53 protein-coding genes (2 of these 53 running past the window's edge) are annotated in these 57,671 nt (G+C 64.4%); 21 read left to right on the forward strand and 32 right to left on the reverse strand.

Annotated elements, in window-relative coordinates; genetic code table 11:
• The 19 genes from ASG86_RS11940 to ASG86_RS12030 all read right to left on the reverse strand — a co-directional run.
• Window positions 1-171, reverse strand: partial view of a type II secretion system F family protein gene (locus tag ASG86_RS11940; protein WP_056334313.1) — the beginning only. The gene continues 714 nt to the left of window position 1, outside the view; 171 of the gene's 885 nt are visible here — the first part of the coding sequence; the start codon lies at window positions 169-171; its stop codon lies beyond the left edge, outside the window.
• 7 nt (window positions 172-178) lie between these two features.
• Window positions 179-1,111, reverse strand: a complete 933-nt coding sequence (locus ASG86_RS11945) for a type II secretion system F family protein (RefSeq protein ID WP_056334317.1) — start codon at window positions 1,109-1,111, stop codon at window positions 179-181.
• Window positions 1,108-2,607, reverse strand: a complete 1,500-nt coding sequence (locus tag ASG86_RS11950; RefSeq protein WP_056334321.1) for a CpaF family protein — start codon at window positions 2,605-2,607, stop codon at window positions 1,108-1,110. The genes ASG86_RS11945 and ASG86_RS11950 overlap by 4 nt, the downstream gene beginning before the upstream one ends.
• Window positions 2,607-3,800, reverse strand: a complete 1,194-nt coding sequence (locus ASG86_RS11955) for an AAA family ATPase (protein WP_056334323.1) — start codon at window positions 3,798-3,800, stop codon at window positions 2,607-2,609. Before ASG86_RS11955 ends, ASG86_RS11950 begins: the two co-directional genes overlap by 1 nt.
• Window positions 3,797-4,543, reverse strand: coding sequence for a Flp pilus assembly protein CpaB (gene cpaB / locus ASG86_RS11960; RefSeq protein WP_235565167.1), 747 nt, complete (start codon window positions 4,541-4,543; stop codon window positions 3,797-3,799). Before cpaB (ASG86_RS11960) ends, ASG86_RS11955 begins: the two co-directional genes overlap by 4 nt.
• A 38-nt stretch (window positions 4,544-4,581) precedes the next feature.
• Window positions 4,582-5,637 (reverse strand): TadE/TadG family type IV pilus assembly protein, encoded by a 1,056-nt coding sequence (locus ASG86_RS11965; RefSeq protein ID WP_056334329.1) that lies wholly within the window; start codon window positions 5,635-5,637, stop codon window positions 4,582-4,584.
• Window positions 5,625-5,999, reverse strand: a complete 375-nt coding sequence (locus ASG86_RS11970) for a TadE/TadG family type IV pilus assembly protein (protein WP_056335448.1) — start codon at window positions 5,997-5,999, stop codon at window positions 5,625-5,627. The genes ASG86_RS11965 and ASG86_RS11970 overlap by 13 nt, the downstream gene beginning before the upstream one ends.
• 85 nt (window positions 6,000-6,084) lie before the next feature.
• Window positions 6,085-6,291 (reverse strand): Flp family type IVb pilin, encoded by a 207-nt coding sequence (locus ASG86_RS11975; protein ID WP_056334334.1) that lies wholly within the window; start codon window positions 6,289-6,291, stop codon window positions 6,085-6,087.
• A gap of 262 nt (window positions 6,292-6,553) precedes the next feature.
• Window positions 6,554-6,766, reverse strand: a complete 213-nt coding sequence (locus ASG86_RS11980; protein WP_056334336.1) for a Flp family type IVb pilin — start codon at window positions 6,764-6,766, stop codon at window positions 6,554-6,556.
• An 8-nt stretch (window positions 6,767-6,774) separates the two neighbouring features.
• On the reverse strand, window positions 6,775-7,647 hold the full coding sequence (locus tag ASG86_RS11985) for a type II secretion system F family protein (protein ID WP_056334339.1): 873 nt from the start codon (window positions 7,645-7,647) through the stop codon (window positions 6,775-6,777).
• 9 nt (window positions 7,648-7,656) lie between these two features.
• Complete coding sequence (locus tag ASG86_RS11990) at window positions 7,657-8,610, reverse strand: type II secretion system F family protein (protein WP_056334341.1); 954 nt, start codon at window positions 8,608-8,610, stop codon at window positions 7,657-7,659.
• Window positions 8,611-10,056, reverse strand: a complete 1,446-nt coding sequence (locus tag ASG86_RS11995; protein WP_442854300.1) for a CpaF family protein — start codon at window positions 10,054-10,056, stop codon at window positions 8,611-8,613.
• Window positions 10,053-11,252 (reverse strand): AAA family ATPase, encoded by a 1,200-nt coding sequence (locus ASG86_RS12000; protein WP_056334344.1) that lies wholly within the window; start codon window positions 11,250-11,252, stop codon window positions 10,053-10,055. The genes ASG86_RS11995 and ASG86_RS12000 overlap by 4 nt, the downstream gene beginning before the upstream one ends.
• Window positions 11,249-12,019, reverse strand: a complete 771-nt coding sequence (gene cpaB / locus ASG86_RS12005) for a Flp pilus assembly protein CpaB (protein WP_056334346.1) — start codon at window positions 12,017-12,019, stop codon at window positions 11,249-11,251. Before cpaB (ASG86_RS12005) ends, ASG86_RS12000 begins: the two co-directional genes overlap by 4 nt.
• Before the next feature lie 18 nt (window positions 12,020-12,037).
• Window positions 12,038-13,009, reverse strand: a complete 972-nt coding sequence (locus ASG86_RS20210; protein ID WP_082566773.1) for a TadE/TadG family type IV pilus assembly protein — start codon at window positions 13,007-13,009, stop codon at window positions 12,038-12,040.
• Window positions 12,997-13,407 (reverse strand): TadE/TadG family type IV pilus assembly protein, encoded by a 411-nt coding sequence (locus ASG86_RS12015; protein ID WP_082566774.1) that lies wholly within the window; start codon window positions 13,405-13,407, stop codon window positions 12,997-12,999. Before ASG86_RS12015 ends, ASG86_RS20210 begins: the two co-directional genes overlap by 13 nt.
• A 78-nt stretch (window positions 13,408-13,485) precedes the next feature.
• Window positions 13,486-13,686: a Flp family type IVb pilin gene (locus tag ASG86_RS12020; protein ID WP_056334351.1), complete on the reverse strand. Its 201-nt coding sequence runs from the start codon at window positions 13,684-13,686 to the stop codon at window positions 13,486-13,488.
• A 24-nt stretch (window positions 13,687-13,710) separates the two neighbouring features.
• Window positions 13,711-13,911: a Flp family type IVb pilin gene (locus ASG86_RS12025; protein ID WP_082566775.1), complete on the reverse strand. Its 201-nt coding sequence runs from the start codon at window positions 13,909-13,911 to the stop codon at window positions 13,711-13,713.
• Between the two features lie 269 nt (window positions 13,912-14,180).
• Window positions 14,181-14,837 (reverse strand): prepilin peptidase, encoded by a 657-nt coding sequence (locus ASG86_RS12030; protein WP_442854301.1) that lies wholly within the window; start codon window positions 14,835-14,837, stop codon window positions 14,181-14,183.
• A gap of 304 nt (window positions 14,838-15,141) precedes the next feature.
• Here ASG86_RS12030 and rplM point away from each other — a divergent pair, with 304 nt between their 5' ends.
• Together rplM and rpsI are read left to right on the forward strand one after the other, a co-directional pair.
• The gene (gene rplM / locus ASG86_RS12035; protein WP_015937805.1) at window positions 15,142-15,585 is read left to right on the forward strand and encodes a 50S ribosomal protein L13; all 444 of its coding nucleotides are present in this window, start codon (window positions 15,142-15,144) and stop codon (window positions 15,583-15,585) included.
• 38 nt (window positions 15,586-15,623) lie between these two features.
• The gene (gene rpsI, locus ASG86_RS12040; protein ID WP_018769171.1) at window positions 15,624-16,127 is read left to right on the forward strand and encodes a 30S ribosomal protein S9; all 504 of its coding nucleotides are present in this window, start codon (window positions 15,624-15,626) and stop codon (window positions 16,125-16,127) included.
• Between the two features lie 62 nt (window positions 16,128-16,189).
• On the opposite strand, the gene ASG86_RS12045 is transcribed toward rpsI, so the two are convergent.
• The 3 genes from ASG86_RS12045 to ASG86_RS12055 are packed head-to-tail and all read right to left on the reverse strand — an operon-like array spanning window position 16,190 to window position 21,319.
• Entirely contained in the window at window positions 16,190-18,139 is a 1,950-nt protein-coding gene (locus ASG86_RS12045) for an ArnT family glycosyltransferase (RefSeq protein ID WP_156386181.1), read from the reverse strand.
• Complete coding sequence (locus ASG86_RS12050; protein WP_235565169.1) at window positions 18,105-20,078, reverse strand: ArnT family glycosyltransferase; 1,974 nt, start codon at window positions 20,076-20,078, stop codon at window positions 18,105-18,107. The genes ASG86_RS12045 and ASG86_RS12050 overlap by 35 nt, the downstream gene beginning before the upstream one ends.
• Window positions 20,075-21,319 carry a bifunctional glycosyltransferase family 2/GtrA family protein gene (locus ASG86_RS12055; RefSeq protein ID WP_056334363.1) on the reverse strand — a complete coding sequence of 415 codons (1,245 nt, stop codon included), beginning with the start codon at window positions 21,317-21,319 and terminating at the stop codon, window positions 20,075-20,077. The genes ASG86_RS12050 and ASG86_RS12055 overlap by 4 nt, the downstream gene beginning before the upstream one ends.
• Window positions 21,320-21,503: 184 nt before the next feature.
• On the opposite strand from ASG86_RS12055, the gene glmM reads away from it, so the two are divergent.
• Window positions 21,504-22,865 carry a phosphoglucosamine mutase gene (gene glmM / locus ASG86_RS12060; protein WP_056334365.1) on the forward strand — a complete coding sequence of 454 codons (1,362 nt, stop codon included), beginning with the start codon at window positions 21,504-21,506 and terminating at the stop codon, window positions 22,863-22,865.
• On the opposite strand, the gene ASG86_RS12065 is transcribed toward glmM, so the two are convergent.
• The 4 genes from ASG86_RS12065 to coaA form a co-directional block, all read right to left on the reverse strand.
• On the reverse strand, window positions 22,855-23,952 hold the full coding sequence (locus ASG86_RS12065) for a hypothetical protein (RefSeq protein ID WP_056334368.1): 1,098 nt from the start codon (window positions 23,950-23,952) through the stop codon (window positions 22,855-22,857). The two genes, glmM and ASG86_RS12065, sit on opposite strands and share 11 nt — an antisense overlap.
• A gap of 188 nt (window positions 23,953-24,140) precedes the next feature.
• A complete protein-coding gene (mscL, locus tag ASG86_RS12070; RefSeq protein WP_056334372.1) occupies window positions 24,141-24,545 on the reverse strand; it encodes a large conductance mechanosensitive channel protein MscL in 405 nt (134 codons plus the stop codon).
• 24 nt (window positions 24,546-24,569) lie between these two features.
• The gene (locus ASG86_RS12075) at window positions 24,570-25,427 is read right to left on the reverse strand and encodes a M15 family metallopeptidase (protein ID WP_056334375.1); all 858 of its coding nucleotides are present in this window, start codon (window positions 25,425-25,427) and stop codon (window positions 24,570-24,572) included.
• Window positions 25,428-25,432: 5 nt separating this feature from the next.
• A complete protein-coding gene (gene coaA / locus ASG86_RS12080) occupies window positions 25,433-26,428 on the reverse strand; it encodes a type I pantothenate kinase (protein ID WP_200946263.1) in 996 nt (331 codons plus the stop codon).
• Window positions 26,429-26,545: 117 nt separating this feature from the next.
• On the opposite strand from coaA, the gene glmS reads away from it, so the two are divergent.
• The 8 genes from glmS (at window position 26,546) to ASG86_RS12120 (ending at window position 39,332) form a co-directional block, all read left to right on the forward strand.
• Complete coding sequence (gene glmS, locus ASG86_RS12085; RefSeq protein WP_056334382.1) at window positions 26,546-28,438, forward strand: glutamine--fructose-6-phosphate transaminase (isomerizing); 1,893 nt, start codon at window positions 26,546-26,548, stop codon at window positions 28,436-28,438.
• Window positions 28,439-28,602: 164 nt separating this feature from the next.
• On the forward strand, window positions 28,603-28,950 hold the full coding sequence (locus ASG86_RS12090) for a holo-ACP synthase (protein ID WP_013601780.1): 348 nt from the start codon (window positions 28,603-28,605) through the stop codon (window positions 28,948-28,950).
• A gap of 12 nt (window positions 28,951-28,962) precedes the next feature.
• The gene (locus tag ASG86_RS12095) at window positions 28,963-30,546 is read left to right on the forward strand and encodes a bifunctional ADP-dependent NAD(P)H-hydrate dehydratase/NAD(P)H-hydrate epimerase (protein ID WP_056334386.1); all 1,584 of its coding nucleotides are present in this window, start codon (window positions 28,963-28,965) and stop codon (window positions 30,544-30,546) included.
• Window positions 30,547-30,615: 69 nt separating this feature from the next.
• Window positions 30,616-32,856 (forward strand): glycogen debranching protein GlgX, encoded by a 2,241-nt coding sequence (gene glgX, locus ASG86_RS12100; protein WP_056334388.1) that lies wholly within the window; start codon window positions 30,616-30,618, stop codon window positions 32,854-32,856.
• Window positions 32,853-35,180 carry a malto-oligosyltrehalose synthase gene (gene treY, locus ASG86_RS12105; RefSeq protein ID WP_056334391.1) on the forward strand — a complete coding sequence of 776 codons (2,328 nt, stop codon included), beginning with the start codon at window positions 32,853-32,855 and terminating at the stop codon, window positions 35,178-35,180. The genes glgX and treY overlap by 4 nt, the downstream gene beginning before the upstream one ends.
• The gene (gene treZ, locus ASG86_RS12110) at window positions 35,177-36,946 is read left to right on the forward strand and encodes a malto-oligosyltrehalose trehalohydrolase (RefSeq protein ID WP_056334394.1); all 1,770 of its coding nucleotides are present in this window, start codon (window positions 35,177-35,179) and stop codon (window positions 36,944-36,946) included. The genes treY and treZ overlap by 4 nt, the downstream gene beginning before the upstream one ends.
• Window positions 36,947-37,047: 101 nt before the next feature.
• On the forward strand, window positions 37,048-38,088 hold the full coding sequence (mgrA, locus tag ASG86_RS12115; protein ID WP_056334396.1) for an L-glyceraldehyde 3-phosphate reductase: 1,041 nt from the start codon (window positions 37,048-37,050) through the stop codon (window positions 38,086-38,088).
• Between the two features lie 158 nt (window positions 38,089-38,246).
• Entirely contained in the window at window positions 38,247-39,332 is a 1,086-nt protein-coding gene (locus ASG86_RS12120; protein WP_056334397.1) for an inositol-3-phosphate synthase, read from the forward strand.
• 374 nt (window positions 39,333-39,706) lie between these two features.
• Here the strand turns inward: ASG86_RS12120 and ASG86_RS21135 are convergent, their stop codons facing one another.
• From ASG86_RS21135 to ASG86_RS12140, 4 genes are all read right to left on the reverse strand, one after another.
• Complete coding sequence (locus ASG86_RS21135) at window positions 39,707-40,309, reverse strand: hypothetical protein (RefSeq protein WP_327019827.1); 603 nt, start codon at window positions 40,307-40,309, stop codon at window positions 39,707-39,709.
• Between the two features lie 621 nt (window positions 40,310-40,930).
• On the reverse strand, window positions 40,931-42,607 hold the full coding sequence (locus tag ASG86_RS12130) for a formate--tetrahydrofolate ligase (RefSeq protein WP_056334401.1): 1,677 nt from the start codon (window positions 42,605-42,607) through the stop codon (window positions 40,931-40,933).
• Between the two features lie 107 nt (window positions 42,608-42,714).
• Window positions 42,715-43,980: a D-inositol-3-phosphate glycosyltransferase gene (mshA, locus tag ASG86_RS12135; RefSeq protein ID WP_056334404.1), complete on the reverse strand. Its 1,266-nt coding sequence runs from the start codon at window positions 43,978-43,980 to the stop codon at window positions 42,715-42,717.
• Window positions 43,981-44,056: 76 nt separating this feature from the next.
• Entirely contained in the window at window positions 44,057-45,484 is a 1,428-nt protein-coding gene (locus tag ASG86_RS12140) for a family 4 glycosyl hydrolase (protein ID WP_056334405.1), read from the reverse strand.
• Window positions 45,485-45,574: 90 nt separating this feature from the next.
• Between ASG86_RS12140 and ASG86_RS12145 the strand changes: the two genes are divergently transcribed.
• From ASG86_RS12145 to tsaD, 6 genes are read left to right on the forward strand one after another with little or no spacing between them, the layout of a single operon-like run.
• Window positions 45,575-46,666 (forward strand): carbohydrate kinase family protein, encoded by a 1,092-nt coding sequence (locus tag ASG86_RS12145; protein ID WP_056334406.1) that lies wholly within the window; start codon window positions 45,575-45,577, stop codon window positions 46,664-46,666.
• A gap of 56 nt (window positions 46,667-46,722) precedes the next feature.
• A complete protein-coding gene (alr, locus tag ASG86_RS12150) occupies window positions 46,723-47,961 on the forward strand; it encodes an alanine racemase (RefSeq protein ID WP_056334412.1) in 1,239 nt (412 codons plus the stop codon).
• On the forward strand, window positions 47,958-48,590 hold the full coding sequence (gene tsaE / locus ASG86_RS12155; RefSeq protein ID WP_056334415.1) for a tRNA (adenosine(37)-N6)-threonylcarbamoyltransferase complex ATPase subunit type 1 TsaE: 633 nt from the start codon (window positions 47,958-47,960) through the stop codon (window positions 48,588-48,590). Before alr ends, tsaE begins: the two co-directional genes overlap by 4 nt.
• Window positions 48,584-49,255, forward strand: coding sequence for a tRNA (adenosine(37)-N6)-threonylcarbamoyltransferase complex dimerization subunit type 1 TsaB (gene tsaB, locus ASG86_RS12160; protein ID WP_056334417.1), 672 nt, complete (start codon window positions 48,584-48,586; stop codon window positions 49,253-49,255). Before tsaE ends, tsaB begins: the two co-directional genes overlap by 7 nt.
• A 20-nt stretch (window positions 49,256-49,275) precedes the next feature.
• Window positions 49,276-49,770, forward strand: a complete 495-nt coding sequence (gene rimI, locus ASG86_RS12165) for a ribosomal protein S18-alanine N-acetyltransferase (RefSeq protein ID WP_056334420.1) — start codon at window positions 49,276-49,278, stop codon at window positions 49,768-49,770.
• Window positions 49,767-50,858 carry a tRNA (adenosine(37)-N6)-threonylcarbamoyltransferase complex transferase subunit TsaD gene (gene tsaD / locus ASG86_RS12170; RefSeq protein ID WP_056334421.1) on the forward strand — a complete coding sequence of 364 codons (1,092 nt, stop codon included), beginning with the start codon at window positions 49,767-49,769 and terminating at the stop codon, window positions 50,856-50,858. The genes rimI and tsaD overlap by 4 nt, the downstream gene beginning before the upstream one ends.
• Before the next feature lie 176 nt (window positions 50,859-51,034).
• Here the strand turns inward: tsaD and ASG86_RS12175 are convergent, their stop codons facing one another.
• Entirely contained in the window at window positions 51,035-52,186 is a 1,152-nt protein-coding gene (locus tag ASG86_RS12175) for a glutamate--cysteine ligase (RefSeq protein ID WP_056334424.1), read from the reverse strand.
• Window positions 52,187-52,574: 388 nt separating this feature from the next.
• On the opposite strand from ASG86_RS12175, the gene ASG86_RS12185 reads away from it, so the two are divergent.
• The 3 genes from ASG86_RS12185 to ASG86_RS12195 all read left to right on the forward strand — a co-directional run bounded on the left by ASG86_RS12185 (window position 52,575) and on the right by ASG86_RS12195 (window position 56,324).
• Complete coding sequence (locus ASG86_RS12185) at window positions 52,575-54,023, forward strand: glycoside hydrolase family 3 protein (RefSeq protein ID WP_056334428.1); 1,449 nt, start codon at window positions 52,575-52,577, stop codon at window positions 54,021-54,023.
• Between the two features lie 352 nt (window positions 54,024-54,375).
• Window positions 54,376-55,446, forward strand: coding sequence for an IS110 family transposase (locus tag ASG86_RS12190; protein WP_056334431.1), 1,071 nt, complete (start codon window positions 54,376-54,378; stop codon window positions 55,444-55,446).
• Between the two features lie 59 nt (window positions 55,447-55,505).
• Window positions 55,506-56,324, forward strand: coding sequence for a shikimate 5-dehydrogenase (locus tag ASG86_RS12195; RefSeq protein WP_268760598.1), 819 nt, complete (start codon window positions 55,506-55,508; stop codon window positions 56,322-56,324).
• Window positions 56,325-56,328: 4 nt separating this feature from the next.
• On the opposite strand, the gene ASG86_RS12200 is transcribed toward ASG86_RS12195, so the two are convergent.
• A complete protein-coding gene (locus tag ASG86_RS12200) occupies window positions 56,329-57,555 on the reverse strand; it encodes a class I SAM-dependent methyltransferase (RefSeq protein ID WP_056334443.1) in 1,227 nt (408 codons plus the stop codon).
• A gap of 54 nt (window positions 57,556-57,609) precedes the next feature.
• On the opposite strand from ASG86_RS12200, the gene ASG86_RS12205 reads away from it, so the two are divergent.
• On the forward strand, window positions 57,610-57,671 hold the 5' end (the start) of the coding sequence (locus tag ASG86_RS12205) for a hypothetical protein (protein WP_056334446.1). It continues 322 nt past the right edge of the window; 62 of the gene's 384 nt are visible here — the first part of the coding sequence; its start codon is at window positions 57,610-57,612; the stop codon falls past the right edge of the window.

Here is a 57,671-nt window from a genome sequence, read left to right on the forward strand (position 1 = left end):
TTCGAGGATGCCCGGTTTTCCGGCAGGGGCAACGAGGGCCGCCGGGGCGCCGCGGCCCAACAGCTCGGCGGCGGCGATGCGCCCCTGCTTGTCCACCGTCAACATGGACCAAGCCAGGCCGGCCACGGGAATGCAGACCAGGAGTACAGCGAGGAGGACGATCAGGTTCATGGGGTCCTCAGAACTTCAGGTCGATGATCTTGCGCATCCAGAGCGCACCGATGGTCATCAGGACAAAGGAGGCACCGATCATCACCCAGCCCAGGGGATGGGTGAACATCGAGTTCATGTAGCTGGGGCTCACGGCAAGCAGCATGGCCACGATGCCGAAGGGCATAGCGATGAGGATGTAGGCGGAGAACTTGCCTTCCGCGGCCAGGGCCTTGATGTGGCCCTTGATTTCCGCGCGCTCGCGGATGGTCTCATTCACCTGGTCCAGGACTTCCGCCAGGTTGCCGCCCACCTCGCGGTTGATCTGGATGGCCTGCGAGATCCACACGAAGTCCTCGTTCTTCATCCGGTCGGCGGTGTCATTGAGCGCGGCCAGCAGGTCGCGGCCCAGGCTGGTTTCGGTAATCACCCGCCGCATCTCCTCCGACGTCGGCTTCTGGGACTCCGTGGCGGCGGCGTCGATGGCGCGCAGGATGCTGTGGCCCGCCCGCAGGCCGCCGGAGAGCAGCTGCAGTGTGTCGCCGAGCTGGCTGTCGAAGGCGGCGCGCCGCTTGCCGGCCAGGAATCCGAGCACAAGTTTGCCCAGGAAGGGTGCCAGCAGTGCCAGCAGCACTCCCACCAGCGGGCCGACCGTCACGATCCCCACCAGCATCCCGACGCACGCTCCGATGCCCACCAGCAGGAAGAACTCGGCCTGGCTGAGGCGCAGGCCGGCGTTTTCCAGCTCCGCGCGGGAGAACAGCTTGACGTTCCGGCCGCCGAGGAGCCGTTCGAAGGACCTGACGCCGGACAGGGCCAGGCGGGACAGGGAGGACGGCGGCTCGGGTTCAAACGGACGACGGCGGTCCAGCGGCACTGCGGGGGCGCTGGGCAGAAGCACGGCCACGCCGAGCAGGCAGATGGCTGCCAGCAGGATGATGCTTCCGACGGCGATGATCACGACTTTGCGCCCGGTGAGAGCGGACCGGCGAACACTGCCGGGGACACATGAATGCCCAGGTCCTCGAACCGGTCGATGAACCGGGGCCGGATGCCGGTGGCCACGGGCCTGCCCAGGAACCGGCCCTGGGCGTCAACGCCGGCGGAGTAGTCGAAGACGAAGGCATCCTGGAGGGTGACGATGTCGCCCTCCATGCCCTGCACTTCGGTGACGTGGGTGATGCGGCGGGACCCGTCGCGGAGCCTGGAGATCTGGACGATCAGGTTTACCGCGGAGGCGATCTGCTCGCGGATGGCGCGCAGCGGAAGGTCCATGCCGGCCATGAGCACCAGGGTTTCCAGGCGCGCCACGGCGTCGCGGGGCGAGTTGGAGTGCACCGTGGAAAGGGAGCCGTCGTGGCCGGTGTTCATGGCCTGCAGCATGTCCAGCGATTCGCCGCCGCGGACCTCACCCACCACGATCCGGTCCGGGCGCATACGGAGGGAGTTGCGGAGGAGTTCACGGATGGTGACTTCGCCCTTGCCTTCAGTGTTCGGCGGGCGGCTCTCCAGCCGGACTACGTGGTCCTGCTGGATCTGCAGTTCCACGGCGTCCTCGATGGTGACAATGCGTTCGTCGTGCGGAAGGAAGGAGGACAGGACGTTGAGGAGGGTGGTCTTGCCCGTGCCCGTGCCGCCGGAGACGATGATGTTCAGTTTGGCCTTGACGCAGGCGTTCAGCAGTTCGGCCATCTCCGGGGTCAGCGTCCCGAAGTCGATGAGGTTGCGGACCGTCAGCGGGGTCTTGCTGAACTTTCGGATGGTGAGGGAGGAGCCGCCCACGGCCAGGGGAGGGATGACGGCGTTGACGCGGGAGCCGTCCTCCAGTCGGGCGTCCACCAGTGGAGAGGACTCGTCAATGCGGCGGCCCACCTTGGACACGATCCGTTCGATGACCTTGCGCAGGTGCTCCTCCGAGCTGAAGCGGGATTCGGAGAGGGTCAGCTTGCCTTTGCGTTCCACGTAGATCTGGTCCATGCGGTTGACCATGATTTCGGTGACGGCGGGATCGTCCAGCAGGCGCTGGAGGGGGCCGTAGCCCAGCACGTCGTCGGCCACGTCCTGGACCAGGCGGGTGCGTTCCTCCGGCGTCAGCGGCACCTGTTCGGCGTCGATGATGCGGGTGAGTTCCTTCTTGGCGGTGCTGCGCAGTTCCTGCTCGGTGACGGATGCGTCGTTGAAGCGGGTGCCCATGCGTTCGAAGAGGGCGGTGGCCGCCCTGTCCTTCATGGCTGCGAAGACGTCCACCTTAGGTGCCGTGGGCACCTGCTGCGCGCCGTCGTCGTACGTTGAATGCACGACGGCGGCCGGTGCCGGAAGGTGCCCCTCCGCACCTTCCGCAGGGGAGGGCGAAGGCGCCGGGCGCGGGGGCTCAAGCAGAGCGGTGCCCGTGCCCGAGCCGGACGCGGACGCCTGGGCACGGCCCTGGACCGCGTTGATGCGTTCGGAGAGTTTCATCAGATGACCACCCTTCGGTGAAGCTTCCGCTGTGCCTGGGCGCGCCAGGCCGGGTCGAAGCGCTCCACGAGCTGGCGGAGGCTTTTGACGGCGGGATCTTTCCTGGATTCCTGGAGGACGGGGATGCCGCGGTTGGTGGACAGCGCCACGGCGCGGGAGCGGGGGACGCTGACGTCCACGGGTGCGCCGATGGTGGATTCGACGTCCTGGACGTTGAGGCCGGCCTTGGCGTCGGCCATGTTCAGGACCACGTGCCGGGATTCGGGCATGATGTCCAGCTGGCGGAGGACTTCCAGGCCGGAGCGGAGGCCGCGGAGACTGGGAATGTCCATGGCGCTGACCCAGACCACGTCCGTGCACTGCTCCATGGCGGCGAGGCCGATTTCGGGCATGCCGGGGGCGGTGTCCAGCACCACGTACTGGAATTCCTGGGCGAGCTGTTCCAGCAGGCGGGTGGTCTGGTCCGGGGTGATGTGGTCCGCGTCCACCGGGTTGGGCGGGGCGCAGAGGGCGTAGATGCCGGCCGGGTGCACGGTGAGGAAGGCCTTCAGGACCAGCGAATCCTGGGCGGCGGCCGGCGTGACGGCGTCGGTGACAGTGTGTTCGGGGTTGAGGTAGAGGCCGGACGCGACGTCGCCGAACTGCAGGTCCAAGTCCACGATGACCACGCTCATGGGGGCGATCTGGCCCAGGCCGATGGCAATGTTGGTGGCGAGCGTGGTTTTGCCTACGCCGCCCTTGGGGGAGAAGACGCCGATGACCAGGCCCTTGCCGTTCTCTGTTTGTTGCGTTTCGGGGCTGCGGTGGCGGGTGGCGAAGGACTGGCAGGCGCGTTCGAGGAGCACCCGGATTTCCGCGGCGTCCGCCTGCGGGCTGAGGATGTCCCGGATGCCGGCGCGCATGGCCTGCAGCAGGAATTCGGGCTGCACGTCGCTGACCAGGACCAGGCTGAGGCCGGGGAGCTGGACGTCGAAGACTTTGGCGAACCGCAAGGCCTCTTCGTACGGAACGTCGGGGCCGATGATGAGGACTTCCGGCTGTTCCTGGTTGAGGAGGGCGAACAGTTCGGCCGGGCCGGCGGGGAGGATGTCACTCGCGATGGTCTGGACGGATCCGCGGAGGCCGTGGGCGACGGCGGCGCGCAGCTTCTGGTCGAAGTCGCCGTTGGGGGAGAGGAGGACGAAGCGGCTCACTTGTACACGTTGTCCTTGCGTTCGATGCGGGGGCCGTTGTCTTGGGCGTCCAGGGGTTCCTTGGTGAGCCAGAGTTCACCGTTGATCGAGGTGAAGATGATCTTGTTGGCGTCGAGGTCAGTGACGGCGACAGTGATGATGAGTGCACCTTCGGGGATAGCTGCGTCTTGAGTGGTTGCATCTGTACTTTTTGCCGCTGCCTGCGGTGCTCGCTGGATAGCAGTGACAAGGACCTTACGGAGTGTTATTTGGGTCGTTTCAGCGTCAGGCTTCGATTTGTCGGCGCCGCTCTTGAAGCTCATGGCAATGCCTATGTGATCGCCTGCGGCGAGGCGACCGCCCACCACGCGTTGCGGATCCAACTGGAAGGAAACCTCCTGGAACCCGGTCGGGACCTTGACCCTGCTGTCATCCTTCGCGTCCTGTGGTGCCACGAGGCGTTCGGCCAGGAGTTGCTCCCCGGGAACGAGATCTACTGCGGTCACAGTGCCTGCCTTGTTGTCCAGGCTGCTGAGGGCGCTGGTGGAAACCGCCGATGCGGGGACTTTCTTGACGGTAAGCGATGCAGCTGCGTCATTTACGGCGGTGCCGGCGGGAACGGCCTTTGTCACTACGAGCACGTCTTTTGGCTCCATGTTGGCCACCGCCCGCTGGTCGGCTCCCTGCGCGTAGAAGATGATGAGGAGGGCTCCCACAAGCGCCAGGGCGACGGCGGCCGTTCCGGCCAGCATGCGAGACTTCACTTCTAACTCCTGGGTGTGGGTACTTTTGGATCTGGTGACTAAAGGACTGGACGGGCTATGGTGGCGCCGTAGGGGTCCACGGGGCCGAGGGTGTAGCCGTCGGCGAGGGAGACGTACTTGATGAATTTGCCGATGACACCACGGCACTCACCTTTGCATTCGGTCGCGGTGGTGACGCCAGTCGTCGTCGACTTTTCACTGCGGAATTCGTAGGGAAGGCCGGTGCCGCCACTGAACTTCCAGCCGGTGACCTCGAAAGCCGCGAAGGACACCAAGCTGTAAATGGCGCCTGAGCCGGTTCCGGTGACCTTGTTGAAGACCGGCAGGAGGACAACGATCTTTCGGCCGGCGGTGATTTCGCTGGCCCAACGGTTGAGCTCGGTAGAGCAGTTGCCCGGGGCATTATTGCCGGGATCGCTACCTCCCTCGCTTACCGCGAGATCGATGGTGCCGCCGCATTGCCCGGCATCTTGGACCAGCCAGCCGAAACCACCCTGGACGGCAGCCCCGGAAGGACCGTAATTGCAGTCGGCGTTTTGGTTCTTGCCGTGTTCCTGGAGGAGCTGAAGGGGGCCGTCGATGTTGTCTTTGACCTGGCAGATGGAGAAGGCCAATGGGAAGGCGGTGCGGCCGGCCTTGGGGCTTCCCCAGATGGCCGAGGAACGGGCTCCTACTTCTTTAGTAGGGATGCCCAGGACGTCTGCGAAGAAGAGGGAGACGGAGTTTTCCTTGCCTCCGGTTTCTTTGGCGGATGTGGTGACGCTGACCTTCCGGGTCGTCATGTCCAGCTCGATGCTGTAGACCTTGCTCATTCCGTCCAAGGCGTTCTGGTTGGCAAGGCTGCCAGCCAGAGTTGAGGTGTTGGTGCAGTTGGCGTCTGCTGCGTCTTTGGCGCATTTTTGGGCCAAGGCGATTGCTGACGCGTCAGCGCCGTTCTGCAGCTGGGCACGTTCCGAGTAGATGACCCCAACGTCGACGGCGATTGCGACGAAGCCGAGAAGGGTCACCAGGAGGATGGCCACGATGACGCTGATGGCGCCGCGCTCGCCCGGTTGCTTGGGTGAGGTCCGCGAGTTCCAGCTCAGCCGCCGCACAGCATGACTCCTTTGCCTGTCATGGGGAACGGTCCCGCGATGCCGGTGATGGTGGACAGGTTGTACTTGATGGTCAACGTAACCTGGGCGCCGGTGCTGCATGCGTTGGTGCTGAGGATGATGTCTGATGTGGGGATCGTGGTGCTCACGGAAGCGGCCGCGTTCTTTGCCGCTGTTTTTGCGCCTGTTGGGTCGTTGCCTATGGCCATGACCCGGACGCCGTCGCGGGCCGCGTTCGTTAAAGTGATCTGGGCATTGTAGGCCCGGCCAAATTCAATGGTGCCCAGGACAAGCATTAAGAGGAGGGGCAGCAGGATCGCGAATTCGACGGCGGCTGCGCCGCGTTCCGAGTCGCGTTTCACCTGCCGCACCTCCTCTTGGTTTGCTTTTTCTGCGGTGTCCTTGCTGGGGGCCGATTTGGGGGCGGGAACCGGATGGAGGAGGGGATTAGCCGCCGGTGGTGGTGGTGCCAGCGGCCGGCTTGAGCGTGTTGTTGACGGTGTCAAAGAAGCCGTCCAGGGTGCCGCCCAAAGTGCTGACTGCAACAATGATGACGACGGCGATAAGACCAACCATGATGCCGTATTCGACGGCGGTTGCGCCCTTCTCTTCGCGGCGAAGGCGGATCATGAGGTTGGTGTAAAGAGAAAGCATATTGACTCCTGAGCGAGACGGATGGCTGGTCCTGCACCAGCTCTGAATCGAAGTTAGCAACTGGATTTGTTGAATTGACCGGATCTTGCAGCATCCTGCGCGAAGCCTTTCCGGAATACATCCTTCCTGCGTTTTTGCTGCGGTTTTGCTGGGTCAAAGCTTGGCTTCACTCTCCGGGCGCACAAAAGGACCCCCTCGGTTCTGGGTGCCGAGGGGGTCCGGTTTTTAGGGCGAACAGTGGGCTGCGCCGGGTGATAGCCGCCTATGGGATACCGAGGGCGGTCTTAACGCCGGTGGTGAGATGGTCGAAGAAACCGTTGAGCGACAGGCCGAATAGGCCCACTCCAGCCACAATCACAATGGCAATGAAACCGACCGTGATTCCATATTCCGTGGCAGTTGCGCCGTCTTCCTCATCCCTTAGTCGCTGCGTGATCTTCCGAGTCAGCGACATCGCCTGTACTAGTTGCTTCATGACTCCTCCTAGGAGAACGCGGCGACGATGTTCATGACTGCCGGCCCCAGCAAGATGATGAAGAGGGTCGGGAAGATGAAGAAGATCAGGGGGAAGAGAATCTTCACCGGTATCTTCATGGCGTGTTCTTCCGCCCGCTGGCGGCGCTTCAGCCGCATTTCGTGGGCCTGCACTCTCAGCACCTTTGCGATCGCAATTCCGTAAGCATCCGCTTGGACGATGGCACGGATGAACGAACGCAGGTCGGGAACGTCAACACGGTCGGACATCGCCAAGTACGCCTCCTTGCGGGAACGCCCCACTTGCATGTCCTGTAACGTCCGAGTCATTTCGTCCGCCAACGGGCCCGTGCCGTTTTGGGCCGTACGGGCCATCGCAGCCTCGAATCCAAGGCCCGCCTGAACGGAGATCAGCATCTGGTCAAGGGTGTTAGGCAGCTCCTGCCGGATCTTGTCCCTGCGCTTCTCCGCGTTACTCCGTATCAATAGGTCCGGAGCAAAGTAGCCAAAAGCAATAGCGGCAATGAGGATCGCGAAGCGTGACGGCTCCGGTGAGGCAAAGAAGTAGAACAAACCCAGGAGCCCGGCTCCAAGAGCCAGCAGCGGTTTTATCGCCAAGAGGCGCTCAAGGGGCCATTCCTTGGGGCGTCCTAGTGCAGCGAGTTGTTTGTCCAACCAGGCAACGTACCGGACGGGCGTGACCTTGCGGGTGAAGGCGCTGAATTCCAGCGACAGGCTTTGCGGGGCAGCGTTCCTGGCGCGCTGGCCAAGGTTCGCTTGTATGTTTCGGATGGCAACCCTGTCCGTAGCGGCTACCGACCAAACCAGGTACGAGACGGGCAAGACGATGGCCAGAATCGCCCCGAGTGCTATGGGTGACATGTCGGGCTCCTAGTACTTTGGCTTGATCAGTCGGCTGAGCCAGAAGCCGCCGGCAGTGAGCATTACAGCGGCAGCGCCTAACATCAGGAAACCGGGAACTGTACTCGTGAACGTTTTCGCGTATTGACCGTTGATCAGGATCAGGGCGAAAAACAAAACCACCGGCAGTCCCATAAGAACGGCAGCGGACATCTTTCCTTCGGCGCTTAGGGCCTTCACCTGACGGCGTATCTGGTTGCGGTCACGTATCGTTTCGCCGACGTGATCAAGCACTTCCGCCAAATCTCCGCCCACCTCCCGGTGGATCTCGATGGCTTGGGAGATCCAGCTGAAGTCTTCGCTGCCGGTGCGGGACGACACTTCCGTCATTGATTCCCCCAAGTCGCGGCCGATCCTGGTTTCGTTGACAATCCTGCTCAGTTCTTCCGACATAGGTGCGTCACTTTCACGTGCTGACGCGTCGATAGCCCGCAGGAGGGAATGACCGGCCCGCATGCTCCCCGTGAGCATCTGCAAGGTGTCCGGCAGTTGCTCGTCGAACTTGCTCTTGCGCCTGGAGGTAAGGACCGAAAGATAGGCGAGCATTCCGGCGGGAACAACTGCGAGCAGAACGATCGCGAAGAAGAGCCCTCCAAGGAGGAATCCGAACACGCTCCCTGCCAGCGCGCCTGCACCCATCATGAGCAGGAAGTCGGCCGGCTGGGCCTTCAGCCCCGCCCGTTCCAGTTTCTCGCGAGTGATCAGGAAGTCGTTTTTCCCCTTGAGGCGCTTGTTAATGGCGCCAACGGCAGTATCAGTCAGGACGGTCAGCCTGGAAGCGCTTGCGGGCACATCCGGCCGGCGCCGTGAGAGCGGGATTGCATGTCCGGGTTTCAGTACGACAACGAAAGTGACAATGATCGACGTGAAGATCATCAGCACCCCCGCGACCAGGATCATGACCGGGGCTTCTGGAGTTTCCATCTATCGACTCCTTGGCCCTTGGGCTCCGAAAACGGAGGGAGAAATCCTGATTCCCAGTTCTTCGAACCTGTCCGTGAACCGCGGACGGACCCCGGTCGGAACAGGCTTCCCAAGGAACCTGCCGTTCGCATCGATGCCGGCAGAGTAATCGAAGACGAAAGCATCCTGAAGCGTGACGATGTCGCCCTCCATGCCCTGCACTTCAGTTATGTGCGTCACCCGGCGAGTTCCGTCGCGAAGCCGGGAAATATGCACGATCAGATTGACCGCTGATGCGATTTGCTCCCGGATTGCCCTGAGCGGCAGGTCCATCCCGGCCATCAAGACGAGGGTTTCCAATCGGGCCACGGCGTCACGTGGTGAGTTGGCGTGGACAGTCGAGATCGAACCGTCATGACCGGTGTTCATCGCTTGAAGCATGTCCAGCGACTCGCCTCCACGGACCTCACCGACAACGATGCGGTCAGGCCTCATACGGAGGGAGTTGCGGACCAGGTCACGGATGGAGACCTCACCTTTACCCTCAATATTCGCCGGCCGGCTTTCCAGCCTGACCACGTGGTCCTGTTGGAGCTGCAGTTCCACGGCATCCTCAATCGTCACAATGCGGTCTGTCGCGGGAATGAACGACGAAAGGACATTCAGCATCGTCGTTTTTCCCGTGCCCGTACCGCCGGAAACGATGATATTCATCCGGGCCAGGACGCAAGCCTGGAGCAATTCGGCCATTTCGGGCGACAGGCTTCCAAAGCTGATCAGTTTTTGTACCGTTAGCGCCTCCCGCCCAAATTTTCGGATTGTCAAAGACGCACCGTTGACGGCCAACGGGGGAATGATGGCGTTGACGCGTGATCCATCCGCCAGGCGTGCATCCACAAGGGGGGAGGATTCATCGATCCTCCGACCAATACGGGTAACGATCCGTTCGATGACCCTCCGCAGCGCTTCCTCGTTACTGAATTTGGTGTCAGTTAGGAACAGGTGGCCGTTTCGCTCCACGTAGATCTGGTCCGCCCTGTTGACCATGATTTCTGTGACAGATGGGTCATCCAGGTACCGCTGCAGCGGTCCGTGTCCCAGGACATCGTCAATGATCTCCCGCGTGAGTCGCTGTCGTTCGCCTTGTGACAGAGGGACCTGTTCCTCGTCAACGACTGCCTTCAGTTCATCCTTCACAAACTGATGGAGTTCGGCCTCCTCAAGGGATGAGTCCGTGATGCGGGAGCCAAGCCTCTCGTACAGTGCCTGGCTGGCACGTTCTTTAAGGCCTGTAAGTGCCTCACTCGCAATCCCACCAGTTACCTCAACAGCCACCGGGACTTGGGCTTGCTCTGCTGCCTGGGCCTGCTGAATGGCGCCCAGACTGGAGGCGGCGTGTGGGGAAATTCCGGGAGCAGCGGGATCGGACTCGCCACGCATCTTTGCAAAACGGTTTGTGAGGCTCACTGTACTACCGCCCTTCTGTGGACCTTCTTCCGCGGCGCTTCCCAATTAGGTTTGAAACGCTCGACCAACTTGCGCAGACCCTTGGCTGCTCCATCCCGGCTGCCATCCTGGAGCAGGGGGACGCCCTTGTTCGTTGAAAAGGGCACCGCGCGGGACTTGGGAAGAACCACATCCACCGGAGCGCCGATAGTGGCCTCAACATCCTGGACAGTCAGGCCTGTCCTCCGATCCGCCATGTTGAGGACAACGTGCCGGTTATCAGGAAGCAGATCGAGTTCCGAAAGGATTTGGAATCCAGTTCGCAAGCCACGAATGCTGGGCACATCCATGCCGCAAACCCAAACAGCGTCCGTGGCCTGCTCCAGTGTTGCCAGTACGTGCTCGCCCAGGCCGGGTGCGGTGTCGACGACGACATATTGGAACTCTGCCCGCAATTGGCGCAACAGGTGACTGATATTTTCGCCGGAGATCCGATCCATATCGATGGGGTTGCGCGGTGCGCACAGGACATAAATGTTGCTGGGGTGAAGAGACAAGTATGTCTTGAGCACCATTGCATCCTGGCTCGCCGCACCAACCACAGCCTCTGTGATCGTGAATTCAGGCTCGAGCATCAGCCCGCTTGCGATGTCGCCAAACTGGAGATCCAGGTCGACGACCACCACGCTCATGGGTGAAACCTGTCCCAAACCAATCGCCAAGTTGCTTGCGACCGTTGTCTTGCCTACGCCGCCTTTTGGAGACATGACGGCGATCACCCGCCCTCCCTCAGCGGCAGGACGCTCGGCCGTGTTAGGAGCCAAACCACGCCGGCGTCCAGCGGCGGCAAGGCTTGCCCGTTCCACGAGCGCCCGGACTTGGTCCATATCGGCTGACGGTGGGATCAGGTCGCGGATGCCGGAGCGCATGGCGTTCAAGGCGAGCTCGCCGTCGTCATCCGCTGCCAGGACGATGCTGATTTCCGGGTATTGGAGGTCCATTACCGCGGCGAACTTGAGAGCTTCGTCCTGCGGAAGGCCGGGACCAAGAATCAGCACCTCAGGAGGTTCGCCCGCTTGCTGCCGAAGGATATCGTCAGGGGACTCGGGGAGGTAGGCGGCCTGGAAGAACTGCAATGAGCCGCTGAGGGGCGCTACAGACGCCCGAACTTTCCGTTCGTAGTCGGTAGAGGGCGAGATCAGAATGAAGCGGCTCATTTGAATACCTTTGTCTGGTTGACGACACCTTGGGTGCCTTCGGTGGCTTCGGCCGGCTCTTTCGAGAGGTAGACCTTTCCAAACTCAGCGGCATAGACCAGCTTTTCGGTGTCAACAGCGTCCCTGGCAAATGTGATCAGGTACGAGTCACTGGTTGCCGGCTTGTTCTCGCTGGCGGCGTTGAGGGCACCCGATGAGCTCCCTTGAGTTGATTGCGCCTGCGTCTGCGCGGCGGCCCCCGAGCTGAACTGAACTGCAGTGACGAGAACCTTGTGGAATGTCAGCTGGGTTCCGTTGCCGCCGCCGGCGGAATCGGCCATGGAGATGAAGACGCCTACTGTGTCGCCAGCCTGGATCTTGCCGCCGACTACCCGTTCGATACCCAGTCGAAGGGTTATTTCCTGAAGCCCGGCAGGGACAGCCACACGGGAGGGGCCGAGGTACGCGTTCGCATCAACCAGGCGGCTGCTGAGCAGCTGTTCGCCCGGCACCAGAGCCACCGACGTAACCGTTGACCCCAACGAGCCCAAATCATGTACTCCATCGGCTGCGACCGCGGTGCGAGGCACTGCTTTAGTAGTGACGTATTGAGCGAGTTGGCTGGCCGGCGTTCCGGCCGGGACATTCTGTTTAATAATCAGAATGTCCTCTGTTTCCGTGTTCGCCATTGCGCGTCGGTCTGCGCCTTGGACGTAGTTGAAGAGAAGGACGGTGCCAATGACTGCTACAACCAGTGCGGCGATGCCTCCCAGTAGGCGTGCTTTCATTACTTTCCCCTTAGTTTCTTACTTGACCAGATGTGGCGGCAGGTCGGCGCCGCCGCCGGAATAGCCACCGCCGCCGTAGAGCGAAGGATCGGCTACCCATTCGACGAATTTGCCTCGAACGCCGCGATTGCTGCCGCCAAGACCGGTTAGGTCGCCGCCTTCGGCTCCCGGAAAGCTGTATCCGAGGAGAAGAAAGGCCGCGTAGCCCTTGATGTAGTACTTACCGCCCGCGCCGGTACCGGTGGCGGGCGTAAAGACGGGAAACAGAATTACCTTGTTCAGGTACGTGGGTATGAGTGCCTTACATTCCGAGGGGATGCTCAGGCCCGTGTTTGTCTTAGCGTAAGGATCGGTGACGCCGGTTGTTGACGGATCGTCGGGATATACGGTGGCCTGGCACTTGCCGGGATCAGGCATCAGCCACTCGAACCCGCCGGGTATGGCAGCGCCCGAGGGACTGTCACTTACGCAGGTTTCACTCCCGTGAGTCAGAATTGTGTGCACCGTTCCGTCGACATCGAACTGGCACGGCGCAAAAGTAATGGGCAGGGTAGCTGGACCCGACCCTGGTGACCCCCAGGCGGCCGTTGAGGTGGCGCCTACCGTGACCGGCCCGGCGTTCAGCGCGCTCGCAAACATTTTCGCCAAAAAGCTGCTGGAGCCATTCCTTGTCGATGTCGTCACCGTAACCTGGCCGGCGACACTCAGGTCCACATTAGCGTCGCTGGCACCATCATTGGAGTTCGCGTTGGCTAGAGGACCAGCCAGTGAGGTCACACATGGGCCAGGATCGCAGCTCTTGGCCACAGCAAGCGCGCCTGAATCTGCGCCATTCTGGAGTTGTGCCCGCTCGGCGTATATTTGCCCAACGTCCACAGCCATTGCACCTGCCCCGATGAGGACCAGCATCATGACAGCGACAGTAACGCCGGCAGCTCCTCTTTCTGAGTTCTTTGCGAGATGTTGTCTACGAACCCTTAACCCCCGCATTGCATTGCCCCCTCACCTTTCACTTTGAAGCTGCTGCCGAAGAGCCCGGTCAATGCTTGGCCCTGGTAGGTGACGATTACCTTCATGGTTGCGCCAGCCGTGCACGCCGGTGTTGAAAAAGCGAACGGGGTCGGGTTGGCGCTTGACACGTTGAACCCGGCAGGTGCTATCCCTGGTGCCCCAGCCTTTGCGGCTGCTTTGGCCAGCGCCTGATCGTTCTTTACGGCCATGGTGCGGGCGCCCTCTCGGGCGGCTTGTGTCACGGAAATTTGCATATTGTAGAAGTTTGAAAATTCAACGATGCCGAGCACCAGAGATATGAGAATCGGTGCAACCAGAGCGAACTCGACGGCCACGGCGCCGCGTTCTGCACTAATAGGCTTGTGGCTGCGTTTCAATGGGTCCCCCTGGACAATTGCAGCTTGAAAGGAAGCGGTGTGCCGCGCTGTGCAGCGCGGCACACCGGGGGTGGGTGTCTACCAGCCGCTTACGGTTGTGCCCAGGGTGCTGAACCAAGTGTTGAGCGCTCCACCGAACGCTCCGACGCCGACAACCAGAACCAGTGCGATCAGGCCCACAAGTAGTGAGTATTCAGTGGCAGTGGCGCCCTTTTGGGACTTGAAATCGGTCTCGAACCAAGTTCGGACTGTCAGCAGGAAGATGTGCAGGGTTTTCATCGCTAGAACCTCTTGTCCGTTTCTCTACCAGCCGGACACGGTTGTGCCCAGGTTGCTGAACCAGGTGTTGAGTGCGCCGCCGAAGGCACCAACGCCCACAACGAGGACCAAGGCAATCAGCCCAACGAGGAGGGAGTATTCGGTAGCCGTCGCACCCTTTTCGGTTTCGAAGCGATCCTTGATGCCGGCGACAAAAGCCATCATCGAGACCATGAGAGAAGTCATTGTATTTTCCTTAATTCGGTGAAATTGGATTTATTTGATTTCAACGAATTTCCAGCTGCCCCCATAAACCTTTAGCGGCTGGACTTCGCTAAGAAGAGACTGTCACTAGCGGGCATAGGCAACAATGCGTAGTGGTACTCGACTTTTTGAAGGCGTGGGAAAAGCACGTACTCGAAAGCCGGAGTCGGTACTCAGTCATGGTTTGCAGGTACCTGACAGGCTACTTGTGCAGGCCGCTCGGTGGTTCCGGCGGGAGCGCCGCCCTCCGGCTAAGCGATGAAGAAGGTGACGGCCGCTAGGGCGCCGAGCATCGAGGGGCCGTGTGGCACCTCCGTGGCTTTATTCCGGCCTTTTCTTCTGATGAGCAGCACGGTGACCGCGCCATTCAGGATGAACCCAAGGAGTGCTCCGTAGAGGAGCTGGCTCCAACCTAGGTACCCCAGGTAAAGGCCGACAGGCGCTGCAAGCTTCACGTCGCCCATTCCGATGCCGGCGGGAGAAATAAGTCCCAAAATCAGGTAGGCGGCAAACAAAATGATAGCTCCCAAGGCTGCACGGACCAGATCGTCAGATTGCTTACTAATTAACCCCGGCAATAAGAGCAATGAGAGTCCGCCCCCGAGCAGCATAATCACGAGTGGATTAGGCAGTAAATGAAGTGCTATATCGATCCGTGCCAACTGGACGCCCAATAGGGCAAGTAAAAGGAAGGCTGGAAGGCTAAATGTGCTTCTAAAATGTAAAGCAAAGGCGACGAATGCGAGGCCGGTGAGCGCCGCCGTCGTAATTCGCGTCTGCAGGCGAGGCGCTCCCCCGAGCCTCGGGACCAGCTTTGCGATCAGGAGTTCGGCGATGGGGGAGAGGGCGCATCCCAGTAGTCCGACCCCTATGACAAGCAGCCAACTGTTGGAGTCCACGTTCGCCACTGACAACACTGCATCCCCCATGTTGATTGAGCCGGCATAGGGCCCCAGCGGCCTTCGGCTCTCTCATTTTGACCCTGAACACCTTAACGCGCTAATCTTGGTAGTCGTTGTGCGTGTCCTATTCCGATGGTGCGTGCCCGCTTGAGAATCCGGTTGCAGGATAACTACTCAACGTGCACATTCGGAACTTCAGGATGACTGGTTACATGGAGCCCTCACCTCTGTTCCGGTAGCGCGCAGACAGTAGGTGCGCGAGCTAGCGACACCTAAACAAGAACGCCAGAACAAGAACGAGGCAAACACCGTGCGTACGTACACCCCGAAGCCCGGCGATATCAACCGCCAGTGGCACGTCATTGACGCCACCGACGTTGTCCTTGGTCGTCTTGCAAGCCAGACCGCAATCCTGCTGCGCGGCAAGCACAAGGCCACTTTCGCATCCCACATGGACATGGGCGACTTTGTCATCATCATCAACGCTGAAAAGGTAGCCCTGACCGGTGCCAAGCTGGAGCAGAAGCGCGCATACCGCCACTCCGGCTACCCGGGCGGCCTGACTTCCGTCAACTACGCGGAACTGCTGGAATCCAACCCGGTCCGCGCCGTTGAGAAGGCCATCAAGGGCATGCTCCCCAAGAACTCCTTGGCTGCCCAGCAGCTCGGCAAGCTGAAGGTGTACCGCGGTGCTGAGCACCCGCACGCCGCCCAGCAGCCCAAGACTTTCGAAATCACCCAGGTCGCCCAGTAGTCCTGGCCACCAAACAACTTATCTATACAAGGAGAATCGTGGCTCAGAACGAAGAGACCACCGAGGTCGTCGAGGCCGAGGAAAACCTGACCAGCTACACCTCTGAGAGCTCAGCTGCTGAAGCTGCTCCCAAGAAGGAGCGCCCGGCACTGACCGTTGCCGGCGCAGCTGTTGGCCGCCGCAAGGAAGCCGTTGCACGCGTCCGCGTTGTGCCCGGCTCCGGCAAGTGGACCATCAATGGCCGCGAGCTGGCGAACTACTTCCCGAATAAGCTGCACCAGCAGGACGTCAACGAGCCCTTCAAGATCCTCGATCTCGAAGGCGCCTACGACGTCATTGCCCGCATTCACGGCGGCGGCATCTCCGGCCAGGCCGGTGCCCTGCGCCTCGGCATCGCCCGTTCGCTGAACGAGATCGACGTCGAGAACAACCGCGCCACCCTGAAGAAGGCCGGTTACCTGTCCCGCGACGCCCGTGTCATCGAGCGTAAGAAGGCCGGTCTCAAGAAGGCCCGCAAGGCTCAGCAGTACTCCAAGCGCTAAATCCGCTTGCACAGAAGCCCGTCCCGCTATGCAACGGGGCGGGCTTCCGTTGTCTTTGTTAGTTATCTTGCGAGACGGTAAACGGTAGTATTGCCGAGCTTCTCGGGGCGGAAGTTGTCCCTAATCCAGGATGAGATGGCAGTGGACACCAAATCAGGTGACTGCACCTGCAGCAATGCTTCCTGCTGCACGAAAAAACAAATGTCTCCGCTGGCCACGTGTTCCTTGAACTGATCAAGTGTTGGGGAGGGGTCGGTCCCCGCGAATCCGCCCACCGGCATCACGGGGCGCCCGGACTCCAATTGCAGCCGCGCCGCCGATTGGCTCGCGGAGCTCGCTGCGGCCCAAGTGCATCCCCGGGTCATACTTAGGGCGCTTACGACGGCGCTATCGGGCTGCCGGCCGAAGGCGATGTCGTGGCCCCACTGGAGTTCGTTATTTTTGAGTGATGCGAGAAGGTGGCTTATCCCAGCGGGGTTTTTCGAAGGGAGACCCGACAGGGGATTGGAACCAGTGAAGCCCAGTGTGACATTATGAATCGAAGTCAACACTGGACCGCAGAGTAGTGCTATCGCGAGCAACCCGGCAGCAACTGCTTCAACGGTCTGTGCGGGTGGCCGCAAAATCAAAGCCGCAATCGCACTAAGCCCGATGCCTAGCACGGCAATTGGCATCCAGGCCGGCCACCCTAGAGTGCCTTGGAGAATAAGCCAAGACGATATGAGCCCGATCAATGCGACGAAGGCTCCGAGTAGGCGCGGTAGCGGTGAGCAACGGCCTGTCACCACATAATCGAGTGCCAAGCCGAGTGTTAGTGCCAAGGGTGGGGCTAAGGCGGCTGTGTAGTAGGTATGTATCTGGTTACCCATGAAACTGAGCAGAACATATGCGGTCAGTAGCCAAATCGCTGACATTAGGAACAGCGCCTTATGGGCGGGTCGCCATTGGACAATTCTCTTCCACATGAGGAGCGTGATGACGATGGAGGAGAGTGCCGCAAAGAGCAACCACGATGCTTCTTGATTGTAGTTTGCATTGAGGAGCCGGAAAAGCCCTGCGTCGCTTTGAACTGAGCGGTAGGTGGCCGGAACTTGCATTGCGTTGGGTACCACACCGCCGCCAGTTATACGGTCAATTCCGTTGTAGCCCAAGGTCAGCTCGAGAACGCTGTTGTTTGGGGAGCCCCCGATGTATGGGCGGCCGCTGGCGGGAATCAAATCAACGATTGTCATCCACAGGCCGCCAGTTAATACGAGTGCACCCGCTCCCACGACGACTGTCCGAATGCGTTGAAGCCATGGCTGCGGGCTGTAGATCATGTAGGCCATACCCAAGCCGGGAAGGCTTAGCATTCCCTGTAGTTGCTTGGTCATGAAGGCCAGGCCCAGCAATACGCCAGCCGCCACAAAAGGCAGTGCGCGCCGCGATTCAATTGAGCGGAGCACAAACCATAACGCCCCCACCATCAACAGCAGCATCAGCGGATCAGGGTTATTGTAACGGGACATGAGAGTGACGATTGGAGTAGTGAAGAAGACTGTGGCACCAAAAAGTGCGGCGGCGCCCCCGACACATCGCTTGAGGATTGCGTAGATCAGTAGCGTGCTCCCGAGGCCCATGAGCACCTGGGGAAGCAGCATGGCCACTGGATTGAACCCAAATATTCGGACGGAAATACCCATAATCCAGAGACTCAGAGGTGGCTTGTCCACTGTTATGGAGTTTCCCCAATCCGAGGATCCAAAAAAGAAGGAGGTTGCATCCATAAGCCCCGACTGAACGGCTGCGCTATAGAAGTAGTTAGCCCATCCATTGATGCCGAGGTCCCAGCAATAAAGGGTGGCGTTCGCTGCAAGAACTGCTAAAAGTGTGGGACGTTCCCAGAGCGGATCTTGAGAGCGTCCGCGCCAGAAATGCTGGAGGGATGCAACTATCCTGGCGAAGAGTATTAGAGGTTTGAGTGCGGCTAGCTTGCTTCTATCCTTGGCCGCGGAGATCGTAGAGACTGACACCGTCCACCACCTCCGCCCGGAAATTGTTGCGGACCCAATCGGTAATGTCTTGGACTTCCGCGCTCAGACCACCGCGGTCAAGCAGCTCCTGAGGCAATATAAAGTAGCCAACCTGGTTCTCCGACACTAGGCTTTTAAATTCTTTCAGCGTTGGGGAGGGATCGCTTCCCAGCCATCCTCCCAGTGGAATGACTGGCCGACCGGATTCAAGCTGATAGAGGGCGGCATTCTGGGCCGTGAAGGTTGCTGCCCCCCATTTTTGATTAGCTGTGTGGGTTTTGACTAGTTCTGTCACTTCTGGGACTGCAACACCTAGTGCCGTTTGCTGTGCCCACCGGATCTCACCCTTTCTCAAAGCCGCCATCAGTCTGGACAAGGAGCCTGTATCACTCCCTGCCGGCCCCGACATTGGGTTGGTGCCCCACTGAGGAGTTGCCATGGTGAAAAGATTAGTGCCGACGGGAGCGGCCAACAGGCTGCATGCGAGGATGCCCGAGACGAGAAGATCAGGGCGACTCCTCACGCTCGGTAGAATCCAAAGAACGGCTGCGATCAAACCGAGCGCAGAAATGCTTATCCACACCCACAAGGGCCATTCGCCGCTGTATTCCATGACCCTCAGCTCCATGTACACCGAGGAACCCAAGAGAACAGCCCCTAGCACGCGAAGAATCGCTCTATCACGAAGTCTCCAGAGGGAAGAAAGCCCCAAGGCTACTGTCATAGCAAGAGGTGCACCCAGGGAGTACGTGTAGTAGGTGTGGATCATCGTCCCCATGTAGCAAAGCACGAAAAGTGCCGTGCCGAACCAAGTAACCGAAACTACAACTAGATTCCGCTGCCTGCTGCTCAAATCAAGCGTGCGATGCAGGACGACCAGGACGACGCTGCAGAAAATCCCCGTGACGAGCAACCATGCGATTTCCTGCGCGAAGTTACCATTCAGAAGCCGAGGGAGGCCCCCAATGAACTCAACCGCATCGTTTCCATTGGCGGACGCTTTGTTACCTGCAGAGTTCAAGGGAATCTGAAGAAAGCGCGCCAATCCGTTGTAATCCATCGTGAGTTCCAAGGCGCTGTTACTTGCGGAGCCTCCGATGTAGGGACGATCAGCAGCGGGCATGAGGTCCACGGTAAGGAGCCACGCGACCGACGTCGCAAGAAGCGCTCCCAATGCAATCAGCCCTTGCTGCAGCCGTTGCCGGAACTGACCTTGACCCAAGGCAAGTATGGATATTCCGAGCGCCGGCACAACCAGAAGGGCCTGAACTTGCTTCGCCATGAAACCGAGCCCCAAAAGGAAGCCTGCTAAGGCAAAAGTCCGCAGCTTTGGGGACTCCATCGCCTTCAGAGTTATGAATACGGCCGATACAGTCAAAAAGCCCATCAGGGGTTCAGGATTGTTGAAGCGCGACATGAGCATGACCACGGGCGTGGTTGCGTAAGCAGCCGTACAGAAAAGAGCAGTGCGGGGTCCGAAGCCACGTCGCACCAAGCGGTACATTAGGTAGCAGGTAGCCAGGCCCATCAGGGCTTGGGGAGCCAAGATGCTCCAGCTGCTGAGGCCGAATATTCTAACAGAGAGGGCCATAATCCAGATGCTCAGGGGCGTTTTATCAACCGTAATGAGGTTGCCCCACTCAAAAGAACCGAAGAAGAATGCTTTCCAGTCTTGGGCCCCCGCCTGTGCGGCCGCTGCATAATAAGGATTGGCCCACCCGTTCGCGTCTAGCCCCCAAAGGTAGAGTGCGGCAACGGCTGTCAGCAGACCAAAGAGAGCCACCCGCTCCCAAGATTCGGTTCGATCAGGGCCGCGCCATAGCCGTCGCATAGTGGATGAGTATTTGAAGCGACCTATAGCAGGCGCTAACGGTGCCATCCCGGATTTCTCATCAACGCTCCGCGCGGGAACTTCGTCACGATGGAGCAGACGGCTCACCGGATGCCTCCGTTGACTGTGAGAACACGCACAGCACCTATTGCTAGGCTCTCCTCGTCTCGTCGTGCGCGGAATACCCAGAGTCGCAGTAATACGAACCGCAACAGGGTGGCGACAACATTTGCTCCGGTGAGTACCAAGAGTTCAAGACTTGGGAAAGGATCTGAGTTCACGGCGTGGAGTATCAGCAGGGATGACGAAGTGATTGTCCATGCCAGCAAGAAGACGATCAGCCCCTGAAGCTGCTGCGTAAAGATCCTTGCTGGCCCGCTGATACCGAAGGTGAATCTACGGTTCGCCGCTGTATTTCCCACCGCTGTTAGCAGAAGTGCCAGGAAGTTCGCTTCTTGGGATCCAAAAGGCCCCTGCATCGCGAGGTAGAGAAGCGCGAAAGCCAGGGTCGAAGCGATCCCCACGAGGCCGAATCGCAGCACCTGGCCAAAGAAGCTCGGGCGCCCCACCTGAGCCAGTGGCCGGCGCCCTAGTTCAGCGTAAATTGCCTGGACGGGGATGAGTCCCTTCACTAGGGAGGTACCTACACGAACCATCCCACGGAGGTCGTCAAGAGCGGTCTGTTTGATATCGACACGGCTATCAGGGTCGTCAACCCAATCAACTGGAATCTCGTGAATTCTTAAACCGGATCGTTCAGCGATGATCAGGAGTTCGGTATCGAAGAACCAGCCGTTATCTTCCACATGCGGAAGAAGGCGGTGCGCTACGTCGGCGCGTATCGCTTTAAACCCGCACTGAGCATCTGAAAACCGCACCTGCATAGTGCGGCGGAGCAGGAAGTTATAGGACCGTGAAATGAACTCCCGCTTAGGCCCCCGGCTTACTCTCGAATTTTGCCCCAACCTGGTGCCGATTGAGATGTCGGAGTGGCCCGATAAAAGTGGGGCGACCAGTGGCGGAAGCGCGGCAAGATCGGTAGACAGATCCACGTCCAGGTATGCCAAAACCTTGGCTTCGGATGCGCTCCAGGCATCTCTCAGTGCCAGGCCGCGTCCCTTCGTTTCAAGGCGGCGGTAATCGACGTTGTCCAAGTGCTCGCTGAGTCGAGCGGCAATCACCGGAGTCATGTCGGTGCTTGCATTATCGGCGATGGTAATTTTCCACGTCGACGGCATTTCATTCGTCAGATATTCGGCGAGCCTTGTGATGCTGCGTTCGAGTACCGCTTCTTCGTTGTAGACCGGTACTACAATTTCGAGCGCCAAGCCCCCATAGCTAGGTGTCATGCATGGATCGTAGGGGCCGCTAAATAGGCGTGGCGAGGGTTTAGAGCAAAGACAGGTAGCAACGAAAAAAAGCAGGTAGTCCCAGTAATTGGCCGAGGCAACAGGCAGGTACTCACCAAGTAGATCCGGGCCAGAAGGAGTCGCCTACGCAGGTTCCCATGCACCGATCCTCTACACTTGACCGGTGTCTAGATTATTTGGAACTGATGGTGTCCGGGGGCTGGCCAACGGCCTGCTGACAGCAGAACTGGCCCTGCAGCTGGCCCAGGCGGCCGCCGTCGTGCTCGGTCACGACCGCAACTCCAACGGCTCCCGGCCGCGCGCCGTGCTGGCCCGTGACCCGCGCGCCAGCGGTGAGTTCATCGCCGCCGCCGTCGAAGCCGGCCTCTCCAGCTCAGGCATCGACGTCTACGACGCAGGCGTCCTGCCCACCCCCGCAGCCGCCTACCTGGTGGCAGACCTGGACGCCGACTTCGGCGTCATGATCTCCGCCTCCCACAACCCGGCGCCGGACAACGGCATCAAGTTCTTCGCACGCGGCGGCCAGAAGCTGCCCGACGAGGTGGAGGACGCCATCGAAGCCCAGATGGGCAAGGAAGCCGTCCGCCCCACCGGCGCCGACGTGGGCCGCATCCAGCGCTTCTCCGACGCCGAGGACCGGTACATCGTCCACCTGCTCCGCACCCTCCCGCACCGCCTGGACGGCCTCACCGTGGTGCTCGACTGCGCCAACGGTGCCGCCAGCGGATGCTCACCCCAGCTCTTCAAGGACGCGGGCGCGGACGTCATCGTCATCGGCGCCGATCCGGACGGCCTGAACATCAACGACGGCGTCGGCTCCACGCACCTCGGCCCGCTCAAGGAAGCCGTGGTCAAGTACGGCGCCAACCTGGGTATTGCCCACGACGGCGACGCCGACCGCTGCCTGGCCGTGGACCACGAGGGCAACGAGGTGGACGGCGACCAGATCATGGCCATCCTCGCCGTCGCGCTCAAGAAGTCCGGCAAGCTCAAGAACGATGTCCTGGTGGCCACCGTCATGAGCAACCTCGGCCTCAAAATCGCCCTCCGCAACGCCGGTATCACCATTGTGGAAACCGGCGTGGGGGACCGCTACGTGCTGGAGGGCATGCGCGACGGCGGCTACAACCTGGGCGGCGAACAGTCCGGCCACGTCATCTTCGCCGACCACGCCACCACCGGCGACGGCCTCCTCACCGGCCTGCAGCTCGCCGCGCAGGTGGCCCTGACGGGAAAGGCCCTCAAGGAGCTCTCCACCGTCATGACCAAGCTCCCGCAGGTCCTCATCAACGTCAAGGGTGTGGACCGCAGCCGGGTGGGCAGCAGCGACGTCCTGGCCCAGGCCGTCGCGGCCGCGGAGGCCGCGCTGGGCGAAACCGGACGTGTCCTGCTCCGTCCCTCCGGCACCGAGCCCGTGGTCCGCGTCATGGTGGAGGCCGCCGACGAAGAGACGGCCCAGTCCATCGCCGAGCACCTGGCCCAGGTGGTCCGCACCGAGCTCGCATTGGAACTCGTCAGCGAATAACGGGAAACAAGCCCTGCTTCATGGCGCTGCGCTTTTTCATCAGCTCGCGTATGAGCAGGAGGACGGCCAGAGCCTGTATTGCTGAAGCGATGAGTAGTGGCCAGAGGTAGCGGTTGCCGCTGAAGTAAAGGACATAGACTGCAAGTCCTGTGCTGGCAAATATGACCGGAACCCAGCGCAGACTGCTGTTACGAATCAAAACGAGTGAAAGTACTTCGGCGGCGAAGAAGTAGCGGTCGTGCATTTGCGGCAACAGGAATGGGCAAACGGCAAGGACGCATAAAGCCAATAGGATCCTACTTTCAGGAGAATCCGGAGCATGCCAGTAGGCGAGAGCAATCCCGGAGAGGGCCACCGAACATGCGATTAGTGCCGGGATTCTTCCTGCCTCCGCTGTTACACCAGGAAACCATTCGTATATGTTGGCTGCGCCAGCGACCAGTCGGTCTTCACCAGTCTGCTTCAGGTAAATGCCCAATGTGCTAAGTAGCGAGCGACCGAACAGTATTGGTGGAAGGCTGAGTGCTGCCCAAATGCCCATGGCGAAAACCGGACTTATGATACTGACTCTATTGCGCAGCGAGACCAGAACGAGTGCTGGCAGGAAGAAGACAGACTGTAACTTGAACGCCAGAGCGACCGCCCAAAAAAGCCACGCTCTCCGTGCGTCGTTCCGGAGGAGATAGCTGAGCGAGAGCAGGAGGAAAGCCGCATAAAACGAGTCGCACTGCCCCCACATCGCGGCATTCAGGAGCACCGTGGGGATGAAGAGTGTGACTACCGCTGCGGTTGCAGGTTCTAGACCCGACGGCCGGTAACGGCGTACGAGGTGTGCCATTGAGAGCGCCAGGAGAATATCACCAATCAATGAAACGGTTTTGATTGCATATAACGGCTCAATGGGTAGAAGGCTGGCCGTATACATCAGGAATAGGTAGGGAAAGTTGTAATTCGAGAACTCTCCGCCTAAAGCTTCGGCGCTGTGATTTCGGTACTCCTGCATCCACGGCAGGAGATAGATCGCAGCGTCTTCGCTTACGTATGGAAGCATAAGGACTCGCGCGAAGGCGGCAATTAGAAGAGACATAGCAACGATGCGTCTGCGACGTGATGTAGTTGATGAAGCCAACAGTCCCCACGGTAATTGCCCCATTGCGCAATCATTGAGTGCTCGGGCCGAGGTGTCAATGAAAAGCGGCCACCTTTATCTTGCAAGCAAGAAGAAGTGGCGCGCCTCCAAAGGGAGGCGGGCCACTTTGCGGTTAACGTTCGGGTCTAGAGTGCGCGTTCCCTCAGCGCATCCCGGATCTCGGTCAGCAGCGCAACCTGCGGATCCTCGGCAGCGTCCTTCTTCACGTCCTTGTTGATCCCCAGCCGCCGGTTGCGGCGCTCAATCATGATGTTCATCGGCATCACCACCACAAAGTAGATGGCTGCCGCGATCAGCAGGAAGTTCACCACGGCGGTCAGCAGGACCCCGAACTCGATGGCGTTGCCGTTCAGCTCCACCCTTGCGAAGCTGTCGAAGTTGGGCGCACCCACCAGGCCGGAGACGAAGGGCATCAGCACCTTGTTCACCAGTGCAGTCACCACCGCGCCGAACGCGGTACCCATGACGACGGCGACGGCAAGGTCAACCACGTTGCCCTTCATAATGAAGTTTTTGAATCCACTAAGCATGGAAACCAACCTAGCGCACCGGCATTACAGGTACGCGGGCGCCGCCTCCAGGCCGAAATATTCTTCCAGGGTGCCGACGCCACGGTTCGCCATGTCCGTGGCCGCCTCCACGCCCACGTACCGCAGGTGCCACGGCTCGTAGTAGTACCCCGTGATGGGGTGCAGCATCCACGGGTACCGCACCACGAAGCCGAAGCGGTGCCCGTTCGCCTTCGCCCAGGACGCCGCGGGCTGGTCGGCAAAGCATGGCTGGAAGCTGCAGGCACCCCCGCCGTCCCCGATGTCGAACGCCCACCCCGTCTGGTGCTCCGAATGGCCGGGCCGGGCACTGGCCGTGTCGGCGTCGGCCTGTCCCCGTGCGGCAACGTACCCGTTGTAGGTGGTCACCTGGGTGCTGTACGAGCGGTAGCCGCTGACCAGGACCATCGCCACGCCGTCCTGCGCGGCCGCCGCGAACATCGCCTCGGCCGCGGCCGCCGTCGTACTGTTCAGCAGCGCCGCCTCGCCAGCGGCAGAGATGGCGACGGCGGGTTGGACCAGGTCGGCCGGAACAAAGTCCACGGGCGCGAGGGGCCGGTGCTTGTTCACGATGACCCACTGGCTGGCCGGATCATCAAGCGAAAACTGCCGCGCCAAGGTGGCCGACGGTGACGGCGTGGGGGACGGCACCTCGGGTGACTGGCCCACGGTGGCGGCTTCCGCCGTCGGGCCCGCTGACGCGGTGACGGCAGCAGGGGAGGGGGACGCGGAGGAAGCAGCGGACGACGGCGGCGCAGCCTTGGGTGCCTCAGGCGTGCAGGCTGCCAGGACAGTCAGCCCGGCCCCCGCTGCCAGGAAACGGGTGAAGCTGCGCCGGCTGGGGGACCCGCATTGGTAGCACACCTGTGCTAAACCTTCCGGAGGAGCATGCGGCGGATGGAGTGGTCCGCCTCTTTAGTCAGCACCAGCTGTGCCCGGCCCCGCGTGGGAAGGACGTTCTCCTCCAGGTTGGGCTCGTTGATCCGCTTCCAGATGTCGCGGGCGGTGCTTTCGGCTTCGTCGTCGGACAGCGTGGCGTAGCGGTGGAAGTAGGACTCCGGCTGTGCGAACGCGGTGCTCCGCAGCTTCCGGAACCGGTCCACGTACCACTCCTCGATGTAGGAGGTCTTGGCGTCGACGTAGATGGAGAAGTCAAAGAAATCGCTCAGCGCCAGGCCCTGGCGGCCGTCATGCCGCGGCCGGGCCGGAGCCAGCACGTTCAGGCCTTCCACGATCAGCACGTCGGGGCGGCGGACCACCACTTCCTTGTCGGGAACGATGTCGTACGTGACGTGGGAGTACCAGGGCGCGCGCACTTCCTCGGCGCCGCCCTTGATCTCGCTCACGAAGCGCAGCAGCGCACGGCGGTCGTAGGACTCCGGAAAGCCCTTCCGGTCCAGCAGCTGCCGGCGCTTGAGCTCGGCCAGGGGATAGAGGAAGCCGTCCGTGGTGATGAGCTCCACATTGGGGGTGCCCGGCCAGCGGCGGAGCATCTCACGCAGCACGCGGGCAATGGTGGACTTACCCACGGCAACGGAGCCGGCCACGCCGATCACGAAGGGCGTGCGCTGGGTCTGCTCACCCAGGAACGTGGTGGTGGCCGCGTGCAGCTGCCCCGCCGCTTCGACGTACAGGTGCAGGAGCCGTGACAGCGGCAGGTAGACATCCCTGACTTCGCTGATGTCCAGGGGATCACCGAGCCCGCGAAGTCGCAGCACGTCCTCTTCATTAAGGGGCTGTTCCATCTGGGCTGCGAGCCGGGACCAGGTTTGCCGGTCCAGCTCCACGAACGGCGAGGCACCCTCCCCGTTCGCTTCATTGCGTTGCGAAGTCACGGTAAAGATTCTGCCCCGCGCCCGGCCCATCACGAAATGACGCTCCTGCTCAGCGCGGCGGCGCACGTCACGTGGGCTGTTCAGGACGGCGTGCCGAACGGGCTGCCGGTTTAGAGCAACAGCCACGCTGCCGATAGTCTTGTGCCTATGTGTGGAATCGTGGGATACGTAGGCCGTCCGGTTGACGGTGCAATTAACGGTCACAGTGCCCTGGATGTTGTCCTTGAAGGACTGCGCCGCCTGGAGTACCGCGGTTATGACTCGGCCGGGGTGGCGGTGGTGTCCCAGGGCGCCATCGAGTCCCGGAAGAAGTCAGGGAAGCTGAGCAACCTGATCGCCGAGCTGGAGGCCCGCCCGTTGCCGGAGTCGGTGACCGGTATCGGCCACACCCGCTGGGCCACGCACGGCGGCCCTACGGACCGCAACGCGCACCCGCACCTGGCTGACGGCGGCAAGCTGGCCGTGATCCACAACGGCATCATCGAAAACTTCGCCGAGCTCAAGCTTGAGCTGCTGGAAAAGGGCGTCACGTTCCTGTCCGAGACGGACACCGAAGTCGCTGCGGCCCTGCTCGCGGACATCCTCCGCAACAAGCTGGGCGGGGACACCGCCAACGGCGGCCTGACCCACGCCATGGAGCTGGCCTGCCAGCGCCTGGAGGGCGCCTTCACGCTGCTCGCCGTGCACGCTGACCAGCCCGACGTCGTCGTGGCCGCCCGCCGCAACTCACCGCTGGTGGTGGGCCTGGGCGAGGGCGAGAACTTCCTGGGCTCGGACGTGTCCGGGTTCATCGACTACACCCGCCGCGCCGTGGAGCTGGGCCAGGACCAGATCGTGACCATCACCGCGGACACGGTGGAGATCACCGATTTCTACGGCAACCCCGCCCAGGGCAAGGAATACCACGTGGACTGGGACCCGGCCTCAGCGGAAAAGGGCGGCTTCTCCTCCTTCATGGAGAAGGAAATCCATGACCAGCCCGACGCCGTGGCGCAGACCCTGCTGGGACGATCGGACATCAAGGGCAAACTGACCCTGGACGAGCTCCGCATCGACCCGGAACTGCTCAAGCAGGTGGACAAGATCATCGTGCTGGCCTGCGGCACTGCGGCCTACGCGGGCATGGTGGCCAAGTACGCCATCGAAAACTGGTGCCGGATCCCCACCGAGGTGGAGCTCGCGCACGAGTTCCGCTACCGCGACCCGATCCTGAACGAGAAGACCCTGGTGGTCTCCATCAGCCAGTCCGGGGAGACCATGGACACGCTGATGGCCGTCCGCTACGCCCGGGAACAGGGCGCCAAGACCATCTCCATTTGCAACACCAACGGCTCCACCATCCCGCGTGAATCCGACGCCGTGCTCTACACGCACGCAGGCCCGGAAATCGCCGTGGCGTCCACCAAGGCGTTCCTGGCGCAGATCACCGCCGCGTACCTGCTGGGCCTGTACCTGGCCCAGCTGCGCGGAAACATCTTCTCCGGCCAGATCAAGGACGTCCTCGCTGACCTGAACAAGATCCCCGCGAAGATCCAGACCATCCTGGACAACGCCGGGCCGCTGCGCGAACTGGCCCGGTCCATGGCCAACGAGAAGTCCGTGCTGTTCCTGGGCCGGCACGTGGGCTACCCCGTGGCCCTCGAGGGCGCGCTGAAGCTCAAGGAAATCGCGTACATCCACGCCGAAGGCTTCGCCGCCGGTGAGCTCAAGCACGGCCCCATCGCCCTGATCGACGAAGGCCAGCCGGTCTTCGTGGTGGTCCCGTCACCGCGCGGCCGCGACTCCCTGCACTCCAAGGTGGTCTCCAACATCCAGGAAGTCCGCGCCCGCGGCGCCCGCACCCTGGTCATCGCCGAGGAAGGCGACGAAGCCGTCAAGGCCTACGCCGAGTACGTCTTCTACGTCCCGGAAACCCCCACCCTGCTCATGCCCCTGCTGACCACCGTGCCGCTGCAGATCTTCGCCGCGGAACTGGCAGCTGCCAAGGGCTACGACGTGGACCAGCCCCGCAACCTCGCCAAGAGCGTCACCGTCGAATAACGGCCGCCAGCAGAAAGCCCCAGACCTTACGGCCTGGGGCTTTCTGCTTTAACACGCCCATGCCAAAACCACCTGTTGCGCTGATGGCGGACAAACGCAATATCCCGTCCAAACCGCGGCGTGCGCCGGCTTGCCGCCAGGACCGCCCCCGTAGAATGAACCGCATGATCGTTGGCATTGGGGTAGACGTAGTAGACATCGAGCGGTTCGGCCGCCAGCTGGAACGAACACCGGGCCTGAGGGACCGCCTGTTCGTGCCGGCGGAGCGCGAACTGAACACCCGCTCGCTGGCAGCCCGGTTCGCCGCGAAGGAAGCCGTGGCCAAGGTCCTGGGCGCCCCTGCCGGCATGAACTGGCAGGACTGCTGGATCGGCCTTGACCACAACGGACCCACCGTCCAGGTCAAGGGGACCGTCCTGGCGGTTGCCGAGGCCAAGGGCGTCAAGCGCTGGCACCTTTCCATCAGCCACGACGGCGGCATCGCCACGGCCACGGTCCTGGCCGAAGGCTGACCCGGCCGCCGCATGATCAGCGCCTACACCGGAACGCAGGTCCGGGCAGCCGAGGAACCCCTCCTGGCTGCCGGACTGGGAGACACGCTCATGCAGCGCGCCGCGCACGGACTGGCAAGCGCCGTCGTCCATGAACTCACGTCCCGGGGCCGCCGCCTGAACGGCGCCCGCGTGGTGGTGCTGGCCGGCAAGGGCAATAACGGCGGCGACGGCCTCTACGCCGGCGCCTTCCTTGCGGCCCGCGGAATGCGTACGACGGCGGTACTCACCGGGGATGCGGCCCATCCTGCTGGTCTGGCCGCTTTTGAGCGCGCGGGCGGCCGGGTGCACCGGCTCACTGATGCGGCACTTCCGGAACTGGCGGCGGAAGCTGCCGCGGCCGACGTCGTCATCGACGCCGTGCTGGGGACCGGTGCCAAGGGCGGGCTGCGTGGAAGTGCCGCTGACCTGGTCCAGGCAGTCAGTGACGGAAACAGGCGCGGCCTCGTGGTGGCCTGCGATCTTCCCAGCGGCGTGGACGCCGATACCGGCGAGGCTGCCCTTCCTGTCCTGCCGGCAGACGTGACCGTCACCTTCGGGGGAGCGAAGGCCGGCCTGCTGGCGGACCCCGGCGCTGACTACGCCGGGCGCGTCCTGGTGGTGCCGATCGGGATTGCGGAGCACCTGCCGCAGCCGTCCCTGCGCCGGCTCGAGGACGCCGATCTGGCACACCTCCTGCCGCTGCCCGCACGGCGCGCGCAGAAGTATTCCCGCGGCGTGCTGGGCGTGGTGGCCGGCTCCGAGGACTATCCGGGAGCCGCAGTTCTGGCATGCCGGGGCGCCCTCGCCGCAGGAGTGGGCATGGTGCGCTACCTGGGTCCGCCGTCGGTGGCAGACTTGGTCCGGCAATCCTGTCCGGAGGTGGTGTGCAGCACCGGGAGCGTGGCTGACAACCGTGTCCAGGCCTGGCTGGTGGGCTCCGGCATGGGCCCGCAGGACCACGACCAGTTGGCCCGCGCGCGTGACGCCATCACGTCCGGCCTTCCCGTCGTTGCGGACGCCGGCGCACTGCCCGCGCTTCCCGAAACCCTGGCCCCGCACGTGGTGCTGACGCCGCACGCGGGGGAGTTGGCATCGCTGTTCCGGCGTCTGGGCGGCGGCGAGGACCGCGAGGCGGTGGAGGCGGGGACGCTCGCCGCTGTCCGCCAGGCGGCCGGCCGCACCGGAGCCACCGTCCTGCTCAAGGGTGCCAGCACACTCGTGGCCGCGCCCTCGGGCGATACCTTCAGCCAGGCGGACGGTACGCCCTGGCTCGCCACTGCCGGCAGCGGGGACGTCCTGGCCGGCGTCATCGGTGCGCTGCTTGCCCAGGCAGGGCCCGACGTCGGGCGCTTCAGTGAGGCGGGCATCGCGGCGGAGAGCCGGTGGGCTGCCATCGCCGCCCTTGGCGCCGCCCTGCACGGCAGTGCCGGGCGTGCAGCGTCGGAGGCGGTGTCTGGCGGTCCCATTACCGCCGGTGGGGTGGCGAATGCCATACCCGAAATTTGGGGTAAAGTCAGCATGCTTAGTAAACATGGAGCCTGGAAACGTAATAGTCACAGCCAGCCACTACGGTAGGCATTAGTTCGCACCAGCAGCAGGGGCGTTCCGATGCCCTCTGCTGCTGACCACAAAATGAGGAGCACGATGGAAGTCTGGCCTGGAAATGCCTACCCGCTGGGAGCTACCTTTGACGGCACCGGCACCAATTTCGCCCTGTTCAGCGAACGGGCCGAGCGGGTGGAACTCTGCCTCCTGTCCGATGACCTGACCGAAACGCGGATCGAACTGACCGAGGTGGACGGCTACGTGTGGCACTGCTACCTGCCGCACATCCAGCCCGGCCAGAAGTACGGCTACCGCGTGCACGGGCCCTACGATCCCGCCAGCGGCAACCGCTTCAACCCGAACAAGCTGCTGATGGACCCTTACGCCAAGGCCGTCCAGGGCCAGATCGACTGGGACCCGGCGCTCTTCTCCTACGAATTCGGTGACCCCGATTCCCGCAACGACGCCGACTCCGCCCCGCACACCATGCACGGCGTGGTCATCAACCCCTTCTTCGAATGGGACGGCGACCGCCAGCTGAAGATCCCGTACCACCAGTCGGTCATCTATGAAGCCCACGTCAAGGGCCTCACCGAACTGCACCCGGAGATCCCCGAAGAGCAGCGCGGCACCTATGCCGGCGTGGCCCACCCCGCGGTCATCGACCACATGAAAAAGCTCGGCGTCACCGCCATCGAGCTCATGCCGGTCCACCAGTTCGTCAACGACGGCACCCTGGTGGAAAAGGGCCTCAACAACTACTGGGGCTACAACACCATCGGCTTCTTCGCCCCGCAGAACACCTACAGCTCCACCGGCGACGTCGGGCACCAGGTCCAGGAATTCAAGGCCATGGTCCGCGACCTGCACCGCGCCGGCATCGAAGTGATCCTCGACGTCGTCTACAACCACACCGCCGAAGGCAACCACCTGGGCCCCACGCTGTCCTTCAAGGGCATCGACAACCAGGCCTACTACCGACTGGTGGACAACGACCTCAAGCACTACATGGACTACACCGGCACTGGCAACTCGCTGAACGTGCGCCACCCGCACTCCCTGCAGCTGCTCATGGACTCCCTGCGCTACTGGGTCACCGAGATGCACGTGGACGGCTTCCGCTTCGACCTCGCCTCCACCCTGGCCCGCGAGTTCTACGACGTGGACAAGCTCTCCACCTTCTTCGAACTTATCCAGCAGGACCCCGTAGTCTCCCAGGTCAAGCTGATCGCCGAGCCGTGGGACGTTGGCCCCGGCGGCTACCAGGTGGGCAACTTCCCGCCGCAGTGGACGGAATGGAACGGCAAGTACCGCGACACGGTCCGCGACTTCTGGCGCGGCGAGCCCTCCACCCTGGGTGAATTCGCGTCCCGGCTGACCGGCTCCGCCGACCTGTACGAAAGCTCCGCCCGCCGGCCGGTGGCCTCGATCAACTTCGTCACCGCCCACGACGGTTTCACCATGCGCGACCTGGTCTCCTACAACGAGAAGCACAACGAGGCCAACGGCGAGGGCAACAACGACGGCGAATCGCACAACCGGTCCTGGAACTGCGGCGTTGAAGGCGACACGGACGACGACAAGGTCCTGACCCTGCGCGCCCGCCAGCAGCGCAACTTCATCGCCACCCTCCTGCTTTCCCAGGGCGTGCCCATGCTGCTGCACGGCGACGAACTCGGCCGCACCCAGCAGGGCAACAACAACACCTACTGCCAGGACTCCGAGCTCAGCTGGATCCACTGGGAAGCCATGGACCAGCCGCTGGTGGAGTTCACCGCCTTCGTCAACAAGCTCCGCCACGACCACCCGACGTTCCGCCGCAGCCGCTTCTTTGACGGCCGCCCGGTACGCCGCGGCGAAGGCGAGAAGCTGCCGGACATCGTTTGGCTGAAGACTGACGGCACCGAAATGCTGCCGGAGGACTGGGGAAGCGGGTTCGGCCGGACCATCGGTGTGTTCTACAACGGTGACGGCATCCAGGAACAGGATTCCCGCGGCCGGCGCATCACCGACGACAGCTTCATCATGGCCTTCAACGCCCACGACGACGTTGTGGACTTCTGCCTGCCCTCGGACGAGTACTCCCAGTACTGGGAGGTCCTGATCGATACGGCCAAGCAGGCCGATGCCTACGAGCCCCTCAAGGCGAAGGCGACGCTGACGCTGGAAGCGAAGTCGATGGTGGTGCTGCGCGCCTACTCTGGCCCCGAGGAAGAAGTGGACCTTTCCGCTGCGGCTTCCCTGGCCTCAATGGCCGAGCATGAGGAAGCCCAGGAGGAGATGGTGGAGGCCCAGACCAAGGCCGCGGAAGCAAGCGAGGCAAAGGCAACGAAGGCATGAGGACCCCGGTCTCCACCTACCGTTTCCAGATCCGCAGCAGCTTCACCCTGTTCGACGCCGCCGCGCAGGTCCCGTACCTGAAAGACCTCGGCGTGGACTGGGTATACCTGTCGCCCATCCTCACCGCGGAGAAGGGCTCGGACCACGGCTATGACGTGACCGACCCCTCCGCCGTGGACCCTGACCGTGGTGGCCCGGAAGGGCTGCTGGCCCTGTCCAGGGCGGCCCGCGAACACGGCATGGGCGTCCTGGTGGACATTGTGCCCAACCATGTGGGCGTGGCATCCCCGCCGCAGAACCCCTGGTGGTGGTCCCTCCTCAAGGAAGGCCGCGAATCGCCCTACGCCGAAGCATTCGACGTCGACTGGGACCTGGGCGGCGGAAAGGTCCGGCTCCCCATGCTGGGCTCCGACGCTGACCTGGACAAGCTGGAGGTCAAGGATGGCGAACTCCGCTACTACGACCACCGGTTCCCCTTGGCCGAGGGCTCGTACACGGAAGGTGACTCTCCGCAGGAGGTGCACAGCCGCCAGCATTACCAGCTGATGGACTGGCGCCGTGCCGACGCCGAGCTGAACTACCGGCGCTTCTTTGCGGTCACCACGCTCGCCGGCATCCGGGTGGAGGTGCCGTCCGTGTTCGAAGAGGCCCATGCCGAGGTGGGCCGCTGGTTCACCGAGGGCCTGGTGGACGGGCTCCGCGTGGACCACCCGGACGGCCTGGCCGATCCCGCAGGCTACCTTCGCTGGCTCAAGGACCTCAGCGGCGGCGCGTACGTCCTGGTGGAGAAGATCCTTGAACCCGGGGAAGTGCTGCCGCAGGAGTTCGCGTGCGAAGGCACCACCGGATATGACGCCCTGGCGGACGTGGACCGAGTCTTCGTTGACCCGGCAGGGCAGCAGGCGCTGGACGCACTGGATGCCCGGCTGCGCGGTACCGCTCAGCCCGCGGACTATGCCGAAATGATCCGCGGCACCAAGCGCATGATCGCCGACGGCATCCTGCGCTCTGAGGTGCTGCGGCTGGCCCGGCTGGTTCCGGAGTCCTACGGGCTGGAGCTGGACCAGGCAGCCGACGCCATCGCCGAGATCATCGCGTCCTTCCCCGTGTACCGGTCCTACCTGCCGGTGGGCGCCGACGTCCTCAAGGAGGCCTGCGAGTCAGCCGCCGCGCACCGGCCGGACCTGGACGTGGCGGTGGGAACCCTCCTTCCGCTGCTGCTGGATCCTGCCAATCCCATTGCCATCCGGTTCCAGCAGACCTCCGGCATGGTCATGGCCAAAGGCGTGGAGGACACCGCTTTCTACCGCTACACCCGGCTGGGCACCCTGACCGAGGTGGGCGCCGAACCCACTGAGTTCTCGGTGGCGCCGGAGGAATTCCACCAGAGGATGCAGCGGCGCCAGCAGGACCTGCCGCTGTCCATGACCACCCTGTCCACCCACGACACCAAACGCAGTGAGGATGCCCGGGCACGGATCTCGGTCATCGCCGAACTGCCGCAGGAGTGGGCGGAAACGCTGGAGACCCTCCGCGGCCTGGCGCCGATCCCGGACGGCCCGTACGAGAACCTGCTGTGGCAGGCAATCATCGGAGCCTGGCCTGCCAGCCGGGAACGGCTGCAGGGCTACGCCGAGAAGGCTGCCCGGGAGGCGGGCAACTCCACCAAGTGGACAGATCCCAACGAGGATTTCGAGTCCACGGTGAAGGCCGCTGTGGACGCAGTCTTTGACGACGCCAAGGTCGCCAAAGTGGTGGCGGATTTCGTGGCCCGCATCGACGCCCACTCCGCGGCAAACTCGGTGTCCGCCAAGCTGGTCCAGCTGACCATGCCCGGCGTGCCGGACGTGTACCAGGGCAGCGAGTTCTGGGAACGCTCGCTGACGGACCCGGACAACCGCCGTCCCGTGGACTTTGGCGCCCGGCAGGCGGAGCTGGCAAAGCTCGACGCCGGCACCTTGCCGGACGCGGGCACGGAGGCCAGCAAGCTTTTGGTCACCTCGCGGGCCCTCCGGCTGCGCCGGGACAAGCCTGAGCTGTTCCAGGGATACACGCCGGTGGAAGCCACCGGCGCGGCCGCCGCGCACCTGCTCGCCTTCAGCCGGGGAACCGATCCATCCTCCGGTGCCCTCACGTTTGCCACCCGGCTCCCTGCCGGACTGGAAGCCGGCGGCGGGTGGCGGGACACCGCCGTCGACCTTTCAATCACCATGCGGGACGAATTCACGGGAACCAGCCACGGTCCGGGCCCGGTTTTGGTGGCAGAGGTCCTGGGTACCTACCCGGTGGCCCTGCTGGTACCTGCGGATGGAGAAAAGGCATGACCCTGGTCAACGTTGGACCCGAACGCTTCGACGTCTGGGCGCCGGACGCCAAGTCCGTCATCCTGCTGGCCAACGGCCGGCAATACCCCATGCTGGAGAAGGAAACGGCGCCGGGATCCGAAGGGTGGTGGACCGCCCCCGACGCTCCTGTGGACGGTGACGTGGACTACGGCTACCTGCTGGACGGCGACACCACCCCCATTCCCGATCCCAGGTCCCGACGCCTCCCCGCCGGCGTGCATGAGCAGTCCCGGACCTACGATCCCGCAGCCTATGCATGGCGGGATTCCGGCTGGCGCGGCAAGGACCTGCAGGGTTCGGTGATTTACGAACTCCACGTGGGCACCTTCACCCCCGAAGGAACCCTGGACGCGGCCGTGGAGAAACTGGGCTACCTGGCGGACCTGGGCATCGACTTCGTGGAGCTGCTGCCCGTTAACGGCTTCAACGGCACCCACAACTGGGGCTACGACGGCGTCCAGTGGTACACCGTCCACGAAGGCTACGGCGGGCCGGCTGCGTACCAGCGTTTCGTCGACGCCGCCCACGCCGCCGGGCTGGGCGTCATCCAGGACGTGGTCTACAACCACCTTGGCCCCAGCGGGAACTACCTGCCCAAGTTCGGCCCGTACATGAAGCAGGGGGACGCCAACACCTGGGGCGACTCCGTGAACCTGGACGGGCCCGGCTCGGACGTGGTCCGCGAATACATCCTGGACAACGCCGCACTCTGGCTGCGCGACTACCACGTGGACGGGCTCCGCCTCGACGCCGTGCATGCTCTGAAGGATGAACGCGCGGTGCACATCCTGGAGGAGCTGGGGGCTTTGGGCGACGCCATCTCGGCCGAGACCGGGCTGCCCAAGACGCTCATCGCGGAATCGGACCTCAACAACCCGCGCCTGATCTATCCCCGGGACACCAACGGGTACGGCCTGGCCGGGCAGTGGAGCGATGACTTCCACCACGCGGTGCACGTCAGCGTCAGCGGCGAGACCACCGGCTACTACTCGGACTTCGAGTCCCTGGCCGTAATGGCCAAGGTGCTGAAAGACGGGTTCCTGCACGACGGCAGCTACTCCAGCTTCCGTGGACGCCATCACGGCCGGCCCATCAACGCCGCCCTGGCGCACCCGGCGGCGCTGGTGGTCTGCAACCAGAACCACGACCAAATCGGCAACCGCGCCACCGGGGACAGGCTCTCGCAGTCCCTGTCCTACGGACAGCTCGCCGTGGCCGCGGTCCTCACACTGACATCGCCGTTCACGCCCATGCTGTTCATGGGCGAGGAATACGGCGCCACCACGCCGTGGCAGTTCTTCACGTCCCACCCGGAACCGGAGCTCGGGAAGGCCACCGCGGAAGGCCGCATCAAGGAGTTTGAGCGCATGGGGTGGGATCCCGCCGTCGTGCCTGACCCGCAGGACCCGGAAACCTTCCGCCGGTCCAAGCTGGACTGGGCCGAGGCCTCCAACGGCGACCACGCACGGCTCCTTGAGCTGTACCGGGCGCTGACCGCGCTGCGCCGTGAGCATTCGGAGCTGGCGGGGCTCGGCTTTGGTGAGACGGAAGTGTCGTTCGAGGACGACGCCGGCTGGCTGCGGTTCCGGCGGGGCAGCGTTGAGGTGTTGGTGAATTTCTCGGACGCGAAGGTCCGGTTGGACGAAGCCTCCGGCAGCGTCCTGCTGGCCACGGACGAAGGAACCGCCCTGGACAGCGGATCCCTTGACCTGGCGCCCTGGAGCGCCGCGATCCTCAAGTCCTGAAACGAAGGGTTGCGCCGCGGACTGGGTCCGCGGCGCAACTTTTTCTGCTGAGCGCTAACATTCGGCGTGTTGCCCACGTCACGACTGGCAGGATGGAATGTATGACTTATTCAGCAGCGGACAACCGCTACGAATCAATGCCCTACCGCCGCGTGGGCCGCAGCGGACTCAAACTCCCGGCGATCTCCCTGGGACTGTGGCACAACTTTGGCGACGACAAGCGCTTCGAGGAACAGCGGGACATCCTCCGCCGTGCCTTCGACCTCGGCGTTAACCACTTCGACCTTGCCAACAACTACGGCCCGCCGGACGGGTCCGCCGAAACCAACTTTGGCCGGCACCTGCGGGACGACTTCAAGCCGTATCGCGACGAACTGGTCATCTCCACCAAGGCCGGCTACTACATGTGGCCCGGACCCTACGGTGAATGGGGTTCCCGCAAGTACCTGATCTCCAGCCTGGACCAGTCCCTGCAGCGCATGGGCCTGGAGTACGTGGACATCTTCTACAGCCACCGGCCCGATCCGGAAACGCCCATGGAAGAGACCATGGGTGCCCTGGACTACGCCGTCCGCTCCGGCAAGGCACTGTACGCCGGCATCTCGTCCTACACTCCGGAGCAGACCCTCGAGGCCGCCCGCATCCTCAAGGAATTGGGTACGCCGCTGCTGATCCACCAGCCGAGTTACTCCATGCTCAACCGCTGGACCGAGGATGGCTCGCCAAACCTGTACGAGGTGCTGGACCAGGTGGGCGCCGGATCCATCGCCTTCTCGCCCCTGGCGCAGGGCATGCTCACGGACCGTTACCTCCACGGCATCCCCGAAGACTCCCGGGCAGCCAAGGCCCGTTTCCTCTCGGAGGACTCCATCACCGAGGAGAAACTGGACCGCGTCCGCGGGCTGCGGAAGATCGCCGAGGGCCGCGGACAGTCCCTGGCCCAGATGGCCATCGCATGGATCTTGCGGGACCAACCCAAGGGATCGCCCGTCACCTCCGCCCTGATCGGCGCCTCAAGTGTCCGGCAGCTGGAGGACAGCCTGTCCGCCATCAACAACCTCAGCTTCTCCGATGACGAACTGACCGCCATCGACGAATTCGCGGTGGAGTCGGACATCAACCTCTGGAAGCAAAACGCCTGACGGATGATTCTTACGTGACGGGACCTGGCGCAACCGCGCCCGGTCCCGCTGCGTTGGGTAGTATGAAAAGGCGCCGCGCGGCGCCGTGCCAGCCGGCCGCCGTCGTACTTTCTGCGAGGCAAACCCGGCCGGCTGACGTTTGTCCCCAAAGGAGTTCTGTGTCTTCACATCCGATCCGTGTTGCAATCGTTGGCGTGGGCAACTGCGCCGCCTCGCTGGTGCAGGGCGTCCAGTACTACAAGGATGCCGATCCCGCTGAGACCGTTCCCGGCCTGATGCACGTTGAGTTTGGCCAGTACCACGTGGGCGATGTTCAGTTCGTCGCCGCGTTTGATGTTGACGGCAAGAAGGTCGGCGTCGACCTTTCCGACGCCATCCTGGCCAGCGAGAACAACACCATCAAGATCGCCGACGTCCCGCCCACCGGTGTCACCGTCCAGCGCGGCCACACCCTTGACGGGCTGGGCAAGTACTACCTCGAGACCATCGAGGAATCCACCGATGAGCCCGTGGACGTGGTCCAGGCACTCAAGGACGCCAAGGTTGACGTCCTGGTCTGCTACCTGCCCGTCGGTTCCCAGCAGGCGGCGGAGTTCTACGCCCAGGCCGCGATCGACGCCGGCGTTGCCTTCGTCAACGCCCTGCCGGTCTTCATCGCCGGGACCAAGGAGTGGGCTGACAAGTTCACCGCCGCCGGTGTTCCGATCGTCGGTGACGACATCAAGAGCCAGATCGGCGCCACCATCACCCACCGCGTCATGGCCAAGCTGTTCGAGGACCGCGGAGTGACCCTGGACCGGACGTACCAGCTGAACGTCGGCGGCAACATGGACTTCAAGAACATGCTGGAGCGTGACCGGCTGGAGTCCAAGAAGATCTCCAAGACCCAGGCCGTGACCTCCAACGTGGAAGCCGAACTGGCTGCCAAGGATGTGCACATCGGCCCGTCCGACTACGTGCAGTGGCTCGATGACCGCAAGTGGGCGTTCGTGCGCCTGGAGGGCCGCAACTTCGGTGACGCCCCCGTGTCGCTGGAGTACAAGCTGGAGGTCTGGGATTCCCCGAACTCCGCCGGTGTGATCATCGACGCGATCCGCGCTGCCAAGATCGGCCTGGACCGCGGCATCGGCGGCCCGCTGCTCTCGGCTTCAAGCTACTTCATGAAGTCCCCGCCGGAGCAGTTCAACGACGACCTCGCCCGCGAGAAGGTCGAAGCCTTCATCCGCGGCGACCTGGAGCGCTAAACGCCGCTCTTCTGTCGTTTTAGGCGCTCCCTCACCCTCCGGGGTGGGGGAGCGCCGCCGGTTAACACGCCCGCTCACCTTTGACACGTTTCCCGGCGACGCCCGCTCACTTTTGGCGGCTTTTCTGGCGACGCCCGCTCACTTTTGGCGGCTTTTCTGGCGACGCCCGCTCCACGTCTGGTCTGCTGTCTAGCAACGCCTGCTCAACTTTGGTCAGTTCTCAAGCAACGTCCGCTCACCTTTGTCGGGTTTTTTGGAAACGCCCGGTCACCTTCTCGTTGGCCAGTGGTTTCGTCAAACCGGCGAAGAGCATGGTCGGGCTCCGAAGGCAGCGAATTGAGTACCAAAGACGCTCAGGGTACCTCCCGCGTCGTTCAGCCTTCCTTCGCAAATCCCGACGTGACGCTCGCATCCGCCACGGGATTCCTCATCGCTCGCTTGATCTTCTTGATAGCGGCAGCGAATCCGTCCTTCTGATCGGTCTTGTCGACGACGATGACCGTCCACCCGGCCGCTTCGAAGGCCTTGTCCCTTCGCCGATCGCTCAGGCGCTGTGCTTCCAGAAGGTGGTGGCCGCCGTCGTACTGGATCGCAGTTCTTCGCTGTCGAAAGCCGAGGTCGGCAGAGGGTGATCTTGGGTCTCCTGGGCGAAGTGGCAGCTGCAACTCCGGCGTCGGAAGACCTGCGTCCAACATGGCCAACCGGAGGAAGGTCTCGGGCGCAGAGTCCGATCCAACCCGCACTAATTCCAGTGCCTGCCTCGCACGCACAACCCCTTGAAGATTTGGATGACGGGCAATCATGCCCCGTAGTTCCTCTACCGTTGAGTAAGCGTCCTCCCGGCCCTCCAGTTCGGGACGGGGCAGTCGAACCAAGTGGTCCGCCATGGCCACCATGTCTTCCAGAGGCAGAAGCCTCGCCATGTCCAGCCACGTGCGTGCCCGTGTGCTGATCCACATCCCCTCGACGAACTCCACCTCGCCAGGCTTCACAATGACCCGATGGCCGTGGATACCTTTCCTGCGGGCTCCGGGAAGCGCCGTTGGCTTGCTGAGATGCAGCTCGCTCGAGTCTGACAGCCAGGCGGGCAGGAGAGAACTGTGGAGGCGAGCCGCTGTGACATGGGAAATCCATGCTCCGGGTGTCGCTTCTGATAAAGCACGGGCGGCCTCCCCGAGGCAGAAGTCCCATGCAGCAGGGCGGTAGAGGCCCCGGCTGACGTGTTCGATGTCGGCGCCGCGCAGGCGGTTGTGGTCCAGTCCGGCGCTCTTGGAGCTCTCAACCGTGAAAGGTCTGTTCGCCAGATGCGGAGGTAAGGGCAGACGGGATCGCATACTGCATTCTTATGCAAACGGTGCTGGCACGTGTGGAGTTATCCACAGGCTGAAACGTCATCCCATCTCTGCCGTCGCTCCCTGGGGTGTGGACTGAGCGGCGGTTTTGGGAGGCCTGCCAGAGGTGAGCGGGCGTTGGGGGAAGGGCTGCGAAAGGTGAGCGGGCGATGGGGGAAGGGCTGCGAAAGGTGAGCGGGCGTTTGAGGGAGGCCTGCCAGAGGTGAGCGGGCGTTGGGGGATTTAGTGTCAAAGGTGAGCGGGGTTCTAGGTGAGGCCCACGGGATTGCCGTCCGCGTCCACGTCCATGCGCAGGGCGGCCGGGACGGCGGGGAGGCCGGGCATGGTCATCACGGCCCCGGTCAGGGCCACGATGAAGCCCGCACCGGTCTTGGGCAGCAGGTCGCGGACGTGGATGGTGAAGCCCTTCGGGGCCCCGAGCCGGGAGGCATCATCCGTGAACGAGTACTGCGTCTTGGCCATGCAGACCGGCAGACCGCTCCAGCCGTTGCGTTCGATGTCGGCCAGCCGCTTCAGAGCCGGCACCGAGAAGTCAACGCCGTCCGCGCCGTAGATCTCCTGGGCAATGGTCCGGATCTTGTCCTCCACCGGCAGCCCCAGGGCGTAGAGGTGCCGGAAGCTGTTGGGTCCCTCCGCCGCCTGCAGCACCAGGGCCGCCAGCTCGTCACCGCCGTCGCCGCCGCCGCCCCGCCCCCACACGTCGGCCACGGCGGCGGCTACGCCTTCGGCAGCACACCATGCCAGCAGCCAGTCGAGTTCCTCCTGGGAATCGGAGGAGAACCTGTTGATCGCCACCACGGGCGTTACCCCGAACTTCTCCACGTTCCGCACATGCCGGCGCAGGTTTGCCACCCCCGCTTCGAGCGCAGCTACATCCGGCTGGGCCAGCTGGTTCTTTGCCATCCCGCCCTGCATCTTCAGGGCCCGAACGGTGGCCACTACCACGACGGCGGACGGCGCCAGGCTCCCGTACCGTGCCTTGATGTCCATGAACTTCTCCGCCCCGAGGTCCGCGCCGAAACCGGCCTCTGTGACCACAATGTCCGCGAGCCGACGGGCGGTCTGCGTGGCAATCAGTGAATTGCAGCCATGGGCGATGTTCGCAAAGGGACCGCCGTGGACCAGGGCGGGCGTGCCGGCGATGGTCTGGACCAGGTTGGGTTTGATGGCCTCCTTCAGGAGCAGCGTCAAGGCGCCTTCCACCCCGAGGTCCGCTACCGTCACGGGCACCCGGTCATACGTGTAGCCGAAAGTAATGCGGCCCAGCCGCGACCGCAGGTCGGCCAGGTCCTTGGCCAGGCAGAAAACGGCCATGACCTCGGAGGCCACCGTGATGTCGAACCCGTCCTGCCGCGGCACGCCCTGCGAAGGCCCGCCCAGACCAATGACCACCTCCCGCAGGGCCCGGTCGTTCATGTCCAGCACGCGCTTGAACGTCATCCGGCGGGGATCGATATTCAGTGCGTTGCCCTGGTAGATGTGGTTGTCCACCAGAGCCATGAGGGCGTTGTTGGCCGATGTGATGGCGTGGAAGTCGCCGGTGAAGTGCAGGTTGATCTCATCCATGGGCAGCACCTGTGAAAAGCCGCCGCCGGTGGCACCGCCCTTCATCCCCAGGACCGGACCCAGCGAGGGCTCCCGCAGCGCAATCATCACCTTCCGGCCGGCCCGGGCCAGGGAATCCGCCAGACCCACGGTGGTGGTCGATTTTCCCTCGCCCGCCGGGGTGGGGGACATGGCAGATACCAGTACCACTTTGCCGTAGGGCGCCGGCGCTGCCAGCCTGGCCGGATCAATCTTGGCCTTGTACCGCCCGTACTGCTCCAGGGCTTCCGGGTTCACCCCTGCGGCAGCGGCGATGTCCGCGATCGGCCGGATCCGGGCGGCCCGGGCTATCTCAAGATCAGAAGGGAGAGCAGACATCCTTGTCCTTTCCCACGCAGTTCGTCCTGCGCAGTCCATTCCTGCACCGGCAGGCGCCGGAGGCATGCCCCTAAGCTAACAGCACCCAGGGCGTCGGCGAAGGAAAATCAGGAAGCGGGAATCACCGGGGCCAGGCGAAGGCCCACAAAGTTCTCGACGGCGGCGTGGTAGCTTTCCAGCGTGATGGCAGCGGTGCGCTGCCAGCCGGAGTTCTGGGCACGAATGGCTGCAGCCCGGCCCAGGTCCTCGCGGGTGGCGGGATCGTCGTACAAAGCTTCGAGGGCATCGGCCCAGTCGGCTGCGTGGTGGCCGTCCACCAGCAGGCCGGTCCGGCCGTGGAAAATGGCGCGGGAAAGCCCGCCCACCCGAGTGGCCACCACGGGCGTGCCGCAGGCCTGCGCCTCGAGCGCCACGAGCCCGAAGGACTCGCTGAAGGACGGCATCACCACAACGTCCGCCGCGCGGAACCAGGACGCCAGCTCAGGTGCCTTCACGGGCGGAAGCTGCGTGACGACGTCGTCCATTCCTGCCTCCGCAATAAGGCAGCGCAGGTTGAATTCCTTGTTGCCGCTCAGGGCGCCGAGGATGGTGACGCGCAGATCGATGTCCGGGCGGCGTTTCCGCAGCAGCGCTGCCGCCTTGACCAGGACGTGCGGGCCTTTCAGCCGCTGGATGCGGCCGGCGAACACGAGGTGGAAGGTCTCCGGGCTGATGCCGTGCCGCGCCCGGGACCGTGCACGGAATGCGGGGGTGAAGGTGGCCAGGTCCACGCCGGGAGGGGCGATGTCGATGCGGTCGTAGGTGGCGCCGTAGTGGGAGACGAGTTCGGCTGCTTCCGAGCTGGTGTTGGCAATAAGCCTGGCCGCGCCGTCCACGATGCGGTGCTCGCCCACCTCGCGCCGGCGCGGTTCCGGCTGCTCGCCGGACTCCAGCAGCAGGTTCTTGACCTTGGCCATGGTGTGCATGGTGTGCACCAGCGGCACGCCCCACAGCTCGGACAGTTCCAGCCCCGCGATTCCGGACACCCAGTAATGCGAATGGATGACGTCGTAGCGGCCGTGCGGCTGGCGGCGCCGGATCTGCTCGATCTGGGCCACCATGGCATGCAGCAGCCCGGGAAGCTCTTCTTTGGGGATCTTCCGGGGCGGGCCGGCCAGGACGTTGTGCACGCACACACCCGGATCGGGGTGTTCGACGGCGGGCTGGTCGGCTGAAGTGGCGCGCGTGAAGATCTCCACCTCCACACCCGCTTCGGCAAGCGCGGACGCCAGCTCGCGGATGTAGACGTTCATTCCGCCGGCGTCACCGGAGCCCGGCTGTTCCATGGGGGAGGTGTGGAGGGAGAGTAACGCGACCCTGCGGATCAGTGCCACGGGACCTCCTTCCGGCAGCCGGCAGGTGTGAGGGGAGCCGGCTCAGTGCGCATTCGATAAAACATTACTCCTTCCCCTAACGCCTGCCGCCCTCCCACATCTTCCCCAACGCCGGGAAAGCCTGCTCGTAACCCGCCAGGAGCTTCGCCGCCAGGTCCGGCGAATCCACGAGCGGGTGCTGGGCGAAGGCTTCCAGTGCCGCGTTTCGGTTGCCGGTGGTGGCCGCGCGGACCACGAGCCGTTCCACCTCCTTGACCCGCTGGAGCAGCTCCAGTTGCGCGCCGGCCGGTGCCTGCTGCGGTAGCGGGACCGCCCCGGTGGCTGTCACGGTGCAGGGAATCTCGACGACGGCGTCCGCGGGAAGGCCGGGAATGGCGGGTTGGGGAGCGGCTGCTGCAGCCGTGGGGGACGCTGGTGGGTGGGCTTCGGGTTGCCCGGCGGGGGTGAGCGTGTTCCGGGTGTTCAGGACCAGTTGGGTGTCCCCGCCGCCGGCGAGTGCCCGCATAGCCGACAGCGCCACCCGCTCATAGCCCCCGCCGGCCAGGTCCTCCTCGGCCCGGCGCTCGCCGTCGTGCCGCGCCTCGGCCAGGTAGCCCTCCTCGCGGGAGCGCCGCGCCACCTCCCACAACCGGTAGGCGTCAGGCCCGGCAGAGGCCAGCCGGGGATACAGCTCCTGCTGCTGCCGGTGGATGCTTTCGCCGCGGGTCTGCGCCATTGCCTGCATGGCCAGCCGGGCTGCGTCGAGTCGGTAGTAGTAGTACAGGTACTCGTTGGGAAGCATGCCCAGTTCCGCCAGGAACGGCTGCGGGAAGAGCCGGCCTTCCTCGAACGACTGCAGCGCCCCGGCGTCGGCCAACAGGGCAGGCAGCACGTCCCGGCCGCCGGACTCCAGCCGGTACAGCCAGCCCAGGTGGTTCAGCCCGTAGTAGCCCACGCCGTCGAGCCGCCCCTCCGGCAACTGCACGCGGGCAGCGGCCGCCGCCCGCTGGACCAGCCCGCCCGCAGAATCACAGATCCCGATGACCCGGGGCCCCAGGACCGGAACCAGCGCCTCGGTGACCATTCCGGCGGGGTTGGTGAAATTGATCAGCCACGCCTCCGGACAGTGTTTCCGCATGAGCCGGACAAGGTGCAGCATGTGCGGAATGGTCCGCAAGGCATAGGAAATCCCCCCGGCCCCCGTGGTTTCCTGCCCCAGCAGCCCCAGGTCCTGCGCCACCGTCTCGTCCGCAACGCGCCCCGCCGTGCCGCCCGGCCGGATCGCGGCGAACACCATGGTGGTGCCGGACAGGGCTTCGGCAAGGTTGGTGGTGGCCTGGACCGGAAGACGGGAACTGTCGCCCGGGGGCATGCTGTCCAGCACCGCGGTGACGGCATCAAGGCGGCCGGGATCGACGTCGTACAGCACCAGTTCGGTGACCAGCCCGGAGAAGCGGCCGGACACCAGGGCCCGGAATATCAACGGAACCCGGAAACCCCCGCCGCCGGCAATCAGAAGCCGCATACCTGCAGTCTAGGACCAGCCTCCGACAGCCCGTCCAGACCTGTCAAAAGTCCCTACCGCAGCTGTGTGGCACGGCGTATCCTGCGCACTATGGACGCCATCCCCGCACGCCCCTTCGACCCCTTGGCTGCCGTCCGTTCGCCCGTTGAACCTGGATTCGACCTCCTGCTGGCCGGAACCGTGTTCCAGGACATCATCTTTACCGGCCTGCCCCACGGGCCCGAACCCGGCACGGAAATCTGGAGCGACGGCATGGGCAGCTGCCCCGGCGGGGTGGCGAACCAGGCCATCGCCGCTGCCAGGCTGGGGCTGCGCACCGGGTTGGCTGCCGCGTTCGGGGACGACGGCTACGGGGACTTCAACTGGAAGATCCTCTCCGGCCAGGAACACGTTGACCTCAGCCTCTCCCGCCGCGTCCCGGGCTGGCACTCCCCGGTGACGGTGTCGCTCTGCGTGGACCAGGACCGCTCCCTGGTGACCCACGGCCACTCTGCGCCGGTGACGAACTCCGAGCTGATCGGGGACCCGCCCAAGGCGCTCGCCGGCATCGCCGAGGTGGGGCTGGAAGTGGAACCGTGGGCCCGGGCAGCCCATGCCGCCGGGCTGAAACTGTTCGGGGACGTGGGGTGGGACCCCAGTGGGGAATGGGCCCCCGTGCGGCTCGAGAACCTTCAGTACTTTTACGCCTTCCTGCCCAACCAGCGCGAGGCCATGGCGTTCACGGGCAAGGACAATCCGTGGAGTGCCCTCTACGCGCTGGCGGACCGTGTTCCGGTGGCCGTGGTGACCCTGGGTCCTCAGGGCGCCATGGCCGTGGACTCGGAAACCGGTGAAGAGGAGTGGGTCCCGTCGCTTCCGGTCAAGGCACACGACCCCACCGGAGCCGGTGACTGCTTCGACGCGGCGTTCATTGTGGGAACGCTGGCCGGCTGGCCCCTGGGGGACAGGCTCCGGTTCGCCAACCTCTGTGCAGCCCTGGCGGTGCAGGAGGTGGGCGGCTCGCTGGCCGCCCCGGGCTGGGGCGACATCGCCGACTGGTGGAGACGCGCCAATGCCCGTCCGGAACGGCAGACGAGCCAATGGCTGCGGCGCTTCGGGTTCCTCGCGGACATCATCGAAGACGTGCCGCTGGCAGCCCAGCGCCGGGCGTCCGCCACCATCGCTCACCTGTCGGATGCCTAGGAAGTGCTGGAGGCCCTGATTATTCGGCGCGAAGTGCCCGCACTAGAATCACTTAGGTGACCTACCCCGCAACAACCGGTGAATTCAGCGCTGCCTCCGGGCCGGACCCCCGCCACGAGCGGTCCGCCGTGATCGACCTGGACGCCATCCGGCACAACGTCCGCCGGCTCGCCGCCGCCGCTTCCCCCGCGAAAGTCATGGCCGTCGTCAAGGCGGATGCGTACGGGCATGGCGCCGTTCCCGTCGCCCGCGCAGCCCTGCAGGCCGGCGCGGCATGGCTCGGCGTGGCCCACATTTCCGAGGCCCTCGCACTGCGGGCCGCCGGCATCGACGCGCCGCTCCTCGCCTGGCTGCACACCACCGACAGCAATTTCGGCGCTGCCGTGGCCGCCGGCGTGGACATTGGCTGCTCCGGGTGGGAGCTGGAACGCATCGTGGCTGCGGCCCGTGAACAGGAGCGCCCGGCACGGGTGCACCTCAAGGTGGACACCGGGCTGGGACGCAACGGAGCCACTCCCGAGGCCTGGGACCGCCTGGTGGGGGAGGCCGTGGAATACCAGGACCAGGGCCTGCTGCGCGTGGTGGGCATCTTCTCGCACCTGGCCGTGGCAGACGAGCCGGAGCGGCCCGAGACGGACGAACAGCTGGCCGCATTCAGGGAGGCGCTGGCCATTGCCGAGGACGCGGGCGTGGACCCCGAGGTCCGGCACCTGGCCAACACCCCCGCCACACTGTCCCGGCCGGACACCCACTTCGACCTGGTCAGGGTGGGCTTGGGCATCTACGGGCTTTCGCCGTTTGACGGGCAAACCTCCGCAGAGCTCGGGCTCCGCCCCGCCATGACGCTGCGCACCCTGGTGTCGCAATGCAAGGAAGTCCCCGAGGGCCAGGGCGTCTCCTACGGCCTGCATTACCGCACCCGGACAGCGAGCACCCTGGCCCTGATTCCCATGGGCTACGCCGACGGCGTCCCCCGGATTGCCTCCGGCGGGCCCGTCCGCGTGGGCGGGAAGACCTACCCGGTAGTGGGCCGAATCGCCATGGACCAGATGGTCATCGACCTTGGGCCGGAGGCATCCGGGGCCGCACTGCAGGGGACGGAAGCCGTGCTCTTTGGTGACGGTGCCGACGGCGGACCCACCGCGGAGGACTGGGCCCGCGCCGCCGGAACCATCAACTATGAGATCGTGACCCGCATCAGCCCCCGTGTTCCGCGCCGCTTCATCAATGAGGACGAGCCGGCGCGCAACGGCCAGGGCCTGGTGGGCGTGCCCGGCGCAGCGGGGGCCGCATGAGCGCGCCTGAACAGTTGGCCGCCAACCAGGCCGCCAACTGGGAAAAGACGTTTACGGCGACGACGGCGGACCAGACGCACGCGTTCGGCGCACGTTTGGCGGAGGTGCTGCAGGCCGGGGACCTGCTGGTGCTGTCCGGCGAGCTGGGTGCCGGAAAAACGACGTTCACCCAGGGCCTGGGCGAGGGCCTGGGTGTCCGCGCCGGCATCATCTCGCCCACGTTCGTCCTGGTCCGGATCCATCCCAACCTGCCCGACGGCCCGCGTCCCGGCGGCCCCGACCTGGTGCACGTGGACGCGTACCGGCTGGGTTCGGCGGCGGAGATCGACGATATCGACCTCGAAAATACGATGGATTCGTCCGTGACGGTGGTGGAGTGGGGGCATGAGCGGGTGGAGCACCTGAGCGACAGCCGGCTGGAGATCGACCTGCTGCGCGCCATCGGGCTTAGTACCGGGGCCCCAGGAGCCGCAACCGGAACCCTTGACTTCGACGGCGAAGACACCGATGAGCCCCGCACCATCGTGATGCGCGGGTACGGGCCGCGGTGGGCAGCTGCCCCGGAACTGGGCGGCCCGGAATTGGGCGGGCCCGACCTGGGTGCGCCGGGAGGAAACGTCCCATGCTGATCCTCGCGATTGACACTTCCGCGGTGGCCAGCGCGGCGCTGCTGTCCAATGAAGCCCCTGAAGGCGTGCTGGCCAGCTTCGCCACTGAGGACACCCGCAGCCATGCGGAGGTCCTCGCGCCGGGCATCCACGCCATGCTGGCGGACGCCGGCGTCACCGGGCAGGACATCGATGCGCTGGTGGTGGGGGTAGGTCCCGGCCCCTTCACCGGGCTGCGTTCAGGCATTGCCACGGCACGGACACTCGCCTTTGTCTGGGGCAAGCCCCTGCACGGACTGATGAGCCTGGACGCGGTGGCGCTGGAGGTGGCCGAATCCACGGCCGCGGTCCCGGAGTTCCTGGTGGTGACCGATGCCCGCCGGAAAGAGGTCTACTGGGCCCGCTACAGCCTGGACGACGGCCAGTTGCCGAAGCTGGAGGACGGCCCGCATGTCGGATTCGCCGCTGACCTGCCGGACCTGCCCGCATTCGGCGCCGGTGCCGGGCTCTACGAAGACGTCCTGCAGGCCCATCCGGAGTTCGCCGCGGAGCAGCCTGACGCGCTGTACCTTGGCCAGTTCGCCCTGGCCAGGCTGGCTGCGGGGGATACCCTGCCGGACACCACACCCCTGTACCTGCGCGAATCCGATGCCCAGGTTCCCGGACCACGGAAGCGGGCACTGTGAGTACCCACCCGGCACCCCGCATGGCAGGTGTCACCGTCCGCGACATGACCCTGGATGATGTGCCCGGCGTCGGCGCGCTGGAGCAGCAGCTGTTCCCGATTGACGCCTGGCCCGTGCACATGTTCATCGACGAACTCTCCCAGCCGGAGACCCGCCGCTACCTCGTGGCGGAGACCAGCGACGGCATTGTGGGCTATGCCGGGCTGATGTGCATCGAGCCCATCGCGGACATCCAGACCATCGCCGTCGTCCCTGACTATGAGGGGCGCGGCATTGGCAGCACCCTGCTCAGGCAACTGATCGGGGAGGCCAGGCACCGCGGTGCGGCCGACGTCCTGCTCGAAGTCCGTGCCGACAACCCGCGGGCGCAGCAGCTGTACGTGCGGTTCGGTTTCGAGCAGATCCACATCCGGCCCCGCTACTACCGCGACGGGGTGGACGCCCTGATCATGCGGCTCCAGCTCGCCGAACCCGACACTGATGGCCAACACGCAACGGAGGAAGGCCAGCCATGAACCGCTCACAGCCCCTGGTGCTGGGCATCGAATCATCCTGCGACGAAACCGGCGTCGGCATCGTCCGCGGCACCACCCTCCTCACCAACACCGTCTCTTCCTCCATGGACGAGCACGTCCGGTTCGGCGGCGTCATTCCCGAGATCGCTTCGCGTGCCCACCTGGACGCGTTCGTCCCCACCCTGGAGCAGGCACTGGCAGACGCCGGTGTGGGCCTTGACGAGGTGGACGCCATCGCCGTGACGTCCGGGCCCGGGCTGGCCGGCGCACTGATGGTGGGCGTATGCGCCGCCAAGGCGCTCGCCGTCGCCACCGGCAAGCCGCTGTACGCCATCAACCACCTGGTGGCGCACGTGGGCGTGGGACTGCTGGATGACCGTGCCAGCGGCCGGAAGCAGGAGCTGCCGGAGAACCTGGGCGCCCTGCTGGTGTCCGGCGGACACACCGAAATCCTGCGGATCAGCAGCATCACCCGCGACGTGGAGCTCCTGGGCTCCACCATCGATGACGCCGCCGGCGAGGCCTACGACAAAGTGGCACGCATCCTGGGCCTCGGTTACCCGGGCGGCCCCGCCATCGACAAGGTGGCCCGCGGGGGCAACCCCAAGGCCATCCGCTTTCCCCGCGGCCTCACCCAGCCCAAGTACATGGGCACGGCGGAGGAGCCTGGGCCGCACCGGTATGACTGGTCCTTCAGCGGCCTCAAGACGGCGGTGGCCCGGTGCGTGGAGCAGTTCGAGGCCCGTGGGGAGGAGATCCCGGTGGCTGACATCGCGGCCGCCTTCCAGGAAGCCGTGGTGGACGTGATTTCATCCAAGGCGGTGCTGGCCTGCCGTGAGCACGGCATCCGGGATGTCCTGCTGGGCGGCGGGGTGGCCGCGAACTCACGCCTGCGCGAACTGACCGGGCAGCGCTGCGCCTCCGCCGGCATCCGGCTGCACGTGCCGCCCCTGGACCTCTGCACGGACAACGGCGCCATGGTGGCGGCCCTTGGCGCGCAGCTGGTGATGGCCGGCGTGGAACCCAGCGGAATCGGCTTCGCCCCGGACTCGTCCATGCCGGTCACCTCGGTATCTCTCCCGGCGTGACGCCAGTAGGCCCGGCGGCAGTAGGCCCGCCCAACCCGTCGCGGGGCACTTTGGGAGCGTCGCCGTCGTACATCACGACGGCGGCCGGCGTGTCCGTGTCGAAGTGCCCCGTTTCGGAGGGGGCACGTCAGCCAAGGGGGCACGTCAGCCAAGGGGGCACGTGAGGCGGGGCCGTCTCAAGCGGTGGGGCCGTTCCGCATCTGCTTGACCAGGTCCAGGACCACGGCCTGGAGATTCCCGCCGTTCTCCGCGGCAACGCGGCGCTGCCGCTGGTACCCGGCGCCGCGGCGGATGATTTTCTCGACGTCGGCGAGCTCGTCCAGGCAGTGAAGCTTGGCCGCGACGGGCTCCAGCCGGTTCAGCGTCTCCAGCAGGTGCTCGGTGACCAGCTGCTCCCGGCCCGCGGCGTCAAGGATGATGATGGCGTCCATGCCGTAGCGGGCGGCGCGCCACTTGTTCTCCTGCACGTGCCACGGCGGCATGGTGGGAATGGTGCCGCCGTTGTCCAGGGTGGTGGAGAACTCGTCCACCAGGCACTGGGTGAGGGCCGCGATGGCGCCCACTTCCTCCAGCGTGGCCAGGCCGTCGCAGATGCGCATCTCGATGGTCCCGAGCGCAGGCACCGGCCGGATGTCCCAGCGGATCTCCGAGATGGTGTCGATGACGCCGGTGGTGGTCATGTCCTGCACGTAGGACTCGTATTCCTCCCAGGACTTGAACTGGAAGGGCAGGCCCGCCGTGGGAAGCTGCTGGAACATCAGCGCGCGCTGGGAGGCGTAGCCGGTGTCCTCGCCGCCCCAGAACGGGCTGGACGCGGAGAGCGCCTGGAAGTGCGGGAAGTAGTTGACCAGGCCGTCCAGGACGGGCAGTGCCTTGTCCCGGCGGTCCAGGCCCACGTGCACGTGGACGCCGTAAATGACCATCTGCCGGCCCCACCACTGGGTGCGGTCGATCAGTTTGGCGTACCGCGCCTTGTCCGTCACCGGCTGCAGCTGCGGCGGGCTGAACGGGTGGCTGCCGGCGCAGAACAGCTCCACGCCCATGGGATCGGTGATTTCACGGACGGCAGCGACGGACCGGCTAAGGTCCTCCTTGGCCTCGGCCGCTGTCTCGCAGATGCCGGTAACCAGTTCCACCGTATTCAGCAGCAGTTCCTGCTTGATGTGCGGATGTTCGTCGTCTTCGTTGAGTTCCGGGTGGCGCGACGCCACGCCGCGGAGCACCTGGTTGGCCACGGACGCGAGCTCGCCCGTCTTTCCGTCCACCAGGGCAAGCTCCCACTCAACACCGAGGGTTGACTGCCTCGATGACGCGAAGTCGATCTTCACACGTTTCCTTACTGTCCGGTTTGCCGCTGGCTGATGCCGCTCACAGGCTGCGCCGGCTGGCGAACGGGTGGTTCAAGTCTAGTGCAGGGGTAGCATCGTATTGATGGCCCCGTTCCCCACGCGTCACAGCGCCGCCAAAACCAGTCCCGCCAAAACCTTCCCCCTCTTCCTGGCCCTGTCGGCCCTGGCACTGGCCTCCTGCACCGCCTCGCCAAACCCGGCTCCGCCGTCGTCCCCGGCGTCGCCCACTACTGCGTCCCCTTCCGCATCAGCAAGTACGACGACGGCGCCTCCCACCGCTTCTGCCTCACCTGACCCAGGCTCCCGCCCGCTTGGGTGGGGCCCGGAGCAGCGCGACCAGGACGCCGCGGCAGCCGCTGTCAAAGCCATGTCGCCGGAGCAGAAGGCCGGGCAGGTGCTGCTCCCGTTCTTCAAGGGCAGCCAGGTGGAGGCGCACGCCGCGCTGATCCAGCGCCTGCACCTGGCCGGGTCCATCATCATGGGCGACAACGTGCCGCGCGACCCGCAGGGGAAGGTGGATGTAGCTGCCATGGGTGCCGTGAACCAGCGGCTGCAGCAGGCCGTGGCCGCTGACGGCCGACGCTGGCCGGGAATCATCGGCGTGGACCAGGAAGGCGGCGCCGTGGCACGCCTGGGCCAGCCGCTGACCGAATGGCCCACGCCCATGAGCTACGGTGCGGCCGGCAGTCTGGCCCTGACCCGGGAAGCGGGAAAGGGTTTGGCCGGCGAGCTGGTGCCGCTGGGCTTCGACCTCGACTTCGCGCCGGACACGGACGTGACGGTCGGGCCCACCGACCCCACCATCGGCGCGCGCTCCATGTCCGCCGATCCGGCTGCCGCTGCCGCCCACGGAGTTGCCTTCTCCCAGGGCATGCTGGACGCCGGTGTGCTCCCCACCGTCAAGCACTTTCCCGGACATGGCTCGGTGACAACCGACTCCCACCTCAGCCTCCCGGTACAGCCGGCCGGCATTGACGAACTCCGCGCCCGGGACTGGAAACCCTTCCAGGCAGCCGTGTCCGCGGGTCTGCCCATCGTCATGACCGGCCACATCGCCGTGCCTGCGCTGGAACCCGGAGTGCCGTCGTCGCTCTCTGCACCGAGCTACGCCGCGATGCGGGACCTGGGCTTCAAAGGCGTGGCCGTGACGGATGCCCTCAACATGGGGGCCGTGGACAACCAGTACCCCGCCGGCGCTGCCGCAGTGAAGGCCCTGGGAGCCGGCGCCGACCTGCTGCTGATGCCCGCGGACGTGGAACAGGCGCACGCAGCCATCCTCCAGGCCCTGGCCGCCGGGACCCTTCCCGGCGCCCGGCTCGATGAGGCTGCGCAGCGGGTGGCCACCATGATGATCTGGCATGCCCGGACCACGGCGGCCGCCGGAACGGCGGAGGCAGGTGCCCCCGCCGGAAGCGGTGCTGCGTTGTCGGCCCGGGTGTCAGCGTCGGCCCTTACGGTTGTCTCCGGCCCGTGCAGCGGCCCGCTTGTTCCCGGTGCTGTACGTGTTACCGGCGGGGGACCGGGGGACCGGGAGCGCTTCGAAGCAGCCGCGGCCCGCGCCGGCCTGGCGGTTGGATCAGGTCCGCTGGTGAATTTGATCGGCCTCGGCGGGAAGGCGGCGGGCGGGGACATCGCCGTGGCCCTCGATGCCCCCTGGCCGCTCCAGAACTCCACGGCCCCGGTAAAGCTGGCGCTGTACGGCCGCACTGACGCTGCCTTCGACGCCTTGGCCGCCGTGCTGGCAGGAAAGGCGCCGGCTCCCGGGAAGCTGCCCGCCGCCGTCGGGCCCTTTCCTGCGGGAACCGGCTGCCCCTGACTCCCAAGTAAGTAGCGCTAAGTGTCGTTTTCACCGCTCAAAACGACTGTGAGGATTGGGGTGGCTGGTCTGGGACTGGCTGGCAGAGTTGGTACTGGCCGTTCCGCGCTGTGGTCGTGACTCACAAAACGATTGGCCCCCGGTTGGGGTGTCCTGTAAGTGACTTGTCCGTCTATGGCGTGGGCCGGCCGGTACCTTCCCGGCCCACTTTGGTGACTTGATCAGAAGGTTGTCCGCCCCTAGAGGGCGTGGCTCGTCACAGTGCTGTTCCGAAGTGACCTCTACCCGGGCTGGTACCGGCCGCGCGCGGCCCTGACCATATCCACGAAGTAGAGGAAGTGCCAGAACCGCTATGTCTATCGTTGCTCATTCCTACCCATTTGTCGTGGGAGTCGATACCCACGCGAAAAAACATGTCTTCGCCATCATCAATACCGCCACCGGCTCGCTGCTTCAGAGCCGGGATTTCCCCACTACCAGCACCGGTATCAATCGGGCCATCGCCTGGGTGGCCCGCCTCACCTGCGCTGACCTGGCTGCTCTGTGGGTGATCGAGGGCGCCGCGTCCTACGGCGCGCTGCTGGCCGGAGCCGTCGGCGCCGCCGGCTATCCCGTCGTCGAAGCCGCACGCATGGATGCCCGGACCCACCACGGGGTCGGCAAGTCCGATTCATTGGACGCGCACCGGATCGCCGCCGCCGTCCTGCCACTGGATGAGCAGCAGCTGCGCCGGCCCCGACTCAATGAAGGCGTACGCGCAGGCCTGCGCATTCTTATCAGCGCCCGTGAGTCCATGACCACGGACCGCACCCGGGCCGTGAATGCGCTCACCGCGCTCCTCAGAGTGAACGATCTTGGCCTTGACGCCCGCAAACCCCTCACCGGCTCCCAGATCACCGAGGTATCCCGGTGGCGGGCACGGGACGAACCACTAGCCATCTCGATTGCCCGCTCCGAAGTGGTCCGGCTCGCCAACCACATCAGCAAGCTCGACGCGGAGATCAAAACCAACAACGGCCAGATCACCGAACTGGTCCAAATCAGCGAAGCCGCGCCACTGCTGCAGGAAAACGGCTTCGGCCCCGTCACGGCCGCCATCTGCCTCACTGCCTGGTCCCACCAGGGGCGGGTCCGCTCGGAGGCCGCCTTCGCCTCCCTGGCTGGAGTCAGCCCAATCCCGGCATCCTCCGGAAACACTGTCCGGCACAGACTCAACCGCGGCGGCGACAGAACCTTGAACAGGGCTCTTCACATGGCCGCCGTCAGCAGGATGACATTCGACGCCGCAACCACTGCCTACGTCGAGAAACGACAAGCCGAAGGACGGACCAAAAGGGAGATTCGCCGGTGCGTGAAACGCTATCTCGCCCGGCGCATCTACCGAACCCTCAACGCGGCAAAACTGGACCCCTGCACGGTTTGACGAACTATAGAAGGGTCACTTAACGCTACCCAGTTGGGAGGGGACGGTTTAATGGTCAGGTGCCCATTCTGAATAAAGACATGACCCTTTGCATCTCGCTGTCGGCCCGGCCCAGCAACAACGGGACCCGCTTCCACAACCACCTGTACGGGCAGCTTGACCTGAACTGGATCTACAAGGCATTCGCGCCCACTAACCTTGAACAGGCCATCGCCGGGGTCCGGGGGCTGGGCATCCGCGGCTGTGCCATCTCCATGCCCTACAAGGAGGACGTCATCGCGCTGGTCGACGAGATGGACCCCTCCGCCAAGGCCATCGACTCGGTGAACACCATCGTGAACACGGACGGCCACCTCAAGGCCTACAACACGGACTACACGGCCATTGAGCAGCTGCTGGCGTCCAACGCGGTCCCCACGGACTATTCCGTCCTGGTCCAGGGCGCGGGCGGCATGGCGAAGGCCACGGTTGCCGCCCTCCGCGATGCAGGCTTCAGGGACGTCACCATCATCGCCCGGAATGAGGCCGCCGGACGTGCGCTCGCGGACCAGTACGGCTTCCGGTGGCGTGCAGCGCTCGACGGCGGCATGGCGGACATGATCATCAACGTCACGCCCATCGGCATGGCCGGTGGCGCGGAAGCGGACAGCCTGTCGTTCCCCGCGGAGGCCATCGAGGCTGCCCGGGTGGTCTTCGATGTGGTTGCACTGCCGGCTGAGACACCGCTGATCCGTGCCGCCCGTGAGGCAGGCAAGCCGGTTATCACCGGAGCGGAAGTGGCCACCATCCAGGCGCTGGAACAGTTCGTGCTCTACACAGGCGTGCGCCCCACCGCGGAGCAGGTGCGGGCAGCCGAGGAGTTCATGCGCGCCCAGTAGGCGCCTATACCGGTTCCACCACGATGGCCACCCGGTCCTCGCCGATCCGCGTCAGCACCAGGGTGGCGGTCCTGGCAGCACCCTTTTTGGAGTTCTTTCCGCCGGGCAGCAGCTGCTTCCGCAGCTCCTCCGGGGTTACTGCGGTGCCGCGCTTCTTGATGTCCAGCACGGTGATGCCCTCCTGCTTCACCCAGGCCTTGAGCGCCTTGACGTTGTAGGGCATGACCTCCAGGATCTTGTAGGCCCGGGCGAACGGGGTGTCCAGGAGTTCCGGGGCACAGATGTAGGCGATGTGTTCGTCCACCAGGTGCCCGCCGAGCTGCAGTGCCACGTCGGCCACCAGGCCGGCACGGATCACGGCGCCGTCGGGTTCGTAGAGGTAGCCCTCCACCGGTCCCACCGGCGCGGCCGGGCCGGCGCCGAAGTCGTCCGCGCTGGCCAGCTCCGCGGGCCCCTGCGAACCCAGGACCAGGGCCGCCCGGCGGACCCCGGGCCTGCGTACGGCGTTGAACCAGAGGGTCACTTCGGTGACGTCCCCGCCAACGGACACCCACTGGGCTTCGCAGCCCGCAGGAACGGACTCGTGCGGCATGCCCGGGCCCATCTTCACGCCCACGGCCTTCCCGTCAGCAGCGAGTGACTCCACGAAGGACAGCGGCGGGGAGAACGCCTCGGGGTCCCAGATGCGCTTGGTTCCGGACGTGGAGGTGACGCGGCGCGCGGGATCCAGCCAGACGCCGTCGATCCCCTCCAGCGGGACCGATGCCGCGTCCGCGTGGACCACTGTGGCATTGGGGAACGGGATGAGGTTCATGGTGGCGCAGGCCGCCGTGGTTTCGTCCATTTCCACGGCAGTGACGTTAATGTCCAGGGATGCCAGGGCCATGGCGTCGGCGCCAAGCCCGCAGCCCAGGTCCGCCACGCGGCTGATCCCTGCAGCAGCGAACCGCTGGGCGTGGTGCGCGGCGACGTTGAGGCGCGTGGCCTGCTCCAGGCCCGCCTGGGTGAAGAGCATTTGCCGTGCGAACTCGCCGAATTTCGCCTCCGCCCGGGTCCGCAGCCGCGACTGTGTCAGGACAGCTGACACCAGCCCGGCAGGGTGCCCGGCCTTCCGGAGCGCGGAATTGAGCTCAAAGGAGTCCTCGTCCCGGTAGGGGCCCAGCGATGCCAGCAACTCCCAGCCTTCGGGGGTCAACAGCGGTGCAATCTGGTCCTGGGGAGCGTGAGCCATGGGTTCCAGCCTAGTGGAGGAGCGCGGGGCCGGGATGCGGATACTGTTGAAACCATGGATGAGAGCACAGCCCCCGTGGAGCCCGGCGGACACGAAACCATGGACCGCGGCCCGGC

The organism is Arthrobacter sp. Soil764 (assembly GCF_001428075.1).
In the GTDB taxonomy this organism is placed as follows: Bacteria; Actinomycetota; Actinomycetes; order Actinomycetales; family Micrococcaceae; genus Arthrobacter.

Bases quoted from the DNA above. Each gene is read 5' to 3' on its own strand.
- ASG86_RS11950 (WP_056334321.1), bottom strand. From the start codon at position 2,607: ATGAAACTCTCCGAACGCATCAACGCGGTCCAGGGCCGTGCCCAGGCG.
- ASG86_RS11975 (WP_056334334.1), bottom strand. From the start codon at position 6,291: ATGCTTTCTCTTTACACCAACCTCATGATCCGCCTTCGCCGCGAAGAG.
- ASG86_RS11980 (WP_056334336.1), bottom strand. From the start codon at position 6,766: ATGAAGCAACTAGTACAGGCGATGTCGCTGACTCGGAAGATCACGCAG.
- ASG86_RS11985 (WP_056334339.1), bottom strand. From the start codon at position 7,647: ATGTCACCCATAGCACTCGGGGCGATTCTGGCCATCGTCTTGCCCGTC.
- ASG86_RS11990 (WP_056334341.1), bottom strand. From the start codon at position 8,610: ATGGAAACTCCAGAAGCCCCGGTCATGATCCTGGTCGCGGGGGTGCTG.
- ASG86_RS12000 (WP_056334344.1), bottom strand. From the start codon at position 11,252: ATGAGCCGCTTCATTCTGATCTCGCCCTCTACCGACTACGAACGGAAA.
- cpaB (WP_056334346.1), bottom strand. From the start codon at position 12,019: ATGAAAGCACGCCTACTGGGAGGCATCGCCGCACTGGTTGTAGCAGTC.
- ASG86_RS20210 (WP_082566773.1), bottom strand. From the start codon at position 13,009: ATGCGGGGGTTAAGGGTTCGTAGACAACATCTCGCAAAGAACTCAGAA.
- ASG86_RS12020 (WP_056334351.1), bottom strand. From the start codon at position 13,686: ATGAAAACCCTGCACATCTTCCTGCTGACAGTCCGAACTTGGTTCGAG.
- ASG86_RS12025 (WP_082566775.1), bottom strand. From the start codon at position 13,911: ATGACTTCTCTCATGGTCTCGATGATGGCTTTTGTCGCCGGCATCAAG.
- ASG86_RS12055 (WP_056334363.1), bottom strand. From the start codon at position 21,319: ATGACACCTAGCTATGGGGGCTTGGCGCTCGAAATTGTAGTACCGGTC.
- ASG86_RS12065 (WP_056334368.1), bottom strand. From the start codon at position 23,952: ATGTCTCTTCTAATTGCCGCCTTCGCGCGAGTCCTTATGCTTCCATAC.
- mscL (WP_056334372.1), bottom strand. From the start codon at position 24,545: ATGCTTAGTGGATTCAAAAACTTCATTATGAAGGGCAACGTGGTTGAC.
- coaA (WP_200946263.1), bottom strand. From the start codon at position 26,428: ATGGGCCGGGCGCGGGGCAGAATCTTTACCGTGACTTCGCAACGCAAT.
- glmS (WP_056334382.1), top strand. From the start codon at position 26,546: ATGTGTGGAATCGTGGGATACGTAGGCCGTCCGGTTGACGGTGCAATT.
- ASG86_RS12090 (WP_013601780.1), top strand. From the start codon at position 28,603: ATGATCGTTGGCATTGGGGTAGACGTAGTAGACATCGAGCGGTTCGGC.
- ASG86_RS12095 (WP_056334386.1), top strand. From the start codon at position 28,963: ATGATCAGCGCCTACACCGGAACGCAGGTCCGGGCAGCCGAGGAACCC.
- glgX (WP_056334388.1), top strand. From the start codon at position 30,616: ATGGAAGTCTGGCCTGGAAATGCCTACCCGCTGGGAGCTACCTTTGAC.
- treY (WP_056334391.1), top strand. From the start codon at position 32,853: ATGAGGACCCCGGTCTCCACCTACCGTTTCCAGATCCGCAGCAGCTTC.
- treZ (WP_056334394.1), top strand. From the start codon at position 35,177: ATGACCCTGGTCAACGTTGGACCCGAACGCTTCGACGTCTGGGCGCCG.
- mgrA (WP_056334396.1), top strand. From the start codon at position 37,048: ATGACTTATTCAGCAGCGGACAACCGCTACGAATCAATGCCCTACCGC.
- ASG86_RS12130 (WP_056334401.1), bottom strand. From the start codon at position 42,607: ATGTCTGCTCTCCCTTCTGATCTTGAGATAGCCCGGGCCGCCCGGATC.
- ASG86_RS12140 (WP_056334405.1), bottom strand. From the start codon at position 45,484: ATGCGGCTTCTGATTGCCGGCGGCGGGGGTTTCCGGGTTCCGTTGATA.
- ASG86_RS12145 (WP_056334406.1), top strand. From the start codon at position 45,575: ATGGACGCCATCCCCGCACGCCCCTTCGACCCCTTGGCTGCCGTCCGT.
- tsaE (WP_056334415.1), top strand. From the start codon at position 47,958: ATGAGCGCGCCTGAACAGTTGGCCGCCAACCAGGCCGCCAACTGGGAA.
- tsaB (WP_056334417.1), top strand. From the start codon at position 48,584: ATGCTGATCCTCGCGATTGACACTTCCGCGGTGGCCAGCGCGGCGCTG.
- rimI (WP_056334420.1), top strand. From the start codon at position 49,276: ATGGCAGGTGTCACCGTCCGCGACATGACCCTGGATGATGTGCCCGGC.
- tsaD (WP_056334421.1), top strand. From the start codon at position 49,767: ATGAACCGCTCACAGCCCCTGGTGCTGGGCATCGAATCATCCTGCGAC.
- ASG86_RS12185 (WP_056334428.1), top strand. From the start codon at position 52,575: ATGTCGCCGGAGCAGAAGGCCGGGCAGGTGCTGCTCCCGTTCTTCAAG.
- ASG86_RS12190 (WP_056334431.1), top strand. From the start codon at position 54,376: ATGTCTATCGTTGCTCATTCCTACCCATTTGTCGTGGGAGTCGATACC.
- ASG86_RS12200 (WP_056334443.1), bottom strand. From the start codon at position 57,555: ATGGCTCACGCTCCCCAGGACCAGATTGCACCGCTGTTGACCCCCGAA.